Origin of the sequence: Aquimarina sp. 2-A2, from assembly GCF_045505135.1 — a bacterium.
In the GTDB taxonomy this organism is placed as follows: Bacteria; Bacteroidota; Bacteroidia; order Flavobacteriales; family Flavobacteriaceae; genus Aquimarina; species Aquimarina intermedia.
The window spans coordinates 173,014-230,684 of record NZ_JBJKFI010000002.1 but is presented as its reverse complement, the minus strand read 5'-3'; the positions used below and the strand labels follow the sequence as shown (position 1 = coordinate 230,684).

Annotated in this window: 65 protein-coding genes (2 of these 65 only partly in view); 36 read left to right on the top strand and 29 right to left on the bottom strand. The window is 34.2% G+C overall.

What is annotated here, in order from left to right; translation table 11 throughout:
• Positions 1-191, top strand: partial view of a glycosyltransferase gene (locus ACJRPK_RS06470; protein ID WP_407139085.1) — the final stretch only. Its footprint begins 2,110 nt before the window's first position; only the last 191 of its 2,301 coding nucleotides appear in the window; its start codon lies off the left edge, out of view; its stop codon occupies positions 189-191.
• Between the two features lie 111 nt (positions 192-302).
• On the opposite strand, the gene ACJRPK_RS06465 is transcribed toward ACJRPK_RS06470, so the two are convergent.
• Both ACJRPK_RS06465 and ACJRPK_RS06460 read right to left on the bottom strand, forming a co-directional pair.
• Positions 303-1,178, bottom strand: a complete 876-nt coding sequence (locus tag ACJRPK_RS06465; protein ID WP_407139084.1) for a L,D-transpeptidase — start codon at positions 1,176-1,178, stop codon at positions 303-305.
• Positions 1,179-1,232: 54 nt separating this feature from the next.
• Complete coding sequence (locus ACJRPK_RS06460; RefSeq protein ID WP_407139083.1) at positions 1,233-1,820, bottom strand: CDP-alcohol phosphatidyltransferase family protein; 588 nt, start codon at positions 1,818-1,820, stop codon at positions 1,233-1,235.
• Between the two features lie 292 nt (positions 1,821-2,112).
• Here ACJRPK_RS06460 and ACJRPK_RS06455 point away from each other — a divergent pair, with 292 nt between their 5' ends.
• From ACJRPK_RS06455 to ACJRPK_RS06445, 3 genes are read left to right on the top strand one after another with little or no spacing between them, the layout of a single operon-like run.
• On the top strand, positions 2,113-3,327 hold the full coding sequence (locus tag ACJRPK_RS06455) for a hypothetical protein (RefSeq protein WP_407139082.1): 1,215 nt from the start codon (positions 2,113-2,115) through the stop codon (positions 3,325-3,327).
• Positions 3,317-3,967, top strand: a complete 651-nt coding sequence (locus ACJRPK_RS06450) for a dienelactone hydrolase family protein (RefSeq protein ID WP_407139081.1) — start codon at positions 3,317-3,319, stop codon at positions 3,965-3,967. The genes ACJRPK_RS06455 and ACJRPK_RS06450 overlap by 11 nt, the downstream gene beginning before the upstream one ends.
• Before the next feature lie 16 nt (positions 3,968-3,983).
• Positions 3,984-4,622: a phosphoribosyltransferase gene (locus ACJRPK_RS06445; protein WP_407139080.1), complete on the top strand. Its 639-nt coding sequence runs from the start codon at positions 3,984-3,986 to the stop codon at positions 4,620-4,622.
• 36 nt (positions 4,623-4,658) lie between these two features.
• Here the strand turns inward: ACJRPK_RS06445 and ACJRPK_RS06440 are convergent, their stop codons facing one another.
• From ACJRPK_RS06440 to ACJRPK_RS06430, 3 genes are all read right to left on the bottom strand, one after another.
• Positions 4,659-5,297, bottom strand: coding sequence for a class I SAM-dependent methyltransferase (locus ACJRPK_RS06440; protein WP_407139079.1), 639 nt, complete (start codon positions 5,295-5,297; stop codon positions 4,659-4,661).
• 139 nt (positions 5,298-5,436) lie between these two features.
• Entirely contained in the window at positions 5,437-5,643 is a 207-nt protein-coding gene (locus tag ACJRPK_RS06435; protein ID WP_407139078.1) for a dodecin family protein, read from the bottom strand.
• An 85-nt stretch (positions 5,644-5,728) separates the two neighbouring features.
• Positions 5,729-6,229, bottom strand: coding sequence for a nicotinate-nucleotide adenylyltransferase (locus ACJRPK_RS06430; RefSeq protein ID WP_407139077.1), 501 nt, complete (start codon positions 6,227-6,229; stop codon positions 5,729-5,731).
• A 626-nt stretch (positions 6,230-6,855) separates the two neighbouring features.
• On the opposite strand from ACJRPK_RS06430, the gene ACJRPK_RS06425 reads away from it, so the two are divergent.
• Together ACJRPK_RS06425 and ACJRPK_RS06420 are read left to right on the top strand one after the other, a co-directional pair.
• Positions 6,856-7,005 (top strand): hypothetical protein, encoded by a 150-nt coding sequence (locus ACJRPK_RS06425; protein ID WP_407139076.1) that lies wholly within the window; start codon positions 6,856-6,858, stop codon positions 7,003-7,005.
• Positions 7,006-7,014: 9 nt separating this feature from the next.
• Positions 7,015-7,929 (top strand): cyclic nucleotide-binding domain-containing protein, encoded by a 915-nt coding sequence (locus tag ACJRPK_RS06420; protein ID WP_407139075.1) that lies wholly within the window; start codon positions 7,015-7,017, stop codon positions 7,927-7,929.
• A gap of 897 nt (positions 7,930-8,826) precedes the next feature.
• On the opposite strand, the gene ACJRPK_RS06415 is transcribed toward ACJRPK_RS06420, so the two are convergent.
• Genes ACJRPK_RS06415 through ftsH form a run of 3 tightly spaced genes read right to left on the bottom strand, consistent with a single transcriptional unit; the run spans position 8,827 to position 11,732 of the window.
• The gene (locus ACJRPK_RS06415; protein ID WP_407139074.1) at positions 8,827-9,303 is read right to left on the bottom strand and encodes a hypothetical protein; all 477 of its coding nucleotides are present in this window, start codon (positions 9,301-9,303) and stop codon (positions 8,827-8,829) included.
• Between the two features lie 55 nt (positions 9,304-9,358).
• Positions 9,359-9,727, bottom strand: a complete 369-nt coding sequence (locus ACJRPK_RS06410) for a hypothetical protein (protein ID WP_407139073.1) — start codon at positions 9,725-9,727, stop codon at positions 9,359-9,361.
• A 25-nt stretch (positions 9,728-9,752) separates the two neighbouring features.
• The gene (ftsH, locus tag ACJRPK_RS06405; protein WP_407139072.1) at positions 9,753-11,732 is read right to left on the bottom strand and encodes an ATP-dependent zinc metalloprotease FtsH; all 1,980 of its coding nucleotides are present in this window, start codon (positions 11,730-11,732) and stop codon (positions 9,753-9,755) included.
• Positions 11,733-11,945: 213 nt separating this feature from the next.
• Between ftsH and ACJRPK_RS06400 the strand changes: the two genes are divergently transcribed.
• The gene (locus ACJRPK_RS06400; protein WP_407139071.1) at positions 11,946-12,623 is read left to right on the top strand and encodes a DUF2293 domain-containing protein; all 678 of its coding nucleotides are present in this window, start codon (positions 11,946-11,948) and stop codon (positions 12,621-12,623) included.
• An 18-nt stretch (positions 12,624-12,641) separates the two neighbouring features.
• On the opposite strand, the gene ACJRPK_RS06395 is transcribed toward ACJRPK_RS06400, so the two are convergent.
• Entirely contained in the window at positions 12,642-13,385 is a 744-nt protein-coding gene (locus ACJRPK_RS06395) for an acyl-CoA desaturase (RefSeq protein ID WP_407139070.1), read from the bottom strand.
• 253 nt (positions 13,386-13,638) lie between these two features.
• Between ACJRPK_RS06395 and ACJRPK_RS06390 the strand changes: the two genes are divergently transcribed.
• The 22 genes from ACJRPK_RS06390 (at position 13,639) to ACJRPK_RS06285 (ending at position 30,157) form a co-directional block, all read left to right on the top strand.
• Positions 13,639-13,809 (top strand): hypothetical protein, encoded by a 171-nt coding sequence (locus tag ACJRPK_RS06390; protein WP_407139069.1) that lies wholly within the window; start codon positions 13,639-13,641, stop codon positions 13,807-13,809.
• Complete coding sequence (locus ACJRPK_RS06385) at positions 13,802-14,188, top strand: YchJ family protein (RefSeq protein WP_407139068.1); 387 nt, start codon at positions 13,802-13,804, stop codon at positions 14,186-14,188. The genes ACJRPK_RS06390 and ACJRPK_RS06385 overlap by 8 nt, the downstream gene beginning before the upstream one ends.
• Before the next feature lie 120 nt (positions 14,189-14,308).
• Positions 14,309-15,436, top strand: coding sequence for an AI-2E family transporter (locus ACJRPK_RS06380; protein ID WP_407139066.1), 1,128 nt, complete (start codon positions 14,309-14,311; stop codon positions 15,434-15,436).
• A gap of 67 nt (positions 15,437-15,503) precedes the next feature.
• Positions 15,504-16,070 carry a hypothetical protein gene (locus ACJRPK_RS06375; protein WP_407139065.1) on the top strand — a complete coding sequence of 189 codons (567 nt, stop codon included), beginning with the start codon at positions 15,504-15,506 and terminating at the stop codon, positions 16,068-16,070.
• Between the two features lie 96 nt (positions 16,071-16,166).
• Positions 16,167-17,480 (top strand): cation:proton antiporter, encoded by a 1,314-nt coding sequence (locus ACJRPK_RS06370; protein WP_407139063.1) that lies wholly within the window; start codon positions 16,167-16,169, stop codon positions 17,478-17,480.
• 180 nt (positions 17,481-17,660) lie between these two features.
• On the top strand, positions 17,661-18,482 hold the full coding sequence (locus ACJRPK_RS06365; RefSeq protein ID WP_407139062.1) for a M48 family metallopeptidase: 822 nt from the start codon (positions 17,661-17,663) through the stop codon (positions 18,480-18,482).
• An 83-nt stretch (positions 18,483-18,565) separates the two neighbouring features.
• A complete protein-coding gene (locus ACJRPK_RS06360) occupies positions 18,566-19,879 on the top strand; it encodes an MFS transporter (RefSeq protein ID WP_407139061.1) in 1,314 nt (437 codons plus the stop codon).
• Between the two features lie 101 nt (positions 19,880-19,980).
• Entirely contained in the window at positions 19,981-20,142 is a 162-nt protein-coding gene (locus ACJRPK_RS06355; protein WP_407139059.1) for a DUF1328 domain-containing protein, read from the top strand.
• Positions 20,143-20,214: 72 nt separating this feature from the next.
• Positions 20,215-20,697: a lipocalin gene (locus ACJRPK_RS06350; protein ID WP_407139058.1), complete on the top strand. Its 483-nt coding sequence runs from the start codon at positions 20,215-20,217 to the stop codon at positions 20,695-20,697.
• 19 nt (positions 20,698-20,716) lie between these two features.
• Entirely contained in the window at positions 20,717-21,412 is a 696-nt protein-coding gene (locus ACJRPK_RS06345) for an OmpA family protein (RefSeq protein ID WP_407139057.1), read from the top strand.
• Positions 21,413-21,492: 80 nt separating this feature from the next.
• A complete protein-coding gene (locus tag ACJRPK_RS06340; RefSeq protein WP_407139056.1) occupies positions 21,493-22,620 on the top strand; it encodes an NAD(P)/FAD-dependent oxidoreductase in 1,128 nt (375 codons plus the stop codon).
• Positions 22,614-23,330 (top strand): methyltransferase domain-containing protein, encoded by a 717-nt coding sequence (locus ACJRPK_RS06335; protein ID WP_407139054.1) that lies wholly within the window; start codon positions 22,614-22,616, stop codon positions 23,328-23,330. The genes ACJRPK_RS06340 and ACJRPK_RS06335 overlap by 7 nt, the downstream gene beginning before the upstream one ends.
• A gap of 33 nt (positions 23,331-23,363) precedes the next feature.
• Positions 23,364-24,416, top strand: a complete 1,053-nt coding sequence (locus ACJRPK_RS06330) for a type III polyketide synthase (RefSeq protein WP_407139052.1) — start codon at positions 23,364-23,366, stop codon at positions 24,414-24,416.
• A 30-nt stretch (positions 24,417-24,446) separates the two neighbouring features.
• Positions 24,447-25,238: an SDR family oxidoreductase gene (locus tag ACJRPK_RS06325; protein WP_407139051.1), complete on the top strand. Its 792-nt coding sequence runs from the start codon at positions 24,447-24,449 to the stop codon at positions 25,236-25,238.
• A 14-nt stretch (positions 25,239-25,252) separates the two neighbouring features.
• Complete coding sequence (locus ACJRPK_RS06320) at positions 25,253-25,699, top strand: 3-hydroxyacyl-ACP dehydratase FabZ family protein (protein ID WP_407139050.1); 447 nt, start codon at positions 25,253-25,255, stop codon at positions 25,697-25,699.
• On the top strand, positions 25,696-26,970 hold the full coding sequence (locus ACJRPK_RS06315; protein WP_407139048.1) for a beta-ketoacyl-[acyl-carrier-protein] synthase family protein: 1,275 nt from the start codon (positions 25,696-25,698) through the stop codon (positions 26,968-26,970). Before ACJRPK_RS06320 ends, ACJRPK_RS06315 begins: the two co-directional genes overlap by 4 nt.
• Positions 26,971-26,988: 18 nt before the next feature.
• A complete protein-coding gene (locus ACJRPK_RS06310) occupies positions 26,989-27,243 on the top strand; it encodes an acyl carrier protein (protein ID WP_148782239.1) in 255 nt (84 codons plus the stop codon).
• On the top strand, positions 27,240-27,806 hold the full coding sequence (locus ACJRPK_RS06305) for a 4'-phosphopantetheinyl transferase superfamily protein (RefSeq protein WP_407139046.1): 567 nt from the start codon (positions 27,240-27,242) through the stop codon (positions 27,804-27,806). Before ACJRPK_RS06310 ends, ACJRPK_RS06305 begins: the two co-directional genes overlap by 4 nt.
• Before the next feature lie 173 nt (positions 27,807-27,979).
• Positions 27,980-28,630: a nitroreductase family protein gene (locus ACJRPK_RS06300; RefSeq protein ID WP_407139045.1), complete on the top strand. Its 651-nt coding sequence runs from the start codon at positions 27,980-27,982 to the stop codon at positions 28,628-28,630.
• Between the two features lie 43 nt (positions 28,631-28,673).
• The gene (locus ACJRPK_RS06295) at positions 28,674-29,303 is read left to right on the top strand and encodes an NADPH-dependent F420 reductase (RefSeq protein WP_407139043.1); all 630 of its coding nucleotides are present in this window, start codon (positions 28,674-28,676) and stop codon (positions 29,301-29,303) included.
• A gap of 4 nt (positions 29,304-29,307) precedes the next feature.
• Positions 29,308-29,688, top strand: a complete 381-nt coding sequence (locus ACJRPK_RS06290) for a hypothetical protein (RefSeq protein WP_407139042.1) — start codon at positions 29,308-29,310, stop codon at positions 29,686-29,688.
• A gap of 1 nt (position 29,689) precedes the next feature.
• Positions 29,690-30,157 carry a nucleoside deaminase gene (locus ACJRPK_RS06285; protein ID WP_407139040.1) on the top strand — a complete coding sequence of 156 codons (468 nt, stop codon included), beginning with the start codon at positions 29,690-29,692 and terminating at the stop codon, positions 30,155-30,157.
• A gap of 90 nt (positions 30,158-30,247) precedes the next feature.
• On the opposite strand, the gene ACJRPK_RS06280 is transcribed toward ACJRPK_RS06285, so the two are convergent.
• The 4 genes from ACJRPK_RS06280 to ACJRPK_RS06265 form a co-directional block, all read right to left on the bottom strand.
• Positions 30,248-30,712 (bottom strand): arsenate reductase family protein, encoded by a 465-nt coding sequence (locus ACJRPK_RS06280; protein WP_407139038.1) that lies wholly within the window; start codon positions 30,710-30,712, stop codon positions 30,248-30,250.
• A 10-nt stretch (positions 30,713-30,722) separates the two neighbouring features.
• Complete coding sequence (gene hpf / locus ACJRPK_RS06275) at positions 30,723-31,025, bottom strand: ribosome hibernation-promoting factor, HPF/YfiA family (protein WP_148782246.1); 303 nt, start codon at positions 31,023-31,025, stop codon at positions 30,723-30,725.
• Between the two features lie 20 nt (positions 31,026-31,045).
• Positions 31,046-31,945 (bottom strand): mechanosensitive ion channel family protein, encoded by a 900-nt coding sequence (locus tag ACJRPK_RS06270; protein WP_407139036.1) that lies wholly within the window; start codon positions 31,943-31,945, stop codon positions 31,046-31,048.
• Positions 31,946-32,031: 86 nt separating this feature from the next.
• Entirely contained in the window at positions 32,032-32,985 is a 954-nt protein-coding gene (locus ACJRPK_RS06265; protein ID WP_407139035.1) for a TerC family protein, read from the bottom strand.
• Positions 32,986-33,265: 280 nt separating this feature from the next.
• Between ACJRPK_RS06265 and ACJRPK_RS06260 the strand changes: the two genes are divergently transcribed.
• Both ACJRPK_RS06260 and ACJRPK_RS06255 read left to right on the top strand, forming a co-directional pair.
• Entirely contained in the window at positions 33,266-33,412 is a 147-nt protein-coding gene (locus ACJRPK_RS06260; RefSeq protein ID WP_407139034.1) for a hypothetical protein, read from the top strand.
• Between the two features lie 12 nt (positions 33,413-33,424).
• Positions 33,425-33,583, top strand: a complete 159-nt coding sequence (locus ACJRPK_RS06255; RefSeq protein ID WP_407139032.1) for a hypothetical protein — start codon at positions 33,425-33,427, stop codon at positions 33,581-33,583.
• A gap of 901 nt (positions 33,584-34,484) precedes the next feature.
• Here the strand turns inward: ACJRPK_RS06255 and ACJRPK_RS06250 are convergent.
• Genes ACJRPK_RS06250 through ACJRPK_RS06240 form a run of 3 tightly spaced genes read right to left on the bottom strand, consistent with a single transcriptional unit; the run spans position 34,485 to position 36,260 of the window.
• Positions 34,485-35,285, bottom strand: coding sequence for an ImmA/IrrE family metallo-endopeptidase (locus ACJRPK_RS06250; RefSeq protein WP_407139030.1), 801 nt, complete (start codon positions 35,283-35,285; stop codon positions 34,485-34,487).
• A complete protein-coding gene (locus ACJRPK_RS06245) occupies positions 35,260-35,667 on the bottom strand; it encodes a hypothetical protein (RefSeq protein WP_407139028.1) in 408 nt (135 codons plus the stop codon). The genes ACJRPK_RS06250 and ACJRPK_RS06245 overlap by 26 nt, the downstream gene beginning before the upstream one ends.
• Positions 35,643-36,260, bottom strand: coding sequence for a hypothetical protein (locus ACJRPK_RS06240; RefSeq protein ID WP_407139026.1), 618 nt, complete (start codon positions 36,258-36,260; stop codon positions 35,643-35,645). The genes ACJRPK_RS06245 and ACJRPK_RS06240 overlap by 25 nt, the downstream gene beginning before the upstream one ends.
• 174 nt (positions 36,261-36,434) lie before the next feature.
• Here ACJRPK_RS06240 and ACJRPK_RS06235 point away from each other — a divergent pair, with 174 nt between their 5' ends.
• Genes ACJRPK_RS06235 through ACJRPK_RS06225 form a run of 3 tightly spaced genes read left to right on the top strand, consistent with a single transcriptional unit; the run spans position 36,435 to position 38,695 of the window.
• Positions 36,435-36,608, top strand: a complete 174-nt coding sequence (locus tag ACJRPK_RS06235; RefSeq protein WP_407139024.1) for a hypothetical protein — start codon at positions 36,435-36,437, stop codon at positions 36,606-36,608.
• A gap of 53 nt (positions 36,609-36,661) precedes the next feature.
• Positions 36,662-37,906, top strand: a complete 1,245-nt coding sequence (locus tag ACJRPK_RS06230) for a hypothetical protein (RefSeq protein ID WP_407139022.1) — start codon at positions 36,662-36,664, stop codon at positions 37,904-37,906.
• Positions 37,907-37,918: 12 nt separating this feature from the next.
• On the top strand, positions 37,919-38,695 hold the full coding sequence (locus ACJRPK_RS06225; protein WP_407139020.1) for a hypothetical protein: 777 nt from the start codon (positions 37,919-37,921) through the stop codon (positions 38,693-38,695).
• 447 nt (positions 38,696-39,142) lie between these two features.
• On the opposite strand, the gene ACJRPK_RS06220 is transcribed toward ACJRPK_RS06225, so the two are convergent.
• From ACJRPK_RS06220 to ACJRPK_RS06200, 5 genes are all read right to left on the bottom strand, one after another.
• Positions 39,143-39,742, bottom strand: coding sequence for a DUF6642 family protein (locus ACJRPK_RS06220; protein ID WP_407139019.1), 600 nt, complete (start codon positions 39,740-39,742; stop codon positions 39,143-39,145).
• Between the two features lie 540 nt (positions 39,743-40,282).
• Positions 40,283-41,662 (bottom strand): PQQ-binding-like beta-propeller repeat protein, encoded by a 1,380-nt coding sequence (locus ACJRPK_RS06215; RefSeq protein ID WP_407139018.1) that lies wholly within the window; start codon positions 41,660-41,662, stop codon positions 40,283-40,285.
• 735 nt (positions 41,663-42,397) lie between these two features.
• Positions 42,398-44,110 (bottom strand): leucine-rich repeat domain-containing protein, encoded by a 1,713-nt coding sequence (locus ACJRPK_RS06210; RefSeq protein ID WP_407139017.1) that lies wholly within the window; start codon positions 44,108-44,110, stop codon positions 42,398-42,400.
• Positions 44,111-44,454: 344 nt separating this feature from the next.
• Positions 44,455-47,745, bottom strand: coding sequence for a M1 family aminopeptidase (locus ACJRPK_RS06205; protein WP_407139015.1), 3,291 nt, complete (start codon positions 47,743-47,745; stop codon positions 44,455-44,457).
• A gap of 2 nt (positions 47,746-47,747) precedes the next feature.
• Entirely contained in the window at positions 47,748-48,635 is an 888-nt protein-coding gene (locus ACJRPK_RS06200; RefSeq protein ID WP_407139013.1) for an ABC transporter ATP-binding protein, read from the bottom strand.
• A 208-nt stretch (positions 48,636-48,843) separates the two neighbouring features.
• Here ACJRPK_RS06200 and ACJRPK_RS06195 point away from each other — a divergent pair, with 208 nt between their 5' ends.
• Together ACJRPK_RS06195 and ACJRPK_RS06190 are read left to right on the top strand one after the other, a co-directional pair.
• Entirely contained in the window at positions 48,844-49,635 is a 792-nt protein-coding gene (locus ACJRPK_RS06195) for a sensor histidine kinase (RefSeq protein WP_407139012.1), read from the top strand.
• A complete protein-coding gene (locus tag ACJRPK_RS06190; protein ID WP_407139010.1) occupies positions 49,635-50,336 on the top strand; it encodes a LytR/AlgR family response regulator transcription factor in 702 nt (233 codons plus the stop codon). The genes ACJRPK_RS06195 and ACJRPK_RS06190 overlap by 1 nt, the downstream gene beginning before the upstream one ends.
• Positions 50,337-50,503: 167 nt before the next feature.
• Here ACJRPK_RS06190 and ACJRPK_RS06185 read toward each other — a convergent pair whose 3' ends face one another.
• The 8 genes from ACJRPK_RS06185 to ACJRPK_RS06150 all read right to left on the bottom strand — a co-directional run.
• A complete protein-coding gene (locus ACJRPK_RS06185) occupies positions 50,504-51,538 on the bottom strand; it encodes an isoaspartyl peptidase/L-asparaginase family protein (protein ID WP_407139009.1) in 1,035 nt (344 codons plus the stop codon).
• A 4-nt stretch (positions 51,539-51,542) separates the two neighbouring features.
• Complete coding sequence (locus ACJRPK_RS06180; RefSeq protein WP_407139008.1) at positions 51,543-53,150, bottom strand: ABC transporter transmembrane domain-containing protein; 1,608 nt, start codon at positions 53,148-53,150, stop codon at positions 51,543-51,545.
• Positions 53,147-54,190, bottom strand: a complete 1,044-nt coding sequence (locus ACJRPK_RS06175) for a hypothetical protein (RefSeq protein ID WP_407139006.1) — start codon at positions 54,188-54,190, stop codon at positions 53,147-53,149. The genes ACJRPK_RS06180 and ACJRPK_RS06175 overlap by 4 nt, the downstream gene beginning before the upstream one ends.
• Positions 54,191-54,203: 13 nt before the next feature.
• Complete coding sequence (locus ACJRPK_RS06170; protein WP_407139004.1) at positions 54,204-54,974, bottom strand: DUF2490 domain-containing protein; 771 nt, start codon at positions 54,972-54,974, stop codon at positions 54,204-54,206.
• Positions 54,975-55,478: 504 nt separating this feature from the next.
• On the bottom strand, positions 55,479-55,685 hold the full coding sequence (locus ACJRPK_RS06165; protein WP_407139003.1) for a GDCCVxC domain-containing (seleno)protein: 207 nt from the start codon (positions 55,683-55,685) through the stop codon (positions 55,479-55,481).
• Complete coding sequence (gene merTP / locus ACJRPK_RS06160; RefSeq protein WP_407139001.1) at positions 55,685-56,272, bottom strand: mercuric transport protein MerTP; 588 nt, start codon at positions 56,270-56,272, stop codon at positions 55,685-55,687. The genes ACJRPK_RS06165 and merTP overlap by 1 nt, the downstream gene beginning before the upstream one ends.
• Positions 56,269-56,646 (bottom strand): ArsR/SmtB family transcription factor, encoded by a 378-nt coding sequence (locus ACJRPK_RS06155; protein WP_407138999.1) that lies wholly within the window; start codon positions 56,644-56,646, stop codon positions 56,269-56,271. Before ACJRPK_RS06155 ends, merTP begins: the two co-directional genes overlap by 4 nt.
• Positions 56,647-56,805: 159 nt before the next feature.
• Positions 56,806-57,671 carry the 3' portion of a hypothetical protein gene (locus ACJRPK_RS06150; protein ID WP_407138997.1) on the bottom strand. 388 nt of this gene lie beyond the right edge of the window, so 866 of the gene's 1,254 nt are visible here — the last part of the coding sequence; its start codon lies off the right edge, out of view — the gene reads right to left on this strand; it ends in the stop codon at positions 56,806-56,808.

Sequence of the window (57,671 nt, the reverse complement as noted above, 5' to 3'; positions counted from 1 at the left end):
TAGAAAAATATAATGTTAACCTAAATCAGGGTGCAGAATCTACAGTTTGCTATCTGATAGCAAGATGTATTATGGAGAAGAACACAGTAAAGAAAAAAATAAAGAAGATTACGCAATACAGAGTTAACAAGCTACATAAAAAAGCTAAGATTTTAAAAACAAATAAACATCTAGTTAGTACTACTAAGTAAACATATCGATTATAAAACATTCAAGTGTGAGTTTTATAAAAATGTATGAATGGTGACTTTAACTAAGCGCTTACGATTTTGGAAAAAATAGCATGAAGGAGATTGTGCGTTCTAAAATCCAGTGTAATTATAAATATCTTTTAGTACTTGTTGTTTGCCTATTGAATCTTTCACATTCAAATCATATCGGATTCGGATTTTGGTTCCAATAGGTGCATAATAATAAATTTTCCAAGCATCGCCTTCTCCCGTGCCAATACACCCATTGGAATATGCTTTTCCTAAAGTTATTGGGTTCGTTGTAGGATGAATTAATTGACCATTGCGTATACCATTAATCTCTGTAATAATCCAAGGGATTTGAGGCATTAGAGTAATCCTACCATCATCTCTTTTGGTAAAAAAGAATCGTTCCCCACTTTGAGGATTAAAAAATGTAGGGGACTTTTCATACCCAACAATGCTCCCATCACCATGGATAGTTCTTAAATCTGTTATTCTATCATTCATAGCAAGATATTTACTTGCGTTCTCCCCAACCCGAACGGGTAATGTAAATAGAAGTAATGAATCTCGATATATGCGTAGCTTAAATTCGGGAATGTTAATATCAATCCAGGTACTTTTAAACCGATTTAAAATGTTAGCCGTCATTTGGGAGTCAGGAATCAAGAGTTTTTGTCCTGCTCTAAGTATAATCATCTTACTTTGATTATCTATAAAAGAGCCTTTTTTAAGCTGTAGATAATAATCTGTTTGCATCAAAGTATCAATAATCCATGAATTGGCCCTCACTAATACATGTTCATTTAGTTCGTAATCAGTGTTTCGGTTTTGTTTTTCAATTATGGAGTCCAAAAAGGCGAAATAATTTGATATGGGCACATCTCTGGGAATAACCAGTTCCTGAATAGCATTATATTGTAACGGTTTGCCTGCCGTTAGCATGTAAAGAAATATCAGTACTTTAAACGTAGAAAATTTCATAATGTATTGTATTAGTTTGGTTCAAAACAACTTGTAAAGTAAATGGATCTCATTCTATATCTTTTTAGTTCGTCTTTCATCCTCTATTGCCCAATACACGCCTTTAACATCGGTAACCCATTTATGGTACATAAAAATTAGGATGATTTCTTCGACAGTTTCAACTAAACCTACTATAATAGTAACATAAAAAAGCCAATACACCGGTTCAAAGAACAAGGTCCACAGAATGAATATAGCTTGGAGTATTGCAGAAACTTTTGCTAAATAGGTATGAAAGGCAGTTACTTTGCCATACTTTTTTAACGCTACAAGCATTTGAAGTATATAAGGAATGAAAACAATAATTATAAAAGTAATATGCTCCATAATAAAAGGAAACTCAAAAACTAATACACCTACAGCCCCCATTACAAAAGTCAGCTGATCTCCGTAGGAATCTAACTGCGCCCCATGCGGACTCGAAATTTTTAGAGTTCTCGCAATAAAACCATCGGCTGCATCAGTACTATAGCTTAGTAATAAAAACCAGGAAAATAGTTCTCGATAGTCAAATAGAATACATATAAGCAAAAGAGGTACTGCAAGAATACGATATATTGACAGCCAATCGGCTATAGTAAAATTTTTGTAGGTAATCATAAACCATATTTTAAATCCATAGATGCTCTTAATCTTCAGTTAGTACTAGAACATTTCTAAAAAATAAATTTGTTTGTACTACCTCAGCGTTTCCGGTTGAATTATAAGCAACTGTAAAGTACTATTCTCTGATTTTTTGATCAATGACTATTATCACTTTTATCTCGTACAATTCTATAAAATCAGAAGTAATTTAAAAATAAACAGATATGAGGCTGTAATGACCGAGATCATTTTATAACTATTAGTTTGTGAATATCTTATAGTTTTAAACTGAAACCTCAACACCTTGATGAAGAATATCGTAGTAATAGTACTAGCTTTTGTTTTTCCATTTCTTTCTGTAGCCCAAATAGATATAGATGCGGGAGAAGCTATTGTTTTAAATACCAAACAATATGACGATATATATGTAACCGGCGAAACAATCCAGATAAATGCGACGGTTGATGGTGATGTGCATGCTGCAGGAGGTAAAATAACAAGCAGAGATTCTATATCTCAAGATTTAACTGCTGTTGGTGGTGAATTGTGGATTCAGGGATATGTTGGAGATGATATTCGAATCGCAGTAGGCAAATTGATATTAAATGCAGATGTAGGGGACGATTTAATAGTAGCTGGTGGTGAGGTCGATGTCTCCAAGGATGGAGTAGTGCATGGTAATTTAATCTCGTATGCGGGAGATGTAGTGCTTGATGGAAAAGTCATTGGAATGACCAAAATCTTTGCAAATACTATTGAAATAAACGGAAGATTGGAAGATAACGCTGTACTATATGCAGAAGAAATCTATATCAATGGGGTAATTAAAGGACAAAGCAAAATTGTTGCAACGAAAGTAACACTAGGAAAAGAGGCAAAATTGTATGGAGAAATAGAATATTGGACTGAAAACGGCACCATTGATTTTAAAAACACCCTTATTGATGCTTCAGCAGTTTATAATAAAGACCTTGCTCCTGAGGCTAATGAATTATCTTGGGGAACATTTAGCGTACTGGCCGTGGGTTTTTGGATTTTTTATTTGTTGTCGGCTTTTTTAGTAGTGCTGCTGTTAAATTTAATATTTCAAAAACTATTTCAGGCAGCTGTAACCTATTTGGACAATCATTTTTTGAAAAGTATGGGGTATGGTATGCTCTATGTGCTAGGAACTCCGATTGTAATAATCGTGACTTTTGTTATACTTATTGGTATTCCCATAGGTTTATTGCTTACTTCATTCTATCTCTTTAGCTTATTTTTTGGGCATTTAATAACGGCTTTATTACTAGCGCACTATCTGAATAAGAGAAACGAAGCCTCCTGGAATTTTTGGACAATAACCCTTATAGCACTTACGATAACAGCAGTAATTCGTGTCATAACAATTATACCCATACTGGGAGGTATCATCTCTATATTGCTTATAGCTACTAGTTATGGACTTCTCGTAGTTACGTTACTTCAAAAAAACTCAACGTCAGATTCCAATACTGTAAATCTTATAAAGAATGAAACTTAAAAACGAGTTTACAACAAAAACGATAAATATAGATGTGGGTGATGCTATCTTGCCAGGTTTTTTAACCATTCCCGACCAAGCAAGCTCAATAGTACTATTTTCTCATGGTAGCGGTAGCAGTAGGTTGAGTCCTCGAAATAATTTTGTGGCCAAATCATTACAAAATGAACAAAGATTGGCCACCTTATTAGTGGATCTTTTGACAGTAAAAGAAGATCAGATTTATAGCAATCGATTCGATATTGATCTTTTGACCAAACGGTTAGTATCGATAACTGATTGGGTAAGACAAGCACCAGAAACACGAGAGCTCTCTATAGGATATTTTGGAGCCAGTACAGGAGCAGCATCTGCACTACAGGCAGCAGCTGCTTTGGGAAATACTATTAAAGCAGTGGTTTGCAGAGGAGGGAGACCCGATCTGGCGATGGATGTATTACATAAAGTTATTGCATCTACTTTATTAATCGTAGGAGAGTTGGACACTGAAGTAATAGAGTTAAATCAAAAAGCATTTCAAAAATTTATTTATAATCGAAAAATTGAAATTATTAAAAACGCTTCACATCTGTTTGAAGAACCTGGTAAACTCCAGGAGGTTGCTGTAATTTCAGGTAATTGGTTTACGATGTACTTATAAGAAAATGAATAGGCATATGATTTTTAAGAATAGAAGAGAAGCCGGGATTCAATTAGCGGCACACCTAGAGCATTTAAAAGATAAGAATACAATTGTTTTAGCCATTCCCAGGGGGGGATTACCTTTGGGAGCAATTGTAGCCAAAACTTTGGATGCACCGCTTGATGTTGTACTTACAAAGAAAATAGGGCATCCCAAGAATAAGGAATTCGCTATTGGTGCAGTAAGTCTGAATGAACTATCCATTATAGATTCTTATGAGGTATCACAAGAATACATCAAACAGGAAATTCAAAAAATTCGAAAGAAATTACAAAGGCGTTATTATCAATACTATAAAAATTTAAAGCCACTTAGCCTCGAGCAAAAGATAGTAATCATAGTGGATGACGGCATTGCCACGGGTAATACGATGATGGCAACTATCAAACTTGTTCACAACCAAAAACCTCACAGTATTGTAGTAGCGGTTCCTGTGGCACCTACCTCAGTGGTTAAAAAGTTGAATAGCTCTCCTTTTGTTCAAGAAGTGATATGCTTACAAGCCTCAGATAAATTTTATGCTGTGGGACAGTTTTATAAGGAATTCTCGACCGTAACAGATGAAATGGCTATACGTATATTAGAGGAAAGTAATAAGGATAAAATTCATTGAAACGTACTATTATACCGAGTATTAACAATTGTTGAGCTATCTTTTGATCGCTTTTACTACCACAAATGAACCTTCACCATATCCTTCTTTTGGTTCTTGAATTTTTTTAATATCCTCCAGCTTTCCGAATAAAGTTTGATTAAATTCTGTTTCTATAAATTTGACTTCCTTCAACAGTTTTATAATGTGCGTAACAGTATAAAAAGTTGCGTTTCTATAAAAAGTACTTTGGTTTCGCTTTTCAAGATAGCTTCTTGCTATTGTCTGATCTTTATCAAGAAAACCAACTATGATACTTCCACCACGTTTTAGTACCCTATAAGCTTCTTTAAAAGCAGCTTTTACATTTGATAGATGGCATATGGTTACAAACATCACAAAGTCAAATTGTATATCTTTATAAGGAAGTCTTTCAGCTGTTCCTTCAATTATTTCTACTCCTCTTCGAATCGCTTTATCTGCCATTTCTGTTGCTGGTTCTATACCTTCTTTGATTCCTAAAGGTTTTGAAAATCTTCCGGTTCCGACACCTACTTCGATACCTCGAAGCGTAGCCGGTAATTTTTCTAATTGCGCTCTCAACGCAGCTATTTCAGATTCGTATACAGCTTTATGTTCATCGTACCAAACCTCATATGCTTCAACATTATTATTAAATACTTCTGTTTGTATCATTACAGTACATTTTAAATGATTATTTTGATCAAGCGAGTCAAACGAGGTATAACTATATATAGGTAGCTTAGATCTACTGGCTTTAATAATGAAAATATAAATTGGGAGAATACCCATATATAGTGAAATGGATTATTTTTTAATCATCCATAATTCCAAAACATACCTTTGTGTTAATTCGATATTCTGCGATTTCATTGTTGTTGACAGTAACCTGCATATCTTTAATATAAACAGATTTAATATTTTTTACAGTTTTTGAGGCCTCTTTAACGACATTGTTAACAGCATCTTCAAAACTCTCTGTAGAGTTACCTAAAACTTCTATTACTTTTAGTACTGACATAATCTTAATTTTTTAATAGTAATTAATATTTTTTTAAACGCTTTATTATACTCATAATATAAGTCGTAAATAATTGCCCATGACTTTACATAAAATCCCCATTTTCATCCACCTTTACACGAAGGACCTTATCCTGATTTTCTAATTTGAGTTTATACCTTTTCTTAGCACCTTTCTTATCATGATAATTGACCAGATAAATGTCCTTTGAAATCGCCCAGTTTGGAAATCTTTCTTTGACAGCATTAATCACTTTAGTGGGTAAGTTAACATCAACAAATCGTTCGGCAGTACGTAGAATATTTCCCTCTTTATCATATGAAGCAAGGATCTTCCCTTCGGGAATATAGAAAGTGACCTGATATAAATCATAATCATCCTGATAAAAATCTGCATCCTTTAAATTAAAAGTTGCCACTTTTCTTTCTAGCAGCTCAACAGGTACGGCAACTTCCCGAGAACTAACCTTATCGAGATATTTATAATTTGTAGCACTAATAAATACCTCAGATAACTGTTCTACTTTCTGAGAATAAAAGGGAAAGCTTATTCCCAGGATTAATAAACTAACGATAAATTTTTTCATGATTTCTAATTTTTTATGTTATATAAATTGGATTCGTTACTGGTAGCCTTTTTCCAGATTATCATAAAGCTATCAGATCTATCTTTATATTACAATGACCATGGTCATTCTAGAATTTACCGGTATACAAGTCATGTATATTATTACTTTTCTATTAGCTTATAAATTATTTTGATGAATACAAAGTATACAGGATATGGCCTTTAAGGTTAGCTAAGAATTAGCTTTTTGAAGTATGATAAAAATCATGTTAAGATACTGTAAACCAACATATATTTAGGCTGTCTTGCTAAAAAGTTTGTATACAATTTATCTTTAAACAAAAGATTGATTCTTGCCCTGAGTAGTATAAACTGATATACATTATTAATTCGAGCATAGTTTACCATGCACGTTAACAGTTAAGATACAAGAAGTCTTTACAGAATACTAGAAGTAAAGCACAAGAGCGTTAGATTCTCTTTCATCAGAAGAGTAAAAATCAGCTTTAGTATTTTCTAACGTGTTATAGATGTATCGTGACGAATCGCTAATTAAAATGATTATATGAAAGATACCTAATCGTGAACAGCATCAACAATAAGCGAAAATTTATTTATAAAAACAGCTTTATATCCATAATCATTATGAAAAAGATACTTTTAATTGAAGATGATGAAACTGTACGCGTAACTACTGCAGAAATCCTTGAACTTGCCGGTTATCTAGTTAAAACCGCTAAAAATGGAAGAGAGGGTATTGAAAAAACGAAAGACTATCTTCCAAATTTAGTTTAATGTGATATTATGATGCCTGAACTAGATGGATATCAAACTTTGCAAATCCTAAGAGAAAATCCAAAAACTGCGGGAATTCCCATCATTTTTGTTACTGCAAAGTCAAAGAAATCAGATCTTAGAAGAGGAATGAATTTGGGAGCCGATGACTATTTGACAAAACCGTTTGAGGAACATGAGTTATTAGAAGCTATTGAAAGTAGATTGAAAAAGAATGATTTAATGAAAAAAACATTTTCTAAGATGAATATGGATACAGAGTCATTTTTGATTGACGCATCACAATTTATGGATCTTGAAGGATTCACTCAAAAGTATCCTATTAAAACCTATGAAATAGGAACAACAATACTGAGCGAAGGCAAAAATGCCAGTAAATTATATTTTATACAAAGCGGAGTGGTTAAAACGCATAAACTTACAGCGACAGGTAAAGAGTTCATAACCGGTATACACGGATCAGGTAATTTTGTAGGTCAGGTGTCGTTGCTTAATGAAAAGGAAGTAAATATAGAAACCGCAACCGTTATTGAAGAAGCTATAATGTGCGAAATTCCAAAGAATGACTTCAAGCAACTCATGTATAAGAATAATGTGGTTGCAAACAAGTTCATTATGATACTTTCTAAAGATTTAATTGATTCAAGAAAACAAATGTTATATATGGCTTTTGCTCCGGTGAGACAAAGGGTCGCCAAAGCGTTATTAGAGCTACATAGTAATAGTAATGTTCATATTGGAACGAATACCTTAGGAGTTGATATCCCCAGAGAAGACTTTGCTGGTATCATTGGGACAGCGACTGAAACTGCTATACGCATGTTGTCAAAATTCAAAGAAGAAGGTTTAATAACTACGGGAAAGGGGAGAAAAATTATTCTTTTGGATATAGATAAACTAAGGAGAATCGCGAGTTTCGCTTAGGATCGATTTTTGTAATTAATTATCGACGAATAAGATAAAAACAGAAACAGGAAGCATAACCTCCTGTTTCCTATAAGGAAATTAAATGTATCAATGTTCTAAGCAATCATAAAACGATCTTATCGCTAAAATATCTTATGATTCAAACTAACATAGATAGTTTTATCTCCTTAATAAAGTGTACCGAATGAAAATTTAATGAACAGACAATTGTATGTCTTTTAAAGAAACCGGAACACCGAAATGTTCCGGTTCCATAGAAAGTTTTAAATTACTTTATGACCACTTACAGCAATTTGAAATACTGCTTTATCGCTAAAACAATATAAAAATCCCATGGTATAAAAAGAACTTATAACTCTCTTATGACCTCTGATATATACACTACACCAAAGGTTTTGCTTTCAATTCTATGTGGCTAAAGTAAACTATAAAATGGTACAGGAAAATGACCAAAATCAGTTTGATTTATTTTAATATTTAATTAACTTTTTCATAAGTATAATCCATTGGTTATCAGTTAATTGTTTATGTTTAATTTATGATAAATTAGTTATGTTTTATAATAGTCTTTACTATAACTTAAGTTTTAATACTATGAAATATTCTTTCTAACGATCAATTCTTTATTGGCTATTTTTTTTCAAAAGAGACTTATTTTATATTACTAGAAGAAAAATCGTGCTCGTTTCTAGGAGACAATAAAAAAGATAGGCTCAGCCATAAATGAACACCAATAAGAAATTTCTCCGGATAAGAATCTTAATAATAAGGAAAAATAGGGAGAAGGTATTTTTTTAGAAAAAAAATGATGCTGTGGTGGTATTCCTATAATAAAGGTAAAAAATAGGATGACTAGTTATTTAGTTGTCGTAGCTACTTCTTAAAATAACCTCACTACCTATTACTACCTTTCCTCATTCCTTTCTTTCGCCAGCCACTCCATACAGGATATCCAGTATCGTTGCGCAATGTTAATGTATAATCGTTACGTTTAACTTCTGTAGCGATTATAGCCGGTTCGTTATTATAAGACACTTCTGAACCCTTAACGGTGATCTTATTTCCAGTGCTAAATTGAATTTCTTGATTGTCCAGATACCACGTAGGTCCTAAATGAACCGAAATGGTTTCATCGGCATCTTCTGTTTTAACTTTTAGATGAAGACCATATGACATATTTTTATTGGGCATTATTCGTTCTACAGCGACAACAGTACCGGTCAGCGTTTTTAAAGTCTGAGGATTAAAAAGTTTTCCATAGTTAGAATTCTGTCCCCAGCAACTTCCGCATTGCGCTAACACACTAGTATAGGATGTTAGACAAAATAATAAGGATATTATTACAACGATTTTAATTTTTAAAAGTTTCATATTTAAAAAATTACATACTTGTTTAATTAGTGTTTACATATATTTGGATAGAAATCTAAAAAACTCCTTTTTTGAGTGCATGATAAATAGTTCTTTGCGTTTCTATACGATCTCTAAATCCTACATGATGCTTGGTAAAATTTGTATTTAACACCTCACTTTTTCCTTTCTTGCTATGCTCAGACATATCAGTTTCATGAACATTGATATCATGTTGTAGTGTGTCAATAACCTCTTTGTGAAGAATAAATTGATTCTGAAAATGCTCTAGCTGCGCCAAAACATCTTTTTTGGTCCAACGCCCCACCAATTCGCTCAGCCTATTTTCAAAAAATTTTAGCTCATCTTCCCAGAACAATAGTTGTCGTCTCCAGTGCTGATGTTCGAAATGAAAAACATCATTGTTTAAAACTTCTTTTTCCATAATTTCTGTTATTTATAAGATTTATTTAATTTGTGAATGCATTCAGTTCTGAAGCATTTGTCGTTGAGGCTTTAGTTCTTCTACCTAAAATTCTTTCTAAGTCTTCCTGATAGGCAACTTCCTTTTTTAGTAGTAATTGTGCCAGTTGCTCTAATTCTGCTTTGTGCACTTGTAATAATGCTTTTGTTCTTTTATATGCATCCGCAATCAAACGATGCACCTCGGTATCGATTAATTTAGCCATATTTTCACTATAGGGTTTCCCGAATATACGGTCATTTTGACCCGTAGAGTCATAATAGCTCATAGGTCCGATTGCATAACCTAATCCGTAATAGGCTACCATACTATACGCTTGTTTCGTGATTTTTTCGAGATCGTCCAGCGCTCCTGACGAGGCTTCGTCAAAAATCAATTCTTCTGCGGCCCTCCCTCCAAGTGCAGCACATATACGATCAATAAATTGGGTCTTGGTAATAATTTGATGTTCCTCTGGAAGGTACCATGCGGCTCCCAGGGACTTCCCTCTGGGAATTATAGAAACTTTCATTAATGAGTCCACATGTTTGAGATACCAACTAATTACGGCATGACCGGCTTCATGATAGGCCACAATACGTTTTTCTTCTGCAGAAATTATTTTTGATTTACGCTCTAATCCTCCAACGACCCGATCCCTTGCTTCCATGAAATCTTCCTGTTCAACCGCTATTTTTTTCTTGCGAGCTGCGATCAGCGCTGCCTCATTACAGATATTTGCAATATCAGCTCCTGAGAATCCCGGACTAAGTGATGCAAGTATATCTATATTCACATCCATAGATTTCACGATATTTTTTAAATGGACCTCAAATATTGCTTTTCGTTCTTGTTTATTAGGCAATTCCAAATAGATATGACGATCAAATCTTCCGGGTCTTAGTAATGCTTTATCCAAAATATCCGCTCGATTGGTTGCAGCCAGAACAATCACACCTGTATTGGTGCCAAATCCATCTAACTCGGTCAAAAGCTGATTCAATGTATTTTCTCTTTCATCATTTGTTTGAAACGCATTCGCTTTTCCTCTGGAACGTCCAATAGCATCAATTTCATCGATGAAAATTATACAAGGTGCTTTATCCTTAGCTTGTTTAAATAGATCTCTTACTCTAGAAGCACCGACGCCCACAAACATTTCAACAAATTCAGATCCTGATAATGAAAAGAAAGGTACTTTAGCTTCTCCGGCAATAGCTTTGGCCATCAGGGTTTTACCGGTACCCGGCGGACCAACAAGCATAACACCCTTCGGAATTTTTGCGCCAAGCTTAGTATATACTTCCGGACTTTTTAGAAATTCTATAATTTCTTTGAGCTCAATCTTCGCTTCTTCTAAACCGGCAACATCCTCAAAGGTTATAGAGCTTTTAGCATCCTTGCTTGTTAACTTTGCCGTACTTTTTCCAAAGTTGATCAAAGAACTTCCCGTACCAGACCCCATCCCAGAGCGTTTGAGCAGAAATAGCCAGAATATTATAAATAACACGACAGGGAAAAACCAGGAAAATAGTGAAAACCAATTGGTTCTATTTTCATATTGAATTTCAATTTTATCTTCTTCAGCAAGGTGTTGAGTAGCTTTCTCTAGTTTATTCTCAAAAGTTTCAATCGATCCGATAGTCAAAATATAAGTAGGTTCTGCTTCATAACTAAATAATCCCTTTGGTTTATCTACCATATCTATACTAGTTGCACCTTTTTCAGATCTTAAATAAATCTCAGCAACTTCTTTATTTACGATAATAATTTTTTCAACCGAATTATCCTGCAGTAAGGTTCTCTCAAATGCCAGCCAGGTTATCTCTTTAGTTTCATTGCTTGACCTTGATACTATGGAAAAAATGATGAAAAAGATAAAAGCAATATAAAGCCAATAAGAACGAAAGTTTTTATTTGGTTTTTTAGTAGTTGGCCTTCCGGTAGGTTTGAAAGCATTGGGAATATTATTTTTATTAGCACTCATCGATTAAAATATCTTGAATTTACTCTAAAGCTATTTCAAATTCGCTCTGCCGGAAATGATATCGGTCATTAAAAGTCAATGTTTTCTATTTCTAGTCCGATTTAATAGACAAAATGCGATTCTTCCATGATTTTTTCAAAACAAAAACAGTTTGTATTGTGAGTATAATACATCCCAAAACCATTACTTTTGCCTATCTAAAAATCATAGCTTTTGGCAACCGAATCTCAAAATATCTTCCTTACCAAAAAAGAGAAACTCAAATGTAGCGTTTGTGGTAAACGCATACCAAAAGGTAAATCCTTTGTAGCAGAAAGTGAGAATCACAAAGGCAGCTGTTTTGCGTGTTCGCCCTTTGTGGGTTATGTATTCTTACCTTCTGGAGATGCCGCACTTACTAGGCGTTCAAAAAAACATTCGGATCGTTGTGCTGTGGTATTAGAATGGAATGTACGGCGTAAACGTTTTCAACGTACCGGACAACTCGTACAAGAAGTGGCTATTAAAATAGCAGAAAAAGAATGTGCTCAAGATGCTGCTATTCGCGCAGAGAAGAATAAAAAGGCTGCGATAGTTCGTGAACAACAAGATCGCATCTACGTAGCAGCTTTTGCCAAAGCAATTCGTGCTCGATACCCATTATGTCCATCGCAACGTGAAGTTGCTATCGCACAACATGCTTGTGAGAAGTATAGTGGTAGAGTAGGACGGACCGCTGATGCAAAGCAGTTCGATGCTAAAATGATAGACCTTGCTGTAGAAGCACATATTCGTCATACCGAAACCAATTATGACGCCCAATTTGGAAGAGGCAAGGGAAAAAAACAAATTCGATCAGAAGTTAAAACTGATATTCAGCAGGTGCTACGCCAGTGGAGAGGATTTCTATAATCCTAATACGGTTTTGGGCTATTTAGAGACAGCACTCGGTTTTAATTTTATAATTCGTAATTTATGTAACAGCAGCATAATGTAATATGTAGGATCGATTTCGTGCCAACGCACTCCGCCAAAATTAGCACGATTTGCATGCTTATGATGATTGTTATGATAGCTTTCACCCATCATTAAGAAATCAACAGGAAACAAATTCTTAGATGTATTATTCATCTTAAAATTAGTATAACCTACTATATGACCGAACCAATTGATAATCACTCCATGAATTGGAGCCATAAAAAAGGCAACCGGTAAAAATAACCATTGCCACCAGGCTGTAGCAAAAAAGTAGAAAAACGCAGTATAAAATAATCCCCAGGCAATTCTTGAACCGTTCGAACTTGCAAATTTGTCAAAACTTTTCCATTGCGGAGCATTTTTGGTGAATTTTGCATCCAACTCGATACGCTTGTTATTGATATCCTGATAAATAGATTTTGTACGCCACATCATACTAAATAAATTACTATCATACTTAGGTGAATGTGGATCTTTCTCTGTGTCTACGTACGCATGATGCATACGGTGCATGACACCATATCCGTAAGCACTCAAATAATTAGAACCCTGAAATATCCAGGTAAGCACAAAACACATTTTTTCTGTCAGTTTAGACATTGTAAATGTTTGATGCGCGGCATATCTATGAAGAAAAAAAGTTTGAAAGAATAATCCCATATACCATAGGATCAATATAAAGATGAGTATAACCATTGTAGTCTTTGCGTGCTAAATTTTTGAATTTAAAAGGCTTTTGCAATCAGGTACTTCAAAATGCATACCAAATCGACACTTAGCGATTACAAAAATAAGACTATCTACTCAAAAACTCACGTTAAACAAAGCATAAAGTTGCCCCTGACAGCTGGTCTAATAGAATCACTTATTCCGATCCGGTAGGTGTATATCAGGTTGTGTTGTACAAAAAGTTTACTTTTGTAGCTTATCATTACAGTTTGTTACCATTATGGCAAAATCAGGAAGACCTAAAAACACAAAAAATAAAGCAAAGCATGCGAAGCTTGTGGATCGTAAAAAGAATAAATTACGTCAAAAGCAGGACGAACGAACTGAGCGACTAAAAGCATTAAAGGAAAAGATCAAAGAACATAATCAAGACAGCACTACTAATGACTAAATGTCCTTGCGGTACCGCCAAGACTTATGCAGATTGTTGTGAGTTAATTCACAGAAATATTCACAATGCCAAAACCGCTGAGGACTTAATGCGGTCCAGGTATACAGCTTTTGTACTTGCCAATGGAGTGTATCTTATGAAGAGTCATCATAGTACCACACGACCGGTTCATGAAAAAGAGGAAATCGTTGCCTGGGCAAAGTCTGTCCAATGGATACGATTGGAAGTTTTAGGTACTACAAAAGGTGGTAGTAACGATAAAAAAGGCACCGTACATTTTAAAGCATATTTTTTTGAAGGTGGAATAGTTCAAACGATAGAAGAACATTCATTGTTCGAACGAGAAGAGGAGCATTGGGTCTATGTGGGAGCAATGTAAGTGTTAAAACCATAACGTTTACTTCGTAGTATTGTTAATTAGAGGTTAAACCAGCGTATCATAATTAACACTACCTGAAACATACAGTATCTTAGTTTGAACAATCAAAACCAGCCACGCATGTCCGAAACTTTTGTCAAACGTTTATTGGTAATCGTACTTTCCATTATCGGAGTTTATTGTGTTGTTATAGCACTTATTCAAACACAACAATATATCGCACCCTTAGTATTAGGTGGATTATTCGCAATGTCCTTATTACCATTGTACAACGCCTTACTTAAGCGTAGATTAGGTTCAGGCCTAGCAGCATTTGTCTCCTTAGGCGTTTTAGTTGTTGCCATGGGCGTGTTAATACTTATATTTTCAACCCGTGTCAAAGGTGTGGTAAGCGAATGGAATAATTTACGTACAGAAATGTTACCCAAGGTCAATAACGCTCAGGAATATCTGGACTCCAATTTAGGTATCCAATTTAAAGAATTGGACCGGCTGATAAATTTTATGAAGCCAAGTGATAAAAACGATTCTCAAAGTTTTACCATTTCAACGCGTATGGTTTCAGACACGGTAAATCCGTTATTTGGGGTAGTGGGTTCTTTTTTTCTGATCTTGATATATATCTATTTCTTTCTCTTTTTTAAAGAGCATATTCACAAAGCTATTCTTAATTTTTTCTCTGCATCTCACCAAAAGGCTGCTAAAAACGCATTGCATAATGCAGCGATTGTATGTCGTCAATATTTTATAGGTAAAATGGTGCTTATTATTATTCTTGCAATCATTTATTACACGGGTTTACAAATTATAGGTGTAAAATATGCATTGTTTTTGGCGTGTTTTGCAGCGTTACTCTCTGTTATTCCGTATGTTGGAAATATTATTGGAGCAGGACTGGCGATTTTATTAGGAATGGTAACCGAGGGTCTTACACCAGTATCCGTAATTATAGGGGTTGGCATTACTTTTACCATCGCCCAGTTTATTGAGAGTTATATTCTGGAGCCTTTTGTTATAGGGAATAAAGTTGGACTTAATGCACTGTTTACCATTTTGGCTGTAGTTTTTGGCGGAGCACTTTGGGGAATTGTGGGGATGGTAGTGGCAATTCCGTTAGTCGGAATATTGAAGGTGCTGTTCGATGCCATTCCTTGGTTAGCGCCGATTGGTACATTAATAGGTAACATTGAAGAACCCAAGTCTAAAGGTAAAATATCAGCCATCATACAAAAAATAAAATTCTGGTAACAGTCAAAACCTCCTTTACTTTTCAAATATTTTGTGATTACTTTGTCCCGGGAAAACAACTAAGCTATTGGAAGAACAGGAGAAGAAAAAAATAAAGAAATTTACGAAACATAACTTTTTTGATCGTACCTATTGCGTGTTCCAAGGGGCACCATTATGGAAGATTTCGCGTAAAAAGCCTCACTACCGCAGTGAATCGGGCAGTTCGTATTATTATACTACCAAGGGTGTATACCGCCTCTCTAATCATTGGGGACGCGCTGCAAGCTGTCAATGGAGATTATTGTCAGATTTACCTGCCGAAATTGATGATTTACGATTGGGATATGCTGATTGGGAGGATTTTAGAGTAAATATGGATGAAGCAGCTGATGCGTATTATATTTCGGTTGATTTTGAAACGAAATCGGTTCAATATAATCATAAACATGATCCGGACTATGATCAGGTAGCGGTGGTACGAACCGCCGATGATACCCGTAAACGTATCAAACAAATTAAAAATATATTGGAAGATTATAAGTGGGCCAAATATTTTGAATATGATGATCTGGAAGAATTTAGGAAAGAGGTGGTGATGCAACTTATCAATACCGATATTGATCTTAATGAGTTAAAAAGGTCATTGATGTAAGAGGCGTTAGGTTCCTTCGGTATAAAAATAGATTTGTATTTGGATAATTTTAGTATCTTTTCAGTCCAAATCAATAACGAATCTAAAAACCTACGTATGGAAATTTTCTCGTCCTATAACTTAATCATAGGCTTTTCAGTCATAATTATTTTGTCTTTTATATTTAATGGCTTAGCCAAAAAGACGAATGTACCTGCGGTTTTAATGTTGATTGTGTTAGGAGTCATAATACAATATGGTTTGGCATCTTTTGAAGGTGAACCTTTTGATTTTTTTCCGATGCTTGAAATTCTTGGAATCATCGGCTTGATTATGATTGTACTGGAAGCTGCCTTAGAACTCAAGCTCAAACGAGAGAAATTACGTCCTATTTTAGTAGCCTTTACAATTGCACTAATTGGCTTGGTCGTTTCCACTTACTTAGCTGCGTTAATATTATATGGCTTGGTCGATGGGATGACCATGCAATCTGCCTGGTTGTATGCCACCCCATTATCTATTTTGTCCAGTGCTATTATCATTCCGTCGGTTGTCAGCCTGTCGGAAGTGAAAAAGGAATTTCACATTTATGAAAGCACCTTTTCTGATATTTTGGGAATCATGTTATTTTATTTTTTAAGCGGAAGTCTAAATCCGGCCGAAGATTCGGGTGTAACAGGATTTGCGCTCAATTTAGTACTGACAGTAGTAATTTCTCTTATAGCAAGCTATGGTATAATCCTTATTTTTCAGAAAATAAAAAGTCAGGTGAAATTATTCCTGCTTATCGGGGTTTTACTCCTTTTATATGCTGTCGGAAAGAAAATGCACTTATCATCTTTAATTATCATTTTAATTTTCGGATTAGTGATTGCGAACATGAAATTGTTTTTTCAAGGGAGGTTAAAAGAATTTATAAATTTTGAAAAAGCAAAATCCATTTATCATGAATTACATGTGATTACAGCTGAAACAGCCTTTGTAGTTCGTACATTTTTCTTTGTGATATTTGGAATAACCATAACACTATCTTCCTTACTGAGTTTGCGGGTTACCTTAATAAGCATCCTGATTATTGTTACAATTTATGCGATCCGATATGGCTTGTTGCGATTGTTCATGGGTAAAGATATCAGTCCGCAAGTGTTTATTGCGCCCAGAGGGTTAATTACAGTATTACTTTTTTACGCGATTCCGGCAGAAGCTATTATTCCAGGATTTGAACCCGGTATTTTATTATTCGTAATTATAGGTACCAGTTTAATCATGACCGGTGGTATGATATGGGACAAAGAGCGTGAACGCTTACGTCTGGAAGCTGAAGACGAACTGATTATTGAAGATGTTGAGATACCCGCTGTGGTACCGCAACCTGTATCCGGAATGTCATCGACCGGTTCTACAGCTTCTTCAGACAATTTAGATGTGTAATTTTAAGCAATAGGCATTTTACGTTAAAGCCATCGTAAATTTTTGAACAGCTATATTCTAATTTGTAATTTTAACACGTGAAAACTGATAAAGTTTTGTAAAACATGTTAGAATCATTTTTGTCGTACTTATAACATGATCTTATAGAATGTACATATGTTAAGTAAAATAAAACCACCCATGAAAATTAAAAACACTCTATTAATAATAGGAACTGCGGCATTAATAATGTCATGTGCTACAAATCCTTTTACCGGAAAACAAACATTGGCCATTGTGCCGAATTCACAAATTTTCCCAATGGCTTTTCAGCAATATGACCAATTTTTGGGTGAAAATAAGGTGATAACCGGTACCTCTGAAGCTCAGATGATTACCCGTGTCGGACAAAAAATAGCTAAAGCCTCAGAGCGTTGGTTAAACGCCAATGGCTATACCGGCTATTTGGATGGGTATCAGTGGGAATATAATTTGGTTAAGGACGATGCTGTCAATGCCTGGTGTATGCCGGGAGGTAAAATTGTTTTCTATACAGGAATTTTACCAATAGCAAAAACTGAAGCAGGAATCGCTGCGGTAATGGGGCATGAGGTAGCTCACGCTTTGGCAAATCACGGGCAACAACGTATGAGTGCTGGGCAATTACAGCAAGTCGCCGGAGCTGCAACATCAGTTGCCATTCAAAATAGAAGCGAAAGCACTCAGCAAATTATCGGTACAGCCTTTGGTTTAGGAACGCAATTCGGAGTTATGTTACCCTTTAGCCGTAGTCATGAAACAGAAGCTGATAAAATTGGTTTACAATTAATGGCGATTGCCGGGTATAATCCTGATGAAGCCGCAGATTTGTGGAGACGAATGAAAGCAAATAGTGGAGGACAATCCCCACCAGAGTTTATGAGTACACATCCATCCAGTGATACGCGTATCGCAAATCTTACTGCGTGGGCTCCGGGTGCAAAGGCAGAAGCACGTAAGTTTGGGGTTACCAACTTTAAATAATTGTTAGTAGCGCTACGTTAATAATATTATTTCTATTTTAGAAGCTGTTTTGAAACTATCAAAACAGCTTTTTTAATTTATATATGATGAATTCTAGAGTATTGCCCAAAGGGCATAAAACCTTATTAAACGCGTGGGCTTTTTATGACTGGGCTAATTCTGTGTACAGTTTAACAATTGTTTCTGCTGTATTTCCGATCTTTTATGGATCTCTTTTTACTAAGAATGAATTGATAACCGTATTTGGATACGCAATTCGCAGTACGCCTTTGATAACCTATGCCACCGCCATTGGATTTTTAATTGTGGCTATTACCTCTCCAATTTTGTCGGGAATTGCGGATTATATTGGGAATAAGAAGATTTTTATGAAATTCTTTAATTATTTGGGCGCTTTTTCTTGTATCGCACTTTTTTGGTTTAGTAAAGAACATATTTATTTTAGTCTCACATTTTATATTTTAGCCTTGGTAGGATATTGGGGGAGTATAGTTTTTTATAATTCCTATTTACCTGATATCGCACATCTGGAGCAACAGGATAAAATAAGTGCCAAAGGATATTCATTAGGATATATTGGGAGTGTGATCTTATTATTGATAAACTTAGCAATGGTTATGACTGCTGAGACGGATACTGCTCGAATTGATGCCATGAAACTATCATTTATTATGGTAGGCGTGTGGTGGATTGCTTTCAGTCAATTTTCCTACTATTATTTGCCCAAGGGCAATAAGGGACATTCATTAGATCGTAGTGTTCTGTTCAAAGGTTTTAAGGAGTTAAATGCCGTAAGAAAAGGGTTAACGGCAAATATTCCGTTGAAACGTTATTTGATAGCCTTTTTTGTATATAGTATGGCCGTTCAAACGGTTATGTTGGTTGCGACCTATTTTGGAGAACAAGAGATTGACTGGGGTGGCGATGGAAACAAAACCATGGGGTTGATTGTCAGTATTTTATTGATTCAGATTGTGGCTGTGGGCGGAGCTATTTTAACTTCCAGATGTTCCAAAAGATATGGTAATATTACTACCTTGATAGGTATTAATGTTATTTGGTTAGGGGTTTGTATATATGCGTATTTTGTAGAAACCTCAATGCAATTTTACGTCACGGCAGGTGTGGTCGGACTAATTATGGGAGGGATTCAGGCGCTTTCACGATCTACGTATTCAAAATATTTGCCCGAAACCGAGGATACCACCTCTTATTTCAGTTTTTATGATGTGGCAGAAAAAATTGGTATCATTATCGGAATGGGGATCTATGCAACTGTAGATTTGATCACCGGTAGCATGCGCAGTGCTGTCATTTTCTTAGGTATCTTCTTTGTTTTAGGAATTATAGGGTTGTTAAGAGTTCCCAGGCTTGAGGTAGTTGCTGAGAAAAACTGAAATTAAGTTTTGTTAACAAATTGGCGTTAATGTTTTATAATATTTCTTACATCATTTTAGGATGACAGTATATTCGTGTTGTAAAATTAAACTATAGTACTATGTTACGCTGGACCATTATATTTATCATTATTGCCATTATTGCAGGAATTTTAGGTTTTGGAGGTATCGCTTCCGGAGCTGAAAGCATTGCAAGAATACTTTTCTATATCTTTCTAATTCTATTTGTACTCTCGCTTATCAGCCGATTATTTAGAAGATAATACAAATACTATTTTTAAAATGGATACGTTTTAGTATCCATAACTATTTACAAATTTAACTAACCAAATTTTATGAAAAAGATTTTATTACTAACCTTAGTCGCGCTTGCAGTGGTCTCTTGTAGTCCTACGCAACGTACTATTAATTCTGCAAAGAAAACGTTGAAAGGTTCCTGGTCACTGGATAATATTTCCTACAGCCGATCAGGTATTTTTGAGGTTACCTTGTATGATGACGCTTCAGCTGAGTGCCTTACCGGTTCTACCTGGAGATTTATACCAAACAATAATACAGGTACCTATGATGTAAATCGTGACGCATGTATGCAAATGGGAGCTCGTAATTTTAGATGGACCATTCCTACGCCTGATGCTAATGGGGTGTATAGCTTTATGTTCAAACCTATCAACGAAAAAAAGAAAAGCACCAATAATAACAAAGGATACCGTATGACGCTTGAAAGTCTGGATGAAACTACGATGACCTGGACACAAACAGTAAGTCTAGAAGGAAAGCCTTTTGTTATAACCATGAATTTTAATAAAATACAATAACCATAAATTGAATATTTCGATGAGAACATATATAAGAAAAATAGTGACGGTACTAACAGCGGTCGCATTACTATCAAGTTGTGATAGTATTAAAAATGCTAATAATACTCAAAAAGGTGCTGTAATAGGTACTGCCGGAGGAGCCGTGCTTGGTGGTGTTATTGGTAACAACGTTGGTAACAAGGAAAATTCTGTATTAGGTGCCATAATTGGTGGTGTTGTAGGTGGAGTTGCCGGAGGCGTTATTGGGAAGCAAATGGATAAACAAGCCCAAAAAATTGAAGAAGAGATTCCGGGAGCCGAAGTTACACGTGTTGGTGAAGGTATCGACGTAGTATTTGATGAAAATAGTGGTGTTTATTTTGATACAAATAAGCATAATATCAATGCTAAGTCAAGAGCTACCTTAAATAAACTGGTAGGGATTTTTAAAGAATATCCTAACACAAATTTATTGGTTGAAGGACATACAGATAGTACCGGTGATGATGCATACAATATGACATTATCCAAAAAAAGAGCAAACGCCGTAACAAGCTATTTGATCTTACAAGGTGTTGATAGTGGTCGTTTCAAAACATTATGGCATGGTGAAACAATGCCAAAATACGATAATTCTACAGCAGAAGGACGTTCAAAAAACCGTCGTGTAGAGCTCGGTATTGTAGCAAATGAAACTATGATTCGCGAAGCTGAAGAGCAAGTAAAACAATAGTAAGGAAATTTAGGAATATTTTAATCCCGATTGTAATGATCGGGATTTTTTTATGCTTAAAATTCAGTATCTTCATACCAATGAATCGTAAAGATCAAGTTATAATAATTGGTGGGGGATTAGCAGGATTAACTAGTGCAATACACTTAGCAGGGCAGGGTATATATGTACAACTCTTTGAGAAAAACACATATCCCACTCATAAGGTGTGCGGCGAATATATTTCAAATGAAATATTGCCTTACTGGAAGACCTTGGGTATCGATGTTACTATACTACACCCTACGCGACTGGAGGAGGTTCAAATTTCTACTCAAAAAGGAAATATTTTACATAGTACACTTCCTTTAGGTGGATTTGGTGTGAGTCGATACAGCTTAGATCACCACCTATATGAGCTAGCCAAAGCTTCTGGAGTAGTAATTATACAAGATCAGGTGTTAGATGTTCGTTTTGAAGCAAATAAGTTTCTTGTAACGACTAAAAATAACGGACTTTTTACTGCAGCGTATGTGATTGGCGCGTACGGAAAACGTTCAGGTTTGGATAAAACATTGCGTCGCTCTTTCATTCAGAGAAAATCACCTTGGCTGGCAGTCAAAGCGCACTATTCTGGTATATTCCCTGATAACCTCGTAGCGCTTCATAATTTTGAAGGTGGCTATTGTGGTATCTCCAAAATCGAAGATGATAAGATAAATGTATGTTATTTGGTAAATTTTGAAAGTTTTAAAAAATATCAAAATCTAGATGATTTTCAAGATCAAGTCCTGTGTGCCAATCCACATGTACGCGAATTTTTTGAGCAGGCTCATTGTTTATTTGATCGACCACTATCAATAAGTCAGATTAGTTTTGATCGCAAAAGTCTACTTCATGATCACATATTTTTACTGGGTGATGCGGCGGGAATGATTCATCCCTTGTGCGGTAATGGTATGGCAATGGCGATTCAAAGTGCTCAGCTACTATGTCAGATTTTAGTGGATAGTTTAAAAGGGGAGGCCCAGACGAGAGAAGCGATAGAGAGTGCCTATAAAAAGGCATGGAAGCACCAATTTTCGAAACGATTAGCAGCTGGCAGAATCTTACAATCTGTAGTTCTGAATCCGTATTTACAAGAGATCGGATATGCAATAGGCGCATCGTTTCCCGCAACTATACCCGGTATTATTAAACAAACACACGGAAAGGCGATACTATGTTAATCAATACGCAATATAGAAGTACTGAAGAAGAGATTATGGATTCCTTTGATCTTCAGGGAACAGCGCTCAAGAAAACGTTACAAGATCTTGCGGCGATCAATAGTTGGCTGGGAGGAACGTCTATAACAGTAGACGGAGTATTATCAGTAATTACATCAAGACCGAAACAAGCCAGCTATACCATTGTTGATATGGGCTGTGGCGACGGACATATGTTACGCGTGTTGGCAACTTTAGGAAAAGAGCGTGGGTATAGTTTTAAACTAATCGGTATTGACGGCAATGCTCACACGATTCGTATCGCAAAAGAGCTATCCTATGACTATCCTGAAATTGAGTGGTATGCACAAGATTTTTTGACAACCCCGGATGCAAAGGAGAATGCGTATGATATCATATTGTGTACGCTGACACTGCATCATTTTAAAAAACCTGAACTTCTTCATTTAACCAATCAATTCATAGCTATAGCAAAAATGGGCGTAGTCATAAATGATTTACATCGTAGTGGCACGGCCTATTATTTATTCAAATTTCTGTGCGTTTTCTTTATTAAAAATCCTATAGCGCAAAAGGATGGAGCTATTTCGATATTGAGAGGTTTTAAAAGAAGCGATTTGGAGCAATATGCCAAACAAATTAATGGTGCGTATCACCGAATACGATGGCGATGGGCATTTAGATATCAATGGATTTTGATGAAAAAATAAAATTTAGTTTAAAAGTATTAATACCAATATAATTTGAGTGTAAAAATTACCGGAGTAGCTAAAGTGCTGCCTCCATACGAACGAACAACAGATGAGATCCTGCCTTTTGTGTCAAAATGGCTCGAGGGACAGGAATCAAGATTTAAACGCAAAGTGCTAAAAATATTTGAAAATGCGGCGGTGGATAAACGCTATGGGATTATGAGCATAGATGAAGTATTTACGGCTACTTCATTTGAACAAAAGAATACAATCTATGTTCGTGAAGTCAAAAAAATAGGAACTCAGGTGCTTCAAAAAGCATTGCATGAGCAACAGTGGGCGCCAGAGTCATTAGATTATATTATTACCGTAAGTTGTACAGGCATCATGATACCATCCTTGGATGCATACCTTATTAATGAACTGAGACTACGTCAGGATATTGTGCGGTTACCGGTTACAGAAATGGGATGTGCTGCGGGAGTTTCAGGGATTATATATGCCAACAATTTTTTAAAGGCCAATCCTGGTAAACGTGCTGCTGTAATTGCGATTGAAGCACCTACGGTAACTTTTCAGCATGAAGATTACAGCATGACGAATGTTGTAAGTGCTGCTATCTTTGGTGATGGTGCTGCTTGTACCTTATTGTCATCAGAAGAGGATGCTACCGGTCCCAAAGTTTTGGGAGGCTCTATGTACCATTTTTATGATGATACACAAATGATGGGGTTCGAACTTACGAATACCGGGTTACAAATGGTTTTAGATAAAGTGGTTCCGGAAAAAATTGCTTCACATTTTCCCGATATCATTTATCCTTTTTTAAAATTGTATGAAAAAGAAATTGAAGACATCGACCATTTAATTTTTCATCCGGGAGGTAAGAAAATTGTACAAACCGTAGAAGCTCTTTTTGGAGATTTAGGAAAGAATATCGATGATACCAAAGAAGTTCTGCGTCAATATGGAAACATGAGCAGTGCCACCGTATTGTATGTGTTAGAACGCTTTATGGAAACACAGAAAGAACCGGGAGCATTGGGACTTATGTTAAGTTTCGGACCCGGATTCTCTGCACAACGGGTTTTATTGGAATGGTAATCAGTAGGAAGAAATTAAGAACAGTATACGATGTATAAAGATTTTGAAGGTAACAATGAATGGGCACTGATTCTTGGCGGAAGCTCTGGAATTGGGTTGGCAACAGCTCAGAAATTAGCACTACATGGCATGCATATTTTATGTATCTACCGCAATCGTAAAAGTGAATTAGAGGCTATAGAACAGGAATTTGCAGGTATTCGTGAGAAAGGAGTACGGTGCGTAGGCGTTAATACAGATCTTTTGGATGCAAATAAAAGAGAACAAACTGTACAACACATCAAAGAAGTTATTGGCGAAGGAAAAATAAAAACCTTGCTGCATAGCGTAGCTAAGGGAAATCTAAAACCTATGGTTGATGCTCCGCACGAATTAAAAAATGATGATTTTAAATTGACCATTAATGCTATGGGTATCAGCTTGTATGATTGGGTGAAAGCGATTTTTGAAGCTGGTATCTTTGCAAAAGATGCCCGAGTATTGTCTTTTACAAGCGAGGGAAATACTAAAGCTTGGAAACACTATGCAGCTGTATCTGCTGCAAAAGTAACACTCGAAGCCATTACCCGTAGCATCGCATTCGAGTTTGCACCCTACGGTATAAAGGCAAACTGCTTACAACCCGGAGCGGTGGATACCGCCTCCCTTCGTATGATTCCGGGATCGGAGCGTTTAATAGAGCACAGCTTGCTGCGTAATCCGTACAACCGACTTACTACTGCGGCAGATGTGGCTAATGTGGTCTATCTTTTTTGTAAGGATGAAGCAGCCTGGATCAATGGCTGTATCATTCCGGTTAACGGGGGAGAACATCTTCAATAAATATCGAATTCATTATGTTAGATTCAGCAGCCTTACTTCAACATCTTCCGTATTCAAAACCTTTCCTGTTCGTAGATGAGATTACAGCGCTTACCGATACGATGATCGAAGGTACCTACACTTTCCGAAAAGATGAATATTTTTATAAAGGACATTTTAAGAATCATCCGGTCACACCGGGTGTTATTTTAACAGAATGTATGGCGCAAATAGGTCTGGTTGCCTATGGTATTACCTTGTTACCTGAAGGAACCGATGTAGCTTCGCTAAAGATCGCATTTACGTCGAGTCAGATGAATTTTTATCACCCTGTTTATCCGGGAGAAACCGTGAAGGTGAAGGCCACTAAACAATATTTTCGTTTTGGTAAACTACAATGTGATGTTGCGATGTATACCGAAGACGATACGTTGGTAGCAAAAGGAGTACTTTCAGGAATGTTTAAAATAGAAAACAAATGAAAAAACGTGTTGTTGTTACCGGATTAGGAGTGGTTGCACCCAACGGAATAAGCGTCAATGAATTTAGCGAAGCGATACAGCAGGGTGTAAGCGGAATTCAACAAATAGATACACTTTCTGAGTTAAATTTTTCTTGTCAAATAGCTGGTTTACCGACATATAAAAAAGAATACTTAAATAATTACTTCACCTCAATCGAACAGCGGGGTTTACTTGCCAGCGGACTTGAATATGGTGTTATCGCGGGTATGGATGCTTGGCGGGATGCAGGTTTAGAGGTAGCACAGGATGGTGATCCTTTGTGGCATGCCGGAGTGATTTTTGGCACCGGTATTTTGGGGACCGAAAAGTTTAGAGAAGCCATCTATAAAGTAGATGACGGGAAGGTACGACGCTTAGGAAGTACGACGGTAACACAAACAATGGCCAGTGGTATCAGTGCTTTTCTGGGCGGTAAAATTGGTTGTGGAAACCGGGTAACCACGAACTCATCGGCCTGCACTACCGGAACTGAAGCTGTTATGATGGCTGTAGAGCATATTCAGCGTGGAAAAGCAGAAGTAATGCTTGCAGGAAGCACCAGTGATAGCGGACCTTATGTCTGGGGAGGTTTTGATGCGATGCGTATTTTACCATATGAGTATAATGCGACTCCAAAACAAGCTTCACGACCTATGAGTGCAGATGCTTCCGGATTTGTACCGGGCAGTGGTGCGGGAGCGTTGGTAGTAGAAAGCTTGGAACATGCCTTGGCACGCGGAGCTACGATTTATGCAGAAATAATAGGGGGCGCAGTTAATAGTGGCGGACAACGACAGGGGGGAAGCATGACCGCTCCCAACAGTATCGCTGTACAACGATGTATAAAAGAAGCCTTGATCGATGCCAACGTAACCGGGGATCAAATTGATGCGATTAATGGGCATCTAACGGCAACGACCAAAGATCCCGAAGAGATCAGGAATTGGAGCGAAGCCTTAGAACGTTCTGGTGAGGATTTTCCTTTGATAAATTCACTTAAAAGCATGACTGGACACTGTTTGGCTGCCTCAGGAAGTATCGAATGTGTGGCTACTGTTTTACAATTGAAAAATAATTTTATATTTGGAAATATTAACTGTGAGCAGCCTCATTTTGAAATATTGAATCTGATAGGTGGTTCAAGAATTCCAAAAAAGACACAGTATCAAGAATCACAAATAATTGCTAAAGCAAGTTTTGGCTTTGGTGATGTAAATGCATGTATTATCTTTAAAAAGTATAACCACTAACGGATTTAAACCAATTAAATGGAAAAGAAACTTTTACTAACAAAATTAAAAGCCATCGTAGCACCTTATGTTCAGAACCCAAAAGGATTAGAGCGGCTAAATGAGGATACTAATTTTCTTAGAGATCTAGAAATAAATTCTGCCAATCTTGTAGATGTGGCATTGGATGTCGAGGACGAATTCGGAATTGAAATCGATAATGATTCCATGGAAAGAATGCTAACTGTAAAAGCGTCTATTGAGGTTATAGAAGCAAAATTAGCTGCAAAATGATTGGAAATGATTTGGTGGATTTAGCAGCTGCCAAAGCACAAAGCAACTGGAAACGTTCGGGTTGGCTGAACAAAATTTTTACTGCACAAGAACAAGATCAAATCTTGCAAGCTCCCGCTCCAGATCGTATGGTATGGCATCAATGGAGCCGAAAAGAAGCAGCTTACAAGGCACATCAACGTGTTTACAATCACATACCAATATTTAATCCTATACAGATTGACACCACTGTTCCAACCTTTGTAAAAATAGGAACGGATGTTTATCACACTACTACCACACATCACAAGAATCATATTCATAGCACAGCCATTATCACTACTGAGACGGCAGCTATATCTCAGTTACTATTTAAGCGTACGGACAGCGATTACAAAACGATGCTCCTAAGTAAACTAGCCAAGGCCTTTACCGTGAATGCATCGCAGCTTTTACTTGTGAAAAATAAAAAGGAAATTCCCCAGTTGGTGTGTCAAACTACTAATCAATTTATTCCCTTAAGTATAAGTCATCATGGAGCATATGTAGCATGCGTCTGGATGCTACCCAATTCACTCTCTTAACATGCGAATCCATTTGAAGCTTATTATTAGCATTGGATCGTTAAAACTTTATAAAAGAGCTTCTTAAAATCTATTAAAAAGTTCTACTCATGGTTTCTATTTTCTTAAATTGAAAAGAAAAGATGGTCAAGCTATCCTTGGATGATGACCATAAAATAAAGAAAAAGAAAACTATGAAAACATTAGAACAAACCGATCAAGAAACACCGACTAAATTCAACATTTTACCTATTCTCAGCGAACGTCATAGTCCGCGGGTTTTTGCTGATACTCCGGTATCCGAAGTAGAGTTGCGTAGTCTTTTTGAAGCAGGACGTTGGGCTCCAAGTTGTTATAATTGGCAACCATGGCGTACGATTTGGGGAATTAAAGGTAGTAAAACATACGATCGTATTTTTGACTGTTTGGATGAGTTTAATCAATCCTGGGCCGGTAATGCGCCGGTACTATTGATTAACGCCTTCAAGAAAACAACGCCGGAGGGAAAAGAAAACTTTCATGCCCTACATGATTTAGGTTTGTATATGGGTAATGTGTGTGCTCAAGCGCAACATCTTGGACTCGCCGTACATCAAATGGCAGGATTAGATCATAAAAAGGCTCAAAAGGAATTTAAATTTCCTGAAGAATATCATGTGGCAACTGCAGTAGCGATAGGGTATTATGGTGGAGATCCGGACGTATTGCCCGAAGATTTAAAGGAAATGGAATTAAAAACGGAGCGCGAACGCAAAATGCAACGTGAATTCACCTTCAACGGAGATTTTATGGACGAAGAAGGACTTAATTCTTCAAATCAGGAAACGCTCGATACCAAATCTTAAAAAAAAGAAGGCACAATAACAATTTTAAATTAAAACAACAGCAATGAAAATAGGCGTCATAGGAAGTGGGAATATAGGAGGTAATTTGGGAAAACATTGGGCCAAAGCAGGTCACGAGGTACTATTTAGTTCCAGACATCCCGAACAATTAAACGACTTGGTCAAAGAGGCAGGAGGGAAGGCACAAGCGGTAAGTGTAGAAAAAGCATTTGAAGCCAATGCAGATGCGTATGTGTTGGCCATGCCTTTTAGAGCAATAGATCAGTTATCAGAATTATATGCCGGAGAATATGGAAATAAAGTCATTATTGATGCCACAAATCCGTATCCCGAACGTGATGGTGAGATGGCTCAGGAAGTAAGAGATTCCAATCGAAATGCTTCAGAATATACCGCCATGAAATTTAATACTGCAAAAACTGCCAAAGCTTTTAATACCATTCACGCAGAACATTTGAAGGAACGTGCCTTTAGAAATTCAGATAAATTAGCCGTGCCTTATGCCGCACAGGATCAGGAAAGTAAACAAGTCGCTCAAACCTTGATTGAAGATATTGGATTTGAAGCTGTTTACGTAGGGGATTTAGGCAAAACCAATATAATGGATCCTGATCAGAAGATTTATGGAAAGTCCATGGATCGACAACATCTAGAAGATCTTATAAACTCGTAAAATCATGAAAACTCTATTCACAGGAATTCTAATCTTTTTAGCTGTACAGACTTATAGCCAAAATCCGTATACACAAAACTCGGATGCAGAAATGGAAGCGCATGCCAAAGAACTGGCAGATTGGTATAATGATGAGCTTGGATTTACCGAAACACAATGGTTAAAATTTGAACGAAAAGTTGAAGAGCATCTTATCAACGAAAAAAAGATTCGGAACAGTCAGCTAAGTGTCAAAGAAAAAATAGCCGCGCTCAAGGAAAATTATTATGCTGAGACGCAAGGAATGAATGATATACTTACGCAACCACAGATGGAGGTGTATCGCAGAGTCAAGCAAAACTATCAAAAGATTGCTCCGGTGGTAGTAGACAGTACAAATTTTTAATATGGAAAGAGAAGAAAATCATATCTATTTCATGCAGCGGGCTATAGCTTTAGCCAAAAAAGGCGCAATTACTGAAGGGGGAGGTCCTTTTGGAGCGGTTGTGGTGAAAAACAATCAAATTTTAGCAGAAGCTTTCAATGAAGTCAAGGGTAAAGGAGATTGTACCCAGCATGCCGAATTAGCTGCTATACAAAAAGCATGTGCCATAATGGAATGTGATGCACTTGAGGATTGTATTTTATATACCAGCTGCGAACCCTGTATGATGTGCCTAGGTGCTAGTCATTGGTCGGGTTTTAGGGCTATTTATTACGGAGCCTCGGCTGCGGATGCCAAAGCGTTTGGGTATGTATATAGTGATATGTACTATAGCAGTGATATGGAAGAAAGACATTCAGAATTTAATATGAAACAGCTATTGAGCGAACAAGCGATTAAAGTTTGGGAATCTCAACTGGAAACTACATAATATACACGCCGATGCTGCTATGGTGTTTAAAAAAACGCCTATCGACTCAGTTCGATAGGCGTTTTTTAGTATATACTTTTAGATCAAGAATTACTCATCTATAAAATTTTCATCTTTGGTAGTTCGGGTTGTCGTTGGTTCTTCGCCAACCGGCTTCTTTTCTATACCGGCCGAATCTACATCAAAGAATTTTAATACTTCGGTAGCCGTAACAATTTGTTTTGCACGTTCCCCCATAACAGCTATTGGATCTTTAATAACCTGTGGTGTTTTAGCAATAATTTTTAACCAATCATTAGTTTCTAAATCTGCATGCTGAATTTCTTTACTAATATCCGGATGTTCTTTATCAATTAACTGATCTACAGTTTTACCAACCATCTCTGCCAAATCTGTCCAATGCGTGGGTGTTGGATTTTGCTTCGTTATATCCACCAAGCTAATCGGCTGATCCGAACTTTGGACATAGCCCGCAGTTTGCTTACCGGTACTTGACTCAGAAGAGTAATAGAGGGTTAATTGTCGATCATTTTTTGCTATTGTCGCCATGCTCATAGACTTAATTTTAATGGGTGTTCATCTTTTCTTTTCGTTTTGACAGTTGTCGCTGTAAATCATTCACAGTTTCAGCCAAGGCAGCTTCAAAATTCTTAGAATTTGACTCTGCAAACAAACGAGGACCCGGAGCGCTAAGACGAATACTACAAATCATTCCTGTTTCATCTGACGAGGTGTTTTCGGTTTTGAAGAATACATCTCCGCGAATAATAAAATCGTATTTATTTTCAAGTTTATCAAGTTTTTCTTGTGCTAACTGTTCTAGACGTTTGCTTGCTGTCACATCGTGATACTCAAAATTTAATTTCATAGTTTATTTTAAAATTAATATTATTTGTTCTCTAGTTTTTCGTTATTAATACGCAATGGAAAATCGGATTCCCCACGGTATAATTTGATTTCCTGTATATCTGCAGGCATATAGTATCCGGCTTCTTCGAGTGCCTCTTTTACATTACGTACAACGTTTCCTTTGGTAATCAACGCCGTTCGCCTGAAGTCTTTGGTATCTACCCAAAAGAAAACCTTCAGATTTACGGTGCTGGTTGCCAATTCATCTTCGATTACAAAATTTTCATGTTCTGCATCTTCAATAACGTTGGGTTCCTTCCGCAAAGCTTCTAACACGGTTCTTTTAGCACCTTCGATATTATCTTCGTAAGCGATTCCGATAATAAAATCCCATCTAAAAAATCCATCTTCGGTATAATTAGTTACAGGATCGGTTAATACATCACTGTTTGGGATATACACATCTTTACCATCAAAGGTTTTTAATTTGGTATATCTAAACTCCAAGGCCTTCACCTTGCCAAAATTGTCTCCAATTTCTACGGTATCATTAACATCAAAGGGACGATTAAACGCTAAAATGATACCTGCTATAAAATTTTCACCGATATCTTTAAAAGCAAATCCCAATACTACCGCACTAGCTCCTGCAGCGGTCAAAATACCTGTAGCGATAGCACCTAATCCGGCGGCACGTAAGGCTAACATAATCATGATTACAATGAGCGAATACTTAATTGCTTGTCCTAAAAATCGACTCATCAAAGGGTCCTGCGTACGATTCGAAATTCGGTTTGTAGCAAATCTCCCGATCCAGGAGCCGATGACTACTCCAATTACAATAATCAAAATACCTAAACCAATACCCGGCAATTGTGTGATAAAATCATTGTAAAAATTGACCAGTGCATCTGAAAAGGTCTTGGTAGTTTCGTTCATAGGTATTTTTTTTAAATTTAAAGGAATAGCTAATCATTATGAGTTAACCATTTGCTAAAGTTCTAATAAGAATGTAATAATTGCAATTATTTAGGAATTTCTTTTGGAGTAGCCGGTACTACTACGGAAGCTATGATTCCGCTACCTAAGGCTATTGCTATAATTAACAGCGAAATCCATTCTTGAAAATGGACATAATGCGATAGCAACATTTTGATCCCCACAAAAGCTAAAATGGCAACGAGACTGTAGTGTATATATCTGAATTTTTCAAGCATCCTCGAAATCAAAAAGTACATGGATCGCAAGCCGAGAATCGCCAAAATATTGGAACTGAACACAATAAATGGGTCAGCAGTAATAGAAAGTATGGCCGGAATACTGTCTAGGGCAAATAAAATATCGGTAAACTCAATGACAATCAGTGCCATAAAGAGGGGAGTGGCAATACGTTTGCCCATACGATTGACAAAAAAACTATTTCCATGAATGACATTGACTACCGGAAGTACTTTACGCAGTTGTTTGTAAATAAACATATTACGCGGATTGAACTGCGTATCATCGGATTTATACATCTTATAAGCGGTGTATAAGAGAAAGACTCCAAAAACGTAAATAATCCATTCGAATTTATTGATAAGGGCGACCCCGAAAACAATCATAAGCGCTCTAAAGATAATAGCACCCAGGATTCCCCAGAAAAGCACACGGTGTTGGTATAGCGGCGGAATCGAAAAAGCGCCAAAGATTACTGCAATGACAAAAACGTTATCAATACTCAGAGATAATTCTATTAAATACCCTGTTAAGTACCGAATAACAGCGTCTTGCGGAGTCAATTGCGTAGGATTTTCAAGAAATTCTGAAGCAAATAGCCAATAAATAACTCCCGAAAAAGCGAGTGCAATAGACACCCAGATGGAAGTCCATATGGCAGCTTCTTTGGACTTGATAATATGCGCTTTGCGGTTAAAAACACCCAGATCGAGTGCCAGAAAAAATAAGATAACGGTTATAAAAACGCCCCAGACAATCATATGTAAATTTTGAAGCTAATATCGGAGATTTGAACAGATCCCGGCGGTTCCTTAATTATACTTTAACGCTTTAAACCGTTTAAAATATTGTTAAACGACTGCAAGTACAAAATGAGGGTTAATGTATATAAAAAGAAGAATTACCAATTTAAAGTTAAAACGATCGAAGCTAACTAGGTGTTATACAGTTTTTAACAAGTCACGTTAAGGTAAACACAAAAATTACGATGATATGCAAGAGATGCTATAATTTTGAGAAACAATCTAAATCATTTCACACATGACACAACATACAGGGCTTAAAATCGATGAAGGAAAGAAAAATACAAAGATTAAATTTAACCGCATAACGGCAGCTGATTTTGAAACGAATACGTATCAATCTACATCAACTAAGTTGCCAAGAGCGTACAGTGTTCACTTATAAAAACAGATTGCTATGAGAAATTCAAAGGTAAGAACTCACGCAGACTTTCAGGATCGCTATCGGAGATCTTCTAATTTTGGTTATCGTATCAAAGGGAAGAAATTCGAGATTCTTGAAAATGGAGAATTGAGTTTGATGAAAGACGACAATGAAACAGACATTAGTGCATAACAAATCAAAGTTTGCATATAATGAGCTTAGAAGAAGAGACCTCTTTTCTTCTATAATTCTATTTTACATAATATAAATTATAGAACATTTAGATAACAATTAGCGTAATAGCGCTTTTTTGCGCTATTTGACATAATTACAGATATCATAACACCATTAGGTGTTTTATATCGTTAGTAATTATGACAAGCTAATTGTGGCATGTTTAGTTAGATTGCCTTTTATAGTTACCGTTTTACGACCTGTTAGTTTACTATTGGTAATAATCATGTCAAGCTACTTATGCCTTCTTTAGTAAGATTCCCTTTTAAAGTTACCATTCCACAACACACGAGTTTTCGATTCATAACAATAATGACAAGCTACTTATGGCTTTATCCGTAAGATGTATTTTAGGATTCACATTTCATCAATTATGACACATTTGATAAAACCTGTACATATTTTTATTCTCTTAAAATCCTTGATCTAATAAGCTTTTTAAACTCAGCTTTATACTAATACCTCACATATACTAAACCCGCGTAGCTTTGATTTGGATCAATTTAGGGAATCTATACCCTCGTATAAATCAGGTAAACTGGCCCAGCAAGGCATGCAGGCGGGCGGGCGGGAAAAATCAAGGTTGCACAAACTTTTGGAAACAACCCGCCCGAACGTATCCATTTTCGGTACGGGCGGGACTACGGCTCAATCGCTATATTTTAGAAAACATTCTAACAGATTAAGATTGTTTTGAACTAGCTTTAAACCTTATTACTGTTAAGAATATGTATTACTAGCCCTCTAAAATATGTACGCTCTTTCTCCTATTGTTTTACCAAAGTTTTCTGAGGCCGTTTCTCCTCCGCATCATCTGGGTAAATGATGTATTCTATTTTATAGAATAACAATCCATTTTTTATTTTTCCCAAATTACACTAATTATAGTTTTGTGTTTTTTCGTTGGTACACAGTACTCCAAGAATTCTATATCATCTTCCCAATCATTTAATTTGAACCAAGTAGACTTGTCAATTGTTTGAGCTTTCTCAGAACCTGAATATAAAAAATCATAATCTGCATCAAGATATTCTTTTGCAACAGAATCTTCTGGAGGAGGTAATTTAGTAATATCAGGTATCCAACATCTAAAGTCACTAGTTCTTCTCCAATAACGTACTTTTCCATCAAAAATATAAATAACACATATAGGTACTATATCAAGAGTTAAAATTCTATAAATTACTGAAGTAATACTTGTTTTGAAACGCTTTCCTAAGTCACTAATTAATTCAGGGCCAAAACTTTTTTTTTCGATGAAGGATCTAAATATTTTTTCTGGCATTAAAAGTTCACTTGCAAAATCATTTGCTTCAAATTCTTGAATACCACGTTTAGCTTTTTCTTCTAGATTAAACCAATTTAAAGTTTTAGAGTTATCATTATGCAAATCCAATTTATCATGTAGAAAATAGTGTCCAAGCTCATGAGAAGCAACAAACCTTTTACGTTCAGTATATTTAATTTGACTATTTACTTTTATTAAAGTTCTTGATTTACCTCTAATAATCTTTCCATCAGCACTATTTAACACTTCTTCTATGTAAATTATATCAAAAGCAACCATTAAGTCTGCAATTGGCATTTCACTGATATCATCAAAGCCTATTAATTCTAAAATTTCTTTTGCCTTACTACTCCCCTTTTGATTCGTTTTCAATCATTTCTATTATTTCGATCAAATTTTGATCCTTAATTATTTCCTTAATTTCTTCTTCGCTAATTTTTTTCAAATTACTATATTGAAATTGTATTTTGTTATTTTGAATTAGGTTATTTAAATAAGCAACTGGCTTATCTAAACCATTATCTAATGCTTCTAAAAATTTCTGGCTAGCAGTTAACAATAATTCTTGCTGTTTTTCCCTATTAGACTTTACACTAAGTTTAAATTTTAATTGTTTAATAAACTTATCTTGTCTTGTTTTACGATCATCTAAGTTAACTCCAGCAATACGTAGATCTTCCCTAATAGAATCTATTGGAAAAGATTTTTCAAAATTTGAAATACTCTCTTTTACTGTTTTCCTAAGCTTATCCAATTCTGTCTGAATTTAATTTTTTTCCTTCTTAATCTTTTGTAAATATTGTAGACTTTATCAATACTAATATCACAATATTCTTTAATTTCTCTTGGTGTATTAATACCAGCAGTCCAACATTCGAAAACTTGAATTTCATCTTCATCAGCACCTTGTTCTCGAAGCGTGTTTATCCATTCATTAATTACAGTTTGGTCATCTATTTTATCAAAATTATTATCATCATCACCTTGTTCTGAAACATCATTATAATAAACGTCTATTATGTAGCATTCTTCTATTTCTTCTTGATACTCTGTATCATCATCATCAGGTCTTGGAGTACCCTTTTTAAAAAAATATGATAAATCACTTTTTAAAGTACCAAAAATGAATTTTTCGAAAGAACATTTGTCAATTTTCCATTTCCTAGTTCCATCACATGCTTTTCTTAGTACTTCTTGACAAAAATCTTGAAATTGAATCCCTGTTTTATTTTGGTCAGATTTATCATAGAACCGATTACGTACATAATCCTCCATCCTATCCAACAGTTCATTTATATCAATAGAATTAAGTTTTTCTAGTATTTGAGAAGGAGTTGCTATTGCCATTCATTGGTATTATGCTTAAAGAAAATAAAAATTTGCCACAATATGGCAAAAAAACGTAATTAATGAGCATATATCATTGTAAGTCAGATAATAAATTTAAAAAAAATCATATTGATGGCAAATTTTAAATAGTTGTCAGCATAGTATAGTAAGTAATAATTTCAAACATAAAAAATGGCAAAGAATAAACCTACAGGAGACAACGCAAGAAAAGGAGCAGTAAAAGGACGTTCACAAGTATTAAATCCTAAAACAGAACTCTATGTAAAAAGAGATACAGAAACAGGAAGATTTATTGATGTAAAAACATCTGGAGGAAAATTTAAAGGAGTTAGAAAAGAAAAATAAGTTTTAATATTAATTAATGTTCCTAAGTAAGATTAAAAACTGCTTTGTAAAAAATGGAAGAAAAATTCAAACAAAAACAAGTACAACTTGATGCAGAGAATAGTTCAGGTAAAATCAAAATAGAGAAGCTTTGCTCCTTAATTGAAAATCATCCTTATAAAGATGAAATTTATAAAATTTTTGATATAGATAGAATTAAAGATGAGTATATATCTATTGATTTTATTGATTTGATTTACAAAAAAATTAATCATTTTATAACCAAGTTTCATCGTTATAAGATATTAGCAGAAACAAAAGATATTAATGTATTTGAAGAAGCAATTTCTGGAAGTAATGATACAAATATTATTTTCAATTTTGAAGAGTATATAGAAATTGATGAAGTCAAACAAAATCTTAAGGCTATTGCTTTATATGATTCTAAAAATACTTTTTTAGATGAGTATGCTATGACCAAATATGCTAATAATTTATTTAAAATTGGAGAAGCTTCATTGGCTAACTATAATGTTCAATATTTTAAAGAAATGGCCAAAAATAGCGATGGATATAATAAAGAAAAAAGCTACCGTTTAGTTGACCATGATAGTATTACTTATCTACGTGGTATTACATCACCTCGTTATTATGAATATGGAATTGATTTCACATTTGTTGTTGCCATGTTAAGTCTTCATAATAATATGAAAGCAAATCCTGGCATTGAATATAAAATTACAAGTTCAGCAATCAGTGAATCGAAGCTAGAAATCATAGTATCTGAAAGGCACACTAAAGATGCAGGAAAGTTTGGACATGTTGCAACAGCTGTTAAAATTACCACAAATGATTTAGGAACTGGTTCCTTAAATTTTGTGAATGTGATTAATGTTATGCAAAAGGATTCTACAGGCTTCTTCTTAATACCAAAAAAAGATTCTATGATTGAAAATAGTTCCTTGGTAATAAATCACAATACTAAGCCTAAAAATGTTTTTGAATCATTAAAAAACTTAGGCAATATTCTCAATACTACTGATGGCTTTATTCAAGAACTGAACGGGCTCAAGACTATAAAAACTCCTGACGAATTAAGAGTAAAAATTCTTGCTAAAATTCAATCACCTAGAAGTAATTTTAGCTTGATTAAAAAGCTTTCTGATATTTTTAGTCGAAAAATAGATAACGAAGTAAGTAATTTCACAAAGCTTTTAGAAATGTGTAACAAGGCTGAAGAACTATATATAGATTATGATTTAAAGGGCAAATTACGATACCTAATTTCAGATATTATTCTTTATGGTAAACACAATTAATAAAAGTTAGATATGAAAACAACTAATACTATTTATAAAGTTACTTTTGATTTAATCGATAGTCTTGAAAACAATTATTGCGAGTGGATTTTAGATATTATTCCATTGAAATTATTGAATGTATTCTTTTCAGAACTAAAAATAGAGGGGAACAATCTGCTTAATAAAATTATTGAATTAATAATAAAACCATTTAAGTGGTTTTGGAGAAAAACAATAAGACCTTTTTTTCTTATAATTTCTGGGTTTAAAAATTTAGTGCGTAAACTATTTGTTAATTATCTAGTTCTGTCAATAATAATTTTTATTATACTTATTTCCGTACTAAATAAATATGAGGTTGATTATACAACAAGTTCTAAATTAATATCGTGGATTTTTCTACTATCATTGATAATTACTTCTTTCTTTTCTTTTGATTATGATTTAACTAAAACGGATAAGCTTAATATAAATTTATCTGTTGAAAAATTAAACAAACTAAATAAAATCGAAATTGATAGTATAAAAAACAATATTCAAACACTAATGAAGAGACATAATAAACAAGTTGTTTTTTTAAATACAATTATAGGCTTTATATGGGCTTTTTCAACCATATCGTTTATTTCTCATTATAAAAAAGGAGGATATGAAGAATTTTTTAAACTCTTAAGTGAATATAAATATGTTTTTATATTTTTTATATGTTTCTTTTTATTAATTCGAGCTTACTCAAAAATATATATACATATTTTTGATGTAGCTGAATTAGCTTGTAATGAAGCTTCTGCAAAAATTGAAAATTAGAGAAAATATTCCCATTCCACACACATTACACTCCCCTCCTGCCGTCGGCTCGTATAATAAGTGTTTCATTACCTTTTTTAAAACATACTTTAGAACTGAGAATACCAACGCGCCACCTCGCTCCTACTGTTAAAGGTTTACTAGACCTTTCTCATTCAGCCGTCTAAACGAAGATATCCGCCGAAAAGTTGGACAGGCATATCCCGGGGGATAGTATATAAGATGTTTTTGTAAACTTTATAATCTGGACACTTGATGTACTAAGGTATTTAAAGACTATAAGCTCTGTTCGTAATCCATGCTTTGGTTTACTAAACGAACAATCAAAATATCAATATCTATAACTAAATAAAAGATAGTATGAGATTTATAAATGAATCGTTTTATAATAACATACTATATTCATTAAATATCTCAAAATTTAGAACTACTAAATAGGATCTTGGTTTAGTAATACAATCTAAAATCAAGTAGTTTACAGGCTTTGTAATGTCTTTGATGTAATTCTTCTACAACAGCTAACATATTCTCATCGTCTTTAAATAAGTTAAAAAATGCCATGTCAAGATTAGAGCTAGTTATTCCATTATATTCATTTCCATACCCAGAAACACCCTTTGCGCCAGTGATATCCAAAAAATATTGTGCTTCTTCTTCATTTAAATCTAGCACTTTAGCATTTGAAAAATGTAAAATCTTTCCTTTTAATCTTCCTTCAAAAATTTCTGCAATTTCTTGTAAACTATAATAGTAGTCATTTAAACAAATGCTATTTGCTTCACCTGTTATAACGAAGTAGATTATTTCATAGTTTTTAAAATTATGATCATCCAAGATCAATGCATTTAAACTAGTTTCTAAATTTTCAATGGTGTCGCATGTTTTATAAATACTAGCTACCCCGTATTGCGAGGTCAATTTATCTAATTCTTTTTGTGCTTCGGTAACCTTGTCTGTTTCTATATCATGAACCGCTTCTAAACAGTAAATGAAATAATCTGTATCTATTAATTGTTCTTGGGGTAATTGTTGTCTTTTCTCTAACAAATTTTCAGGATTTATGCAACGTATATATAAAACAAAAATAATATAACTCTTTTATTCTTTTTGACCATTTCATATAAAATATCTGGAAACTATAGACGATTTTAAAATTTAAATCAACAAATTATTTGAATTGATAAAAAATACTAAACTAGCATTTAATTATCCATTGTATACACACATACTCATTCCTTGTTATTGTTTAAGAGATCTTGAATCTCATGTTGATGATTTGGGTTACACTTTATCTCATAACGATAATTTGGCTAACGCCTTATCTCATTATGATAATTAGGCTAACGCCTTATCTCACACGTTCGATTGCCACTTCGCTCCTATTCCTTCGGCAAGCTCAGGACAGGCTGGCTTCGGGCAAAGCGTATGTACTTGCTCTCATATAATTGATAAATAAAAGCTTGTGAACATAAAGGGCTTTTTACAAATTAACGGAGCTTTTAGTTAGAAAACTTCTAAATAAACTTTACAAGTAAAATCGTTAAAAAATAATGTTAGAATAAGAAACGTAATTTTCATCTTTACAATTTAATTTTTTAACCCATTAATACTTGGGTAAATTACTATTTCCCCTTCACCAAGTATAAAAGTCGGAGATTTAAATATAGCGTCTTTACTTATTATTTTCCAATTTAGTAGGCCAGTTTCTGCATTAACAGCGTACATATTTTTACTCCAATCTCCTATGTAAACCACATTATCATACACAATGGGTGAAGTCGTGGTGTTATTTTCTAAGTCGAAACGCCAAATTATCGATCCATCATTTGCATTCAAACATAATAATTCACCACTTCCATTCTTTGATAATCCAATATATATTTTATCATTATATACGAATGGAGAAGTCTCAAATGTGCCTTCATTTGGTTTATATTCCCATGTAGTAGAACCATTATTTAAATTATAAGCATAGAGAGTGCTGTAAGTACCTGCAATAATTAATTCCTTAAATTGGGTAGGTGAAGCGTAAAATGAATTAAATTGACCTGCATCAACACTCCAGTTTTGAACCCCTGTATTTTTATCAAGAGAATAAAATCGTCCTATATTATCACCAAAATAGATATCATTATTGACGATTAGTGGATTTGTGTCTATTTTTGCAGCAGCGCCTGTATTATTACTTAATTTAAAGCTCCAATCTGCTAACCCTGTTTGCTTATTAATAGCATATAACTCATCATCATTCCTACTACAAACAAATACTCTATCGGAATCTATGGATAATGGAGCGTAGTAATTGAGAAAGCTACGCTCCCATAGCGTTGCTCCCGTTGTTTTATTCACACAATATAAGGTAGAATTAGACCCAAAAGCATAAATATTAAGATCGTCTACTATGATATTTCTATAATCATTGTTATTGGTATCAGGTTTACTTGTCCATTTAATTTCTCCAGAAAGAATATCTAAACCATAAATACCGTTTAGTCCTAAATAAAGGAGATCATTAGATATTGTATGGTTATCTACAAAAGGAGTTCGAGCTTCCCATAGGGGTTTTAAAGTATAAAGATCTAATGCATAAAGAGTTCCTGAACCATCTGAATATAATAATATTTTACTCTTTAAGCTTGAAAACTCAAAGTTTACCTCTGTAGTCCCTCCTTTTTTGTCTGTAGCAATTATTCTCCCAGAATAAGCTGTATTATATGCTAAGATTGCGGAACCTATAGATTCAGTGGTTTCAGTAATAAGTATCGAATCTATATATAATTTATAAAATATTTGGTCACCATCATCATCTTTTGCATCGCTCCAATCTATTGTAACTTTCGCACCATCTAAAACAATTGCATCAATTTTTATAGACACTGGTTCCGAATTTGGTTTAATAGTAGTATCATTATCATCAGATGAGCAGGAAAGACATGCCACAAGTATTATTAGAATGATGTATTTCATAAGACTATTTTATTGTACTTTTTATTAAAAATATAAATCTTTTAATAAATTATTAGAAGGCTAATTTAGCAAATTCCGAATGAACATTTTTGAGGTAAAACCGTAAAACACGGGGGATTTTATTTGATTCATTATCATTCCACACACATTATACGTCCCTCCTACGTCATCTCGGCTACGCTAGATACAGGCTGGCTCATATAACAAGAGTTGTTTTACCTATTTCAAGAAACATTTGAGAAAGAAAAAATCAAGGAAGATATGAGGTGGTAAGGCCTCCAAATCTCCTCGCTCCTACTGTAAAAGGTTTACTAGACCTTTCTCATTCAGCCGTCCAAACGAAGATATCCGCCGAAAAGTCGTAAAGGAATAACGTAGAATAGTACAAATACAGCATACCGCATACTAGTTTACCATCAATAGCTTTTATGTCAAGCTACAAGTGACTTCACTATAAATATACTTTTACAACCAAAATCTTTAATCTAATAATCGATTTCATCTAAGCTTTGTACTAATACCTTATACATACAAAACGTTTGTAGCTATCAACTGGATCGTTTAAGGAACCTGCATCCTCGTATTAATAATATAAATCGACGTACGGTACTGAAATTTTAGAATATGCGAGTTTTAGGGATTAACTAAATTAATTACAAGTACTTTTCACCGAATTTAAAACGAATGTATTTCTTAGACTTAAAAATAGGTCAGCACTAATAAGTCAATTTCGGCTCAATAGTTCTTAACAATTGAATTGTGTCTATAATTATTATTGTTGAAGAACCAGTTATATGAACTTATCAATTCATTAATCCGTATTAAGCTAGCATTACTTATACCATCAAAACCTGGATTATTCTTAAAATCCATGTAACCATTGGTAATAGAGTTTAGTGTTGCTTGCTCATGAATATGATAGATTATTTCATCTAAAGTATTGGCTTCAAATAGGTTGTTGCCAATCTCAAGATCAAAGACCTTTGGTACACTAGTTAAATCTAAGCTATTGAAATTATTACCTTCTATAATTAAACGTTCTAAATCTGGGTTATTCGATACGTCTATTTCAGATAGTAAATTATCACTGATGTAGATATCTCTCAAGATTGTATTATTTGAAATATCAATACTACTAATTTGATTTTGATATAAATCAATTCGTTTGAGATTGGTATTTTTTGAAAGGTCAATTTCGGTTAGATTATTAGCTCCAACATTGATTTCAATTAAGCTCAGATTTAAAGAAACGTCTATATTGGAGATAGTATTATTCGATATATCCAAATGCTCTAATTTTAAATTATTTGATAGATCTATATTGCTAAGATTATTTTCGCGAGCCATCAACCCTCTTAATTCTGAATTTTTCGAAAAATCAAACGATGTAATCAGATTATCATCAACTAAAATATCTTTTATATCAGGATTTTGAGTTAAATTCAACTCAGTTAGTTGATTATTACCTAAAAAAAGAGTTGTCAATTTAGGATTGTTGCTAAGGTCTAAACTAGTTATGTCATTGTAACCAACTCCTAGAAGTTCAAGAGCAACGTTTTCAGAAGTATTCAACTCAGTTAGTTTGCCTGCATATAACATACATGATTTCAATAAAATCAATTTATCAATATTTATTGTAGATAGATTACTTACCCAATTATCCTCTTGGGTGCTAGTAAAATCCAGGAGTTCTATGGCTTCAATAGCTCCGCTAACGTTTATAGTGTAGACTTCGTTTTGAGTATAGCTGTGTGATATTGTGTTATCAATACCCGAATTAGGGATTGTGGATACATATTCATCTATGGTACCATCACCCCAGTCAACCAAATATGTAGATCCTGTAATGGATTTTATATTCAACGTTTTTGTTGTGGTACTAATTGACTCATCTACAGTTAAACTAAAGAAATCTGTATTCTCAGGAAGTGTTAAACTTAATCCTGTATATCCAAAATTAACCGAAGTATAACCGGCAGCATTGATATTTTCGATAACCGTTTCTTTTGTTTCGTTTGGCGGAACTACAAAATCAAAGGGTAATGGATTAGTTACGAATTGGGCTAAAGCTGAATTTTCTTTCGGAGCCATAGAAATCACAACATCATTAGCATCAATTACAATAAATTCTATTACCGTATAAGTGCCAGATTCTAAAGTGAATTCAGCGGTTACGTTGCTGTCACTATCTTTTTTCAATGATACCTTTTCTCTTGTAAGAATAGGATTTTCATTAACATCATTTAAACTCAAAAGAGCAAATGCTGGTTCCTGATTTTTTTTGTTTCCGACGGATAGATTTTTTGCTGTTAATTTTTTTAAATCAATACGAAATACTTGCTTTCCTTCTACTTGCTTTCCTTCTATAGGTATTGTTGGTTCGTCATTGTCTGGAGAACACGAGAGAACAAAAAAGGACAAAAAAAGGATGTGAAAGATTTTATTCATAATATAAATCGAGTTTAAAAAAAATAATTGCTAATCACTTGCGTGAAACTAATAACAATGTACACTAGCAAAATACATTTTTGGTAATTCCATTCCATAGCTTATTCCACCACCACAAAAGAAATCACCAACTATTATTTTTGTTTTATTCTGCAGTTTTGAAATTGCATGGCAATTTTCATCTTGTAAAGAAACTATTTTATTTTCTGTAAGCAAAGAAATTTAAAGATATATACCCAGTCCATACATGTACTCATTTCTTGTTATTGTTTAAGCAATCGTGAATCTCATGTTGATGATTTGGGTAACTCCTTATCTCATTTATTGTACAGGCTTGTTATTAATTACAGTTCGGGAGGCAGGTTTTTTTCAAACAAATCCGTAACTAAATACTGAAGTGAATCCGGAGTAACTTCTCTAAAATATCTCAATAAGTCTTGGGTGGTTGCATATCTATCTGTATTCCTTTTTAATTTACCGTTTGTGGTATTCCAATCTTCTAGAAAACGTCTTAGTGCTGTATTCACATTCTCCTCTCCTATCGCTTTTTGAAATTGATACATGTTGATAGCACCTTTAGCGTAATAGACATAATCATGGTTTTCTACTAAAGCAAGAGATGGTTCGTTTGCTGATTCTTTATTTTTGCCTTCCTTATAATCTTCCATTTGAATTTCTAAGAATTGAAGTAGCTTCTCTTCAGAATATTTCTTTCCTAAAACCATCATCGCTGCATATTGTGACAAGGTCTCCAAAATAAAGTATTGTCCTTTTACATTGGCTGCTTCTACTTGCATGCCAAACCATTGATGTGCAATTTCATGAGCGGTTATATAAAATGCCATATCTACATCTTTTTCATCATCAATGTCTAAAACAAAACCTATAGCTTCAGAAAAAGGAATGGTTTCAGGAAACGATTGTGCAAATTGTGCATAACGTGGAAACTCCATAATACGTAATTGCTCATATTGGTAAGGACTAAAGTTTTTACTGAAATAATCCAATGAAGTTTTCATAGAAAGCATCATTCTATCAATATTATAATCATGTTCTTTATGATAGAAAATTTCTAGATTTACAGGCGTTGCATTTGAATCTTGACTTGCAATCCACTTGTCTTTTTTAATTTCATATTCGGCTGAAACTATAGCGTAAAAATTAATCATTGATTTATTCATTTTATAATGAAAATAATTACGATTATTTTCTGACCAATTTCTCAATAAATTTCCGGGAACTATGGCTGTTTGATCTTTTGATGTACCAATAATCATTTCAAAATTGATACCATCAGAATCACTACCTGATCTTGCGTTTACGAGTTCGTTACTATCTTCTTGATCAGCCCTCTTATAACGAACAGGTAAATTATAGTCTTTACGTTCGTCTTCATCATTGAGTTCATATTTTTTAGTATATCCTATGGTTGGTAACTCTGAATTATTAAAAAAGGTTCCGTTTTTATTAATGTTCACATTTGAGTTTCCGACTTCAAAACCTTTAGTAGTAAATCGTTGTTTGAAATACATTTTTACAGAATCTCCAGGTTTTAAGGCTGTATCTAGATTGAAAATAGAATAATCAAACTTTTTATATCGGTTATCAACTGTAAATCTGCCTTCAAAAGAAATAGTATCTAAGGTAACATTCTCTTCAAGACGTTTTTGAATGTGAATGGCTGTAATGTTCTCTATTGTTGAGTTTTTCAATATATAATAGCCTTCTACTGTATAATCCCTTGTAGTTGGATATAGTTCTAATTGCAAATTGACATCGACTAATTTTGGCTGTGGGAGATATTCAAATTGCTTGAGTTCTTTTTCATAGGCGACTCTAAATTCAGTCGCTTCAGAATCTGTCCAATACGTGTTTAAAATATTAGTATTGTAAAAGATAAAACATCCTGTAGTTATGAATAGTAAACAAACAATACCCGTAAGTTTAAAAAGTGGTTTGCTTACACTGTATTTACTAGTTTTTATACGCGTTACCAAGTTTGTTTCAGTACCTCTCACATGTACTAAAGAGCCAAAAATTAATAACAGCAATCCGAAGAGAAACCAGTATGATTTAATTAATAAATATGGCTTTAAAAAATGGCCATAACCGTTCATATCAGAATAGGCACCTAAAGCACTACCTCCAAAAAAATATAAATCATGGTCAAATCCAACTAAACCCAAAGCAACATTGGCTATGAAAAACACAATGACCAACATAATGCCAACAAACTTATGGTTTACAACCGATTGAATAAAAAATGCAACACAGGTATACAATGCTAAAAATGGAAAAATCTCCAGAAAGAAACCATAAAAATAGACTTGGAATTCATACTTATAATACCCACTAAATGTTTGAAATATAATTCCTGAACTTATTAAGGCAAGCATTAATACCAGATAAACTAAGTTTAAGCCAATATACTTACCCAACAGTTTTATAAAACTAGACATTGGTGTAGCGTCATAAATTAGTGCTAGTTGAGCACTTCTTTCTTTCCAAACCAATTCTCCTGAATAAAAAACTAAAATAATAATAAAGAAATAAATAGAGGTTTCTTTAAGTTCTTCAACAATAAAATAGGTTGCAGGATAACTATCAACACCATAAACAGTTCCAAGATTTACAGAATTGATAAGGATGATAATCATTCCACAAATAACGATGCCCCAAAATGATGGCTGCTTACAAATACTTATAAAATAAAACCAAGAGAATTGTTTTAATTGGTTCCATTTAGATAGTAAACCATATTCCTTTTTAGTTTTAGGCAGTACTGTATTATTGACTGCATTGGTTCTATTCACAACCACTTTTTGTAGTTGCTTTCTCTTAGTTTTCTTTTCTTTAACCACATTAAAATTGAATTTTTTGTACCCATACAGTAACGCTAGAATCCCAAGAGAAGACCAGAACAGCTTGTTATAAAACAAGACTCCAAATAATGGAACTTCTTGTGTACTCTTTTCTAATAAAGACCAAGATTTTGTTGCAAAAGTGGTAGTTGTTAGCGAAAATGGATCAAGGATGGCTTGCCAAAACTCATTAGTAATGGCTTTGGTTAGCATAAAAACCACAAACAAAATAATTCCTTGTGTATATACAACCACTAAGTTTCTACTTAAAGCACCCGTAACAAAAAAGAGTGCTGCTCCAAAAAACAAGGTTGGTAAGGTTACCATTAAAAATGTCTTTACATAAAGTAATGCATTAAACGCTACTAACTCATCTGGGCTATTCCATGGCATAAACTCTCCCAACATCATCCCAAATAAAATACCTGTAAAAGCAAAAAATAATACAGTAAACGATCCTAAGAATCTACCTAATAAATAATCTTTTTTAGTGATTGGTGTAGAAAACATCAAGGATTCTATAGTATACTCAAAATCTCTTAACACAGAAACGCCCATAATCATTGACGCTAAAATCATGAAAATACCTGTAATTGCTCCCATAGTCTTCATAATGACTATTGGTGAGTTCTTTTTCATGAACCCCATTTCAGCGCCTTGAAAAATAAAGTCTACTCCAACAATAGAAAATAGAAATAGAAACAAAAAAAACACATACGTATCTGGTCGTTTAATACGATACTGTAATTCAAACTTAAAAATATTGTACCACATACTTAGTTAGATTTAGAGTTTGTCTTATTGAATATCTCAGAGAAATAAACATCTTCTAGTTCGGCATTTATAAGAGAAAAACCATCTCCGGGATTAGTATCACTCAAAACATGAATGGTTGGTTTACCAAGAAATAATTTTTCACTAATCACCTGATAATTTTCCTTATAAAGTTTTAATTCTTCTTTGGCTATTGTCTTTTTATAGACTTTCCCTTTCATGTTCTCAAGGATTTCCAAGGGATTTCCCTTTAAGCTAACTTGTCCTTGATTGATAATCGCCATGTTTGTACATAGTTCTTTAACATCATCAACAATATGTGTAGATAATATGACAACGGTTTGCTCTCCCAATTCACTGAGCACATTATAGAACCTGTTGCGTTCTAAAGGATCCAAGCCTGCAGTAGGTTCATCTACAATAAGTAGTTTCGGATTATTAAGTAAAGCTTGTGCAATACCAAAACGCTGTTTCATGCCTCCGGAATAGCCTTTTAGGTTTTGTTTTCTTACGTCATACAAATTAGTTTTATGCAAAAGTGCTTTTACTAATTCTTGACGCTCTTTTTTATGTACGATTCCTTTTAGTACGGCAAAATGATTGAGCAATATTTCGGCAGATATTTTAGGATACAAACCAAATTGTTGCGGTAAGTATCCTAATACCTTTCGCAACTCATTTTTTTGATTTAATATATCTATATCTCCAAGCGTAATGGATCCTGCATCTGCTTCTTGTAAGGTGGCGATGGTTCTCATTAAAGTAGATTTCCCTGCACCATTTGGGCCTAATAACCCGAACATTCCGGTTGGGATCTCTAGAGAAATGTTTTGTAATGCCTTAACACCGTTTGAATACGTTTTAGATAAATTGTCAATAATGAGTTTCATATTGTTCATTTTTTGATTGATTGACACAAACTTATCTGTGGATTTTGGGTCTAAAAAATGTTAGTGACACAAATAAATCTATCTGGGATATACAGATAATTCTTTGTTATGAAGCCATCTTACAACACCTTTGTTATAGTTTATCACTAATTACATACTGTTGGTCAACTAATTTGTAAGAGGAGATTTAATTGACTAGTATTGATATATGAAATTGAAAATATCAGATAAAAAAAGGAAATTTATAAATCGTATTTATAAACTAACACTTGTATTTATAGGTCTAGTCATTGTCGTTTTTAATGACACTTTTGGTAAATTGGAAGGATTTGTAGAATTTATTGTATTCTATTTTATAATTGTTTTTATAACAATTGCACATTGGTTATTTAAACAAATCAAATCAATCATTAAGCTAAAGAATGAAAAAGCAAAAACAGAGTTAATGCATTTAAAAAGTCAAGTCAATCCTCATTTCTTTTTTAATATGCTTAACAACCTTTATGGCTTGGTAGATAAAGATGCAAAGAAAGCGCAAGAATTAATTTTGCAATTATCTGATATGATGCGATACAGTATTTATGAGGGTGAAAAAGAAACTGTTTTACTTTCTGAAGAAGTAACCTATTTAGAAAACTATATAGAACTCCATAAAATGCGGTATCTCAAAACAATTGATATACAATTCAATATTGAAATGAAGGATAATGATTATGAAATAATGCCACTTCTCTTTATTATTCTTTTAGAAAATGCATTTAAACATGGCGTAGAAAATTTAAGGAAGAATGCTTATGTTCATATACATTTACTTGCTCAAAATAATAAAGTTAGTTTTGAAATAGAAAATAACTTTGATTCTTCTGAAGACAAACATGAAAAAGGTATTGGTTTAAATAATTTAAAACGTAGGTTAGAGTTGGTATATCCAAAAAATCATAAATTAATATTTTCTAAAACGGATACTATGTATAAAGCTAAATTGAATATTACCTTATAATGATTACATATATAATTATTGATGACGAACATATAGCACATGATATTATAAAAGGGTATTGTGATATGCTACCAAATTTAGAATTTAAAGCGAATTGCTATGATGCTATAGAAGCTATAGACTATTTAAACAAACATGAAGTAGATCTCATTTTTTTAGATTTAAACATGCCTAAATTAAAAGGTTTTGAATTTTTAAGAACGCTAACCTCTCCGCCAAAAGTTGTTGTAACTACAGCATATAGCGAATTCGCAATAGAAGGTTATGAATTAAATGTTATCGATTATTTATTAAAGCCTTTTAGTTTTGAGCGCTTTTTGAGCGCTATAAATAAAGCAACCACTTCTAATACCAAAATAATTGAAAAAGAGAATAAAGGAAACATAAAGCCCGAAGAGAAGTATATTTTTCTAAAACAAAATAATAGTCATATTCAGGTTGATTTGAATAGTATACTATTTATTGAAGCTTCTGGAAATTACACCAAAGTTGTTACTCTTAAAGACACTATAACTATCCGTGAAAAAATATCTGATACAATACAAATGCTATCTGATAATGATTTTATTCAGGTTCATAAATCGTTTGCAGTTGCAAAGAAGCATATAAATAGTATTGAAGGAAATAGAATTTATATTCAAGATCATGTTGTGCCCATAGGAAAACTGTATAAAACAAATATCAATCAACTTTTTAAATAAACTTGAATTGAGCAAAATTATTCCATTCCGCTCACATTAAGCTTCCCTCCTACGTCATCTCGACTTCGCTCGATACAGGCTCGCATAAAAAGTGTTACATTGACATCATAGGAAAATTTTTAGAATAATTTTTTTTGGAGATTTGAACTTTTAAATAACAATGAAATCTATTTATACATTTCTACTCTAAATTCTCCATTTGAAGTTGCTACACCCCTATACATGCCTCTAGTGTTGAACATCATGATATACTTGCCCTGTTTATCTACCGAAATAAAACCGCCTTTCCCTTTCATATTTGACAGCTTCTTTAAAATTTCTCTGCCTGACTTTTCTAAGGCATAATTTTTATATTCCATGAGTGATGCAATATCCCTGGCTATAGTACCTTTTAAAAAAAACTCTCCATTTCCTGTACAGGACACGGCACAAGATTTATTACTAGCATATGTTCCGGCACCAATTATGGGGGAATCACCAATTCTACCAAACTTCTTATTAGTTAGACCTCCGGTTGATGTGCCTGCTGCCAGGTCGCCATGTTTATCTAAAACCACACAACCTACTGTTCCAAATTTTTTACTGTCTCGTAAATCCTCATTAATTTGGTCAGTATCCTCACTATGGTCTAGCTCAATGATATCTTTTTTCAAAGCTCTTTGGTATTGTTTCCAACGGTATTCAGAATAGAAGTAGGTACTATCTGCATAGGTAGCTCCTTTATTTAAACAAAATTCCTGACCTCTTTCACCATATAAAAAGGCATGTTTTGTACTATCTTTTACAATTTTAGCTCCTTCAATCGGATTTTTTAAGTTGGTAAATCCTGCAACTGCCCCAAACGATAAATCTCTTCCATCCATTATTGAAGCGTCCATTTCCTGAAAACCCTGATTGTTAAATACAGAACCTTTCCCTGCGTTAAAAAGAGGTGAGTCTTCTAAAATTTTTATAACTATCTCTACCGTTTCTATAGCTGTACCACCTTTTTCCAGGTGCTCTTTACCCATTTTTAGAGCTTGGGATAGTAACGCTTTATATGCTGTTTCTTGTTCTTGGGTAAGATTTTCTTTTTTGATAGTACCGGCTCCACCGTGAATAACAATGGTATAGGGGTGTGCTTCGACTCTTGGTGCATTGGTGTTCTCCATCATTGAAACGGATAAAAATATAATTGTAACTAGTATGATTGATTTTATCATCGGTTTAATTGAATTGTAATTTAATTACGGTAGCCTCATTCATATTCAAAACTTCTAAGAAATTCATTCGGTCATAGGTCTCCAAAATTGGGAATGCCCCAACAATGAGTATTTTTTTATTTGCCAACACACCTCTAATTAAACATAAAAGCTCGTACTGTCCGGCAGACAATGAAGAACCATTCTCTCCGATGGTATCATCTAATGCTAAGGTCGAAATATCACCAAAACTGGATTGACACGATAGAAAGAAATTTTTGACATCGTCTTTGATTTTGTTTGACCTATAGGCGGTAATAGTCTCATATACTGTTCTACCAATCAAAGGAATTTCTTTGGAACAAAAAGAGATATTGTCACGTAACGATACTGGCGAAAACTCTTTGATATTGTTAGTATTAATTTTTATTTCACCGTCATAGGTATCATCCAGTCTTGCCATCGCAGAAATGATATATTTTTCCTCAATGCCTTTGGGCATTACCAGTGAACTGAACTCCATTTTTTTTGAAGTAAAATTAATGGGATCACATTCTTTAAATTTTACATTGTCAAAAACTACCCTCGGGTTTTTGACTTTTAGCGTTTTACCAAGGTTTATTTCTTCTTTCTCTATGTCAATGATGTTGTTCAACTTGTTTAGTGAAATGTTTCCCAGTTTGTAAACCTTTTCCAGTGAAAATAAGCGTCTCATAACCGGTAAAATAGTAATATAAAGAAGGATAAAACTAATGAGTTCTCCGCCGTGTTTTTGTGGGTTGATTTCATTGAGATCTACATAGAAAATATATAAGACTACGCTTAAAATAGCATATTGTGCAAACGAAATAAACCCGGCATTTAAAACGGACCATTTGTTGAACTTAAATGCAGCATCCATAATCCCTTTGGATTTTTTCCTGTATTTCTTAAGTTCAATTCGTTGTTTATTGTTTATAACTACGGTACTTATGCTATTTAATGTTCTGCTAACCAGTGATAATTGTCCTGATGTTTTGTCTCGTTTTCTTAAAGAGTAGGTTTCAACTTTTTTATTTAGAAAGCGTATAACTATATAAAAAACAAGCGATAACACTACAATAGCAATGGCGCCTTTGTCATTTAAATGATACAACCAAGCAAGCGCAAAAATTATCATAAATCCATCAACAATGGCGCTTATTGTTCCTTTTAAATATAACCTTTTCAGGCTGTTTATATCTCCCGAATATCTTAATAAAAATTTACCGATTCCCTTCTGCTTATATACAGAATTAATAATTTGTAATTGATGTGAAAACAAAAAATCCTTAACGTTTTTGACAAAAATTTCACCTTCAACACGCAAAAAATATTGGTGTATAAAATACGAGATATATCTAATGATTATCAGAAAAAGAAAAACCAACAAAAATTTTGGAATTGTGTTCCACATAGTAACCGGAACGACCCCTATTAACTTTAATCGATAGGCCTCAAAATTAAACGCAAGCTGATAATACCTCCCAATACTCACCGGAATTATAATGGTGAATACATTGGAAATCATACCTGTAAGAATAATCCAGAATGTTCTTGATTTTCTTTGAAGTATAAATTGTTTAATCAGATGCTTATTTGACTCAAAAATCATTCTACGCTAATTAATTCTTTTATGTTTGGAAAGACACTACTAAATGAAATTTTGTTTGTAAAATCATCCAATGTAAAAACGGGTATATCGGTTTCATTTCTTACCTCATTTACCATTAAGGGACTTGCAGTAAACATACCACTAAGTAGCATCGGCTTTTGATTTATTTTAGTTAACTTATCTATACCGCTATTAACAGACAGACTATCTGCACACGAAAGTAATACACCATCCATCAAATTCATAAAAGGTTTATGATTAATCAACGATTTTGTTTCACGTTGTAGTAAACCATCCGCTATTTCTATAACCACAACATCCGGATTAATTCTTTCTACTCTGTCCAACAAGGTTTCTAATATATCGAGAATTTCATTAGTACTATGTAAAAATGTGGATGGATACCCGCAATAGGAAAAATCTACAGCTGTTCTTGCACCACAATCTCTTACGATACTACAATCTTTAGTAAACACCGTACCTGTAAGTTTTATAAAAGCTACCTTTTTTTTCTGCATCATAAAACCTCTGGATAAGAACGCAGCGGTTGTGGTTTTGCCACTATCCATACTTGCCCCAACAGAAAGATACATTTCGTACGGTCTCTTTATTGGGTTAAACTGTATTCTTTCTACACCGTTATATATCGTATTAATTACTTTATTTTCATCATCTACAGCATACCCAATAAGTTTTAGTTGTGTTGGACCAATATCTTCAAACTTTGCATGTAAACTTTCTAAAACTCCTACAACTCCACCTTGTCCCAATAATTGATATTTGGTATAGTACTTCGTTGGCACATAGCCTTCAAACTGAGCAGATGCGTAGCGTGTGCCAAAAGTTGCCAATATTTTATCTCCCGGAAATATATACGTATTGTTCCCATTTTCTCCTTGCACAGCCTTATGTTTTCCTATTGACAAAACTTGAAAAACTGCTACGTCTCCTGATTTAGGCACATAGAATCTGCGCATTTTTCTGTTAATCTTGAAATTATCAATATTTTGGGTGATAATGCTCTTCTTAATTGCTTTCATAATTTGGTTAATTTTAGAGTTTGTAATTACAAGAAATACCTATAACTGAAAAGTCATAAAAAGCTCTTCTTATTTTATTAGAATTTGGGTTAAGACTATTAATATCTCTACTACCGAAAAGATTAGAATTGAATTCTTTTTGCATTTGATAGTAGATAGAAAAATTAAATTTTTTAGAAGGATAAAACTTGATACCTGCTTTCAGTCTGTAAGCATGCAACCCATTTGGGGAAACTGATTCAGTTTTATTTCCGTCAGCATCATAGTATTGTAAATCTCTACCATTGGCATACCAATAAAGTTTCTGAGTAGCAAAAGGCCGAAGTCGCCAAGGCAGTTTAGTGTTTCTATAAAATAGATCCAATCTATAGTAATAGCGTTGCTGAAATTTGGAACGTTGAGTAAAGTGATGTTCAACCGTGAACGAATTTTTCATTCTTATACGCTTACTTACCTTAGTGCTTAATTTAATATCTGCGGATATTCTGTGGTAAATCAATTGATTTCCTTCGACACCATCCAGAGAAAAAGTAGGTGTATAGCTAAGCGCTGCATCCCAATTTTTATTGATTTCATAGTTTATTTCTAAATCTGGCTGAATAAAATTAAATCTACGCTCTGCAATACTTAAGGAGTTTATTTGATAGTAACTGACTCGGAACTTATCGTCTAATTTTTTACTTAAACCAATTGTGGTCCATAGCATGGTATTATCGGTTTCCGTAATTTGGGCGTTCATAGTACATCCTAATACAAGGAAAACACAGAAATAAATAGATTTCATATAAAGATTTGGATTTGAAATTATAATAGCAAATTGGTTAAGTATAGTTATATAACAACTTACCTTATAAAAGTGACCCCTCTTATATGATGTTTTCTGTTATTATAATAAATAACATTAGAGGTAGCAGTTTAATTTTAAATAAATAATTACCTATATATCAGTTGGTTGAATTTATATTTTTAGCTTTACGAATGATCTTAAGTTTCTTATAATCCGGTTCTCATCTTACTCACATGATGCTTCCCTCCTACAATTTGAAAGACTCTGTGACCTCCTCGTCGTATAAACAGTGATTACCCACGTACATTATTGCAATAAATGAAGGCTCATGAATTTTGTAAAGATGATTTGGCTGGCGCTTTATGTTACAGAATGTTGAATTCGCAATTCTTAGGGGTTGGCTCGGATAGTAATAAATGCTTTGAATAATTTCATTTGTCACATATTTCGACCAAAGCTTACTGAAGTCGTTACCAAAATAGAGGTTCTATTTTATATGATTTAGCAACAGTTTTTATTTTCTTGAATGGGCGGACAGGCTACAGTTCCATAAGAACAAAATACACAACAATCACCTTTCTTTGGTATTATTACTTCTTTGCACTTTTCACAATCGTAAAAAAATTGACAAGCTGTGGTTGGCATTTTTTCCTCCTTCTTATGACCACATTTAGGACAGGTAATTGTGGATTTAAATAGTACTTCCATTAGTCTATAATTTTATATCCGGTTTTTCCAATGGCGACTTCGATTTCTTTATTGGTAACTTTTGTATTATCATATTTCACAACGGTATTCCCTTTTTTGTAGGTAGCTTTAACTTCTAATATTCCGTTAAGCTTATATACTTCACTTTCGATATGTGCTTCACACCCACCACAAGTCATTCCTTTAATCGTAAATTCAACCTTGCTAATATTTGATTCCTTTACAGCTAGGATTTCATTGTTTATACTTGGATAAAAAATTTGAGAGTAATATGGGAATGCCAGCATTAACCCTGCAAACAGAGTGACCAACAACAGAAACTTTTTAGAATGAAAAAATGTTGGCGCACCATCTTCACATTCACAATCAATATTTCCTTTTTTACGCTTCAATTTTGGATACCAAGCACTTGCTAATAGTAAGATCGTTATAGTAATTAAGTAAGGTCTAAACGGTTCAATCCAAGAAAACGTTGATGCTATTACACTTGTTCCTGCTATCAAGGCTAAAACAGGTGCAATACAACATAATGAAGCGGCTATTGCAGTAATAATCGTTGTTCCTACTAACTTCTTTTTTGAACTCATAATGAACCTTCTAAAACGTTACTGTTATCTAGTATTTTAAAAAATGGGGTTAACAAAGATTGTTTGTTTTCTGTAACAGAATAAAAAATTGTTTGCGCTTCCCTTTTAGAATAAATAAGGTTTCTATCCTTAAGCTTTCTCAAATGCTGAGAAATAGCTGAAATATTCATTTCTAAAATGTCGCTTAAATCACAGACACATAATCGACCTTCTTTATTGAGTAAATACAATAGTTTTAATCTAACCGAATTTCCTGTTAAGCTTAAAATACTCGATAGGTCATCAAAAGAGGTATCTAATTTTTGTACCACTTCTTTACAGTCCATTATTTGTTTTGCATCGGCTTCTAACCTTATGCACATATCGTTTTTCATAATTCGAATATATTATTATTTTCTTATTTAAGCAAATGCTAAAATATAAACCTTAAATCGACCTTTCATGCTAAGTTAACCGCCGATACGTCGGACCAGCGTAGCTATTAATTTAAAACCTGCACAGCAGTATTACGACAAGTTCATGTATATGTGCAGCTACCATTTGATTTTTGTCAAATCACATTGAATTACTTCTCCTCTTTTTCCTGGTGTTCCCGGATTTTCAGCAGATTCACATAAACGGGTTGTACCGTAATCGTTACGACGATCTGCAGCATTACTTCGTGCCCAGATAGTAACTAACGCTTTTTCTTCCGGTTTAGCTTCACAACTTCCGTCTACTTCGAATGCATGGATTGTATTACGACGAAAATAAACAAAAGGTTGATTGTCTGGTGCTCCAGTGCTCCACATCCTATATTCTTGTGGTACATCTGTGTTAAATTGTATTCTTCTAATTGATTCATCCTCATAAACCGTCTTTACTAAAGGGTTATATTTATCTATAGCAAAAGTTTTAAACTCATTTGTACAAGCCGGTTTTCGAATGGTGTGATACATCTCGGATATTGCATGATTATGGTATGCATAAAACGTATTGACCGCTTGAACAACCATACCAACTTCTGCCCCTACCTTTTCTCCGTTTATTGTTTCAATTCGAAGCAATCCCCAATGCCCAAAAATTTCGCCATAAGCATATCCACCTCTAGTGTTTTTGAAATTCTTGGAGTTGCGTTCGCTTTGTTCTGCGTACATAGGAGACCATCCGACAGCTGCCCAAAGGTTTGGTAGTGCATTTGCACTAATATCATATGGAAAATTGGACGGAAGCTCAATATCATCTCCGGTGATCATTTTATTAAAATTCTTTGTAAAAGATAAACCATATTGCTTAACCTCTGGATCTGTTACCTTTTGATTGAAGAACTCTTCAAAAGTCATTCTATCTAACCATTGGTCTACCTTTGAAATTTCACGTGCTTTCCCACCCGGGCTGTACAACCCTTCGACGTCCTTTC

Bases quoted from the DNA above. Each gene is read 5' to 3' on its own strand.
- ACJRPK_RS06380 (WP_407139066.1), top strand. From the start codon at position 14,309: ATGTCCGAAACTTTTGTCAAACGTTTATTGGTAATCGTACTTTCCATT.
- ACJRPK_RS06190 (WP_407139010.1), top strand. From the start codon at position 49,635: ATGATTACATATATAATTATTGATGACGAACATATAGCACATGATATT.
- ACJRPK_RS06415 (WP_407139074.1), bottom strand. From the start codon at position 9,303: ATGAAACTTTTAAAAATTAAAATCGTTGTAATAATATCCTTATTATTT.
- ACJRPK_RS06430 (WP_407139077.1), bottom strand. From the start codon at position 6,229: ATGAAAAAATTTATCGTTAGTTTATTAATCCTGGGAATAAGCTTTCCC.
- ftsH (WP_407139072.1), bottom strand. From the start codon at position 11,732: ATGAGTGCTAATAAAAATAATATTCCCAATGCTTTCAAACCTACCGGA.
- ACJRPK_RS06155 (WP_407138999.1), bottom strand. From the start codon at position 56,646: ATGAAAAACGATATGTGCATAAGGTTAGAAGCCGATGCAAAACAAATA.
- ACJRPK_RS06410 (WP_407139073.1), bottom strand. From the start codon at position 9,727: ATGGAAAAAGAAGTTTTAAACAATGATGTTTTTCATTTCGAACATCAG.
- ACJRPK_RS06195 (WP_407139012.1), top strand. From the start codon at position 48,844: ATGAAATTGAAAATATCAGATAAAAAAAGGAAATTTATAAATCGTATT.
- ACJRPK_RS06345 (WP_407139057.1), top strand. From the start codon at position 20,717: ATGAGAACATATATAAGAAAAATAGTGACGGTACTAACAGCGGTCGCA.
- merTP (WP_407139001.1), bottom strand. From the start codon at position 56,272: ATGAGTTCAAAAAAGAAGTTAGTAGGAACAACGATTATTACTGCAATA.
- ACJRPK_RS06385 (WP_407139068.1), top strand. From the start codon at position 13,802: ATGACTAAATGTCCTTGCGGTACCGCCAAGACTTATGCAGATTGTTGT.
- ACJRPK_RS06260 (WP_407139034.1), top strand. From the start codon at position 33,266: ATGACACAACATACAGGGCTTAAAATCGATGAAGGAAAGAAAAATACA.
- ACJRPK_RS06265 (WP_407139035.1), bottom strand. From the start codon at position 32,985: ATGATTGTCTGGGGCGTTTTTATAACCGTTATCTTATTTTTTCTGGCA.
- ACJRPK_RS06225 (WP_407139020.1), top strand. From the start codon at position 37,919: ATGAAAACAACTAATACTATTTATAAAGTTACTTTTGATTTAATCGAT.
- ACJRPK_RS06465 (WP_407139084.1), bottom strand. From the start codon at position 1,178: ATGAAATTTTCTACGTTTAAAGTACTGATATTTCTTTACATGCTAACG.
- ACJRPK_RS06270 (WP_407139036.1), bottom strand. From the start codon at position 31,945: ATGAACGAAACTACCAAGACCTTTTCAGATGCACTGGTCAATTTTTAC.
- ACJRPK_RS06175 (WP_407139006.1), bottom strand. From the start codon at position 54,190: ATGAAAGCAATTAAGAAGAGCATTATCACCCAAAATATTGATAATTTC.
- ACJRPK_RS06240 (WP_407139026.1), bottom strand. From the start codon at position 36,260: ATGGCAATAGCAACTCCTTCTCAAATACTAGAAAAACTTAATTCTATT.
- ACJRPK_RS06435 (WP_407139078.1), bottom strand. From the start codon at position 5,643: ATGTCAGTACTAAAAGTAATAGAAGTTTTAGGTAACTCTACAGAGAGT.
- ACJRPK_RS06360 (WP_407139061.1), top strand. From the start codon at position 18,566: ATGATGAATTCTAGAGTATTGCCCAAAGGGCATAAAACCTTATTAAAC.
- ACJRPK_RS06215 (WP_407139018.1), bottom strand. From the start codon at position 41,662: ATGAAATACATCATTCTAATAATACTTGTGGCATGTCTTTCCTGCTCA.
- ACJRPK_RS06315 (WP_407139048.1), top strand. From the start codon at position 25,696: ATGAAAAAACGTGTTGTTGTTACCGGATTAGGAGTGGTTGCACCCAAC.
- ACJRPK_RS06460 (WP_407139083.1), bottom strand. From the start codon at position 1,820: ATGATTACCTACAAAAATTTTACTATAGCCGATTGGCTGTCAATATAT.
- ACJRPK_RS06280 (WP_407139038.1), bottom strand. From the start codon at position 30,712: ATGAGCATGGCGACAATAGCAAAAAATGATCGACAATTAACCCTCTAT.
- ACJRPK_RS06450 (WP_407139081.1), top strand. From the start codon at position 3,317: ATGAAACTTAAAAACGAGTTTACAACAAAAACGATAAATATAGATGTG.
- ACJRPK_RS06455 (WP_407139082.1), top strand. From the start codon at position 2,113: ATGAAGAATATCGTAGTAATAGTACTAGCTTTTGTTTTTCCATTTCTT.
- ACJRPK_RS06420 (WP_407139075.1), top strand. From the start codon at position 7,015: ATGATGCCTGAACTAGATGGATATCAAACTTTGCAAATCCTAAGAGAA.
- ACJRPK_RS06170 (WP_407139004.1), bottom strand. From the start codon at position 54,974: ATGAAATCTATTTATTTCTGTGTTTTCCTTGTATTAGGATGTACTATG.
- ACJRPK_RS06230 (WP_407139022.1), top strand. From the start codon at position 36,662: ATGGAAGAAAAATTCAAACAAAAACAAGTACAACTTGATGCAGAGAAT.
- ACJRPK_RS06355 (WP_407139059.1), top strand. From the start codon at position 19,981: ATGTTACGCTGGACCATTATATTTATCATTATTGCCATTATTGCAGGA.
- ACJRPK_RS06445 (WP_407139080.1), top strand. From the start codon at position 3,984: ATGATTTTTAAGAATAGAAGAGAAGCCGGGATTCAATTAGCGGCACAC.
- ACJRPK_RS06300 (WP_407139045.1), top strand. From the start codon at position 27,980: ATGAAAACATTAGAACAAACCGATCAAGAAACACCGACTAAATTCAAC.
- ACJRPK_RS06200 (WP_407139013.1), bottom strand. From the start codon at position 48,635: ATGAAACTCATTATTGACAATTTATCTAAAACGTATTCAAACGGTGTT.
- ACJRPK_RS06425 (WP_407139076.1), top strand. From the start codon at position 6,856: ATGAAAAAGATACTTTTAATTGAAGATGATGAAACTGTACGCGTAACT.
- ACJRPK_RS06365 (WP_407139062.1), top strand. From the start codon at position 17,661: ATGAAAATTAAAAACACTCTATTAATAATAGGAACTGCGGCATTAATA.
- ACJRPK_RS06255 (WP_407139032.1), top strand. From the start codon at position 33,425: ATGAGAAATTCAAAGGTAAGAACTCACGCAGACTTTCAGGATCGCTAT.
- ACJRPK_RS06180 (WP_407139008.1), bottom strand. From the start codon at position 53,150: ATGATTTTTGAGTCAAATAAGCATCTGATTAAACAATTTATACTTCAA.
- ACJRPK_RS06295 (WP_407139043.1), top strand. From the start codon at position 28,674: ATGAAAATAGGCGTCATAGGAAGTGGGAATATAGGAGGTAATTTGGGA.
- ACJRPK_RS06350 (WP_407139058.1), top strand. From the start codon at position 20,215: ATGAAAAAGATTTTATTACTAACCTTAGTCGCGCTTGCAGTGGTCTCT.
- ACJRPK_RS06205 (WP_407139015.1), bottom strand. From the start codon at position 47,745: ATGTGGTACAATATTTTTAAGTTTGAATTACAGTATCGTATTAAACGA.
- ACJRPK_RS06395 (WP_407139070.1), bottom strand. From the start codon at position 13,385: ATGGTTATACTCATCTTTATATTGATCCTATGGTATATGGGATTATTC.
- ACJRPK_RS06185 (WP_407139009.1), bottom strand. From the start codon at position 51,538: ATGATAAAATCAATCATACTAGTTACAATTATATTTTTATCCGTTTCA.
- ACJRPK_RS06440 (WP_407139079.1), bottom strand. From the start codon at position 5,297: ATGATACAAACAGAAGTATTTAATAATAATGTTGAAGCATATGAGGTT.
- ACJRPK_RS06335 (WP_407139054.1), top strand. From the start codon at position 22,614: ATGTTAATCAATACGCAATATAGAAGTACTGAAGAAGAGATTATGGAT.
- ACJRPK_RS06210 (WP_407139017.1), bottom strand. From the start codon at position 44,110: ATGAATAAAATCTTTCACATCCTTTTTTTGTCCTTTTTTGTTCTCTCG.
- ACJRPK_RS06290 (WP_407139042.1), top strand. From the start codon at position 29,308: ATGAAAACTCTATTCACAGGAATTCTAATCTTTTTAGCTGTACAGACT.
- ACJRPK_RS06370 (WP_407139063.1), top strand. From the start codon at position 16,167: ATGGAAATTTTCTCGTCCTATAACTTAATCATAGGCTTTTCAGTCATA.
- ACJRPK_RS06235 (WP_407139024.1), top strand. From the start codon at position 36,435: ATGGCAAAGAATAAACCTACAGGAGACAACGCAAGAAAAGGAGCAGTA.
- ACJRPK_RS06285 (WP_407139040.1), top strand. From the start codon at position 29,690: ATGGAAAGAGAAGAAAATCATATCTATTTCATGCAGCGGGCTATAGCT.
- hpf (WP_148782246.1), bottom strand. From the start codon at position 31,025: ATGAAATTAAATTTTGAGTATCACGATGTGACAGCAAGCAAACGTCTA.
- ACJRPK_RS06340 (WP_407139056.1), top strand. From the start codon at position 21,493: ATGAATCGTAAAGATCAAGTTATAATAATTGGTGGGGGATTAGCAGGA.
- ACJRPK_RS06165 (WP_407139003.1), bottom strand. From the start codon at position 55,685: ATGGAAGTACTATTTAAATCCACAATTACCTGTCCTAAATGTGGTCAT.
- ACJRPK_RS06390 (WP_407139069.1), top strand. From the start codon at position 13,639: ATGGCAAAATCAGGAAGACCTAAAAACACAAAAAATAAAGCAAAGCAT.
- ACJRPK_RS06305 (WP_407139046.1), top strand. From the start codon at position 27,240: ATGATTGGAAATGATTTGGTGGATTTAGCAGCTGCCAAAGCACAAAGC.
- ACJRPK_RS06325 (WP_407139051.1), top strand. From the start codon at position 24,447: ATGTATAAAGATTTTGAAGGTAACAATGAATGGGCACTGATTCTTGGC.
- ACJRPK_RS06310 (WP_148782239.1), top strand. From the start codon at position 26,989: ATGGAAAAGAAACTTTTACTAACAAAATTAAAAGCCATCGTAGCACCT.
- ACJRPK_RS06320 (WP_407139050.1), top strand. From the start codon at position 25,253: ATGTTAGATTCAGCAGCCTTACTTCAACATCTTCCGTATTCAAAACCT.